The following is a 50,611-nucleotide window of genomic DNA, read 5'->3' as shown; positions in this document are numbered from 1 at the left end:
ATTTTGTGAACGTAAGTTGTGACAATCCCGTTCGGGACAAGTCTTATCAGCAATTCAACACCGCTCTTAACCGAGGGTTGCGAGGACATCGAATATGCCCTCATTGTTTCACCCTTGATATCTCCATAAGCTGGAACTATCAGCTGCACATACTGACCTGCCTTGAATTCGATCTCATCTTCCAAATCAAAGAAGACTTCCTTAATGTCATGTGTCACATCCTTTATCGATGAAACACTGGCGATGTATTCCCTTATATTGAACAATTCTTCCGGGATCTCGATTGATATATCACTCTTAACCTTAATCTGGCACGAAAGCCTAATGTTGTTTTTCTTCTCTTTCTCGGAAAGATATGGTAGTTCTGTCGGGAGAATGGGCCCGATGTCTGTCAAAACCCTTACCTTGCAAAGTCCGCAGCTGCCTTTACCCCCGCATGCAGAGGGAATGAAGATCTTCTCACTTGCAAGCGTAGACAGAAGAGTCGCTCCGCCTTTCACTTTCAAGTCTTTCGAATCATTTACTCTTATACTAACTTCTCCATAGTTGTTCACAAGGGCATCCGCAACAGTGAGAATTGCAGCGAGCAGCGCCGAAATTCCTCCGATCACAAGAGCTGATATGACTATTTGCAATCAAAACACCACCTTATTGAACGGGCAACATGCCCGAAAAACCCATGAAGCAAGTGCCATTATTCCGATAATTATCACTGTAATGCCTGGGCCAACCAACTGAGGAGGTAGATCATTCTCTCTCATTCTCATGCGCATTGCAGACAGTGCGACTATCGCAAGCCACCAGCCAGCACCGGAACCGAACCCAAAGAACAGAGACTGGATGAGGTTGTACTCTCTGATTATCATGAAGAGAACTCCACCGAGAATTGCGCAATTGACTGTGATGAGGGGTAAGAAGATTCCCAAGTTGATGTAGAGAGCCGGAGAGAATCTTTCAATGATCATTTCCAGGAACTGCACAAAAGCAGCGATTACAACAATGAATACTATGTACCTTAGATAATCGAGATTCAGAGGAACTAATATGTAATAGTAGACTATGTAGTTGAGAACAGAAGTAAGCGTAAGAACGAATGTCACTGCCATACCAAGCCCATTGGCAGTTTTTATGTCTTTAGAAACCGATATGAAAGAGCACATCCCCAGAAAATTGCTCAGCACCATATTACTTGTCAATGCCGCCGCTATCATTATTACAAATGGATTAAGTGGAACTCCCATCTAAACCCCTCCTTACTTCTTCTTGACGATCGGCGTTCTCGCGATCCAGATTATCGCACCTAAAATAAAGAAGGCGCTGGGAGCCATTATCATTATCACCCAAGGAGTGAAACTTTCCGGCATAACTCTCACTCCAAAAATCGTGCCAAAACCCAAAAGCTCTCTTATAAAGGCTACGGCAAGAAGAATCAGCGAGTAGCCAATTCCCGCGGAGACGCCGTCGAGAAAGGAAAGAATCGGACCGTGAGACTGGGCAAAGGCTTCTGCTCGTCCCATAATGATACAGTTCGTTATTATCAACCCAACATAAGGACCAAGAGCCTTGCTGATAGAGGGTAGATATGCTTTGAGGACAATATCGAGAATTATCACGTAAGTTGCAATAATAAGAACCTGAATCATCATCCGCACGTTTCTTGGAATCAGTTTTCTGAGAGCGGAGATGGTCAGTGAAGAGAAAGCGGTAACGAAGATTAGACCTACTCCCATAATCAGAGTGTTTGTCAGGTTGTTTGTGACTGCTAGAGCAGAACAGATCCCCAGAATCTGCACTATTACCGGATTATTCTTCCAGATGTTTGCAAGAAAGACCGTCTTCTTGGAATCAGCCATTTTATTTCACCACCTCGCGAACGACGGGTAATACAGAATTAATCGCCTTGTTCAAGAGGATCTGTATTGATTCAGATGTTCTGGTGGCTCCCGTAATTGCGTCAACTCGAGCATCTTCTTTAGAGACAGTATCCTGTCCCGTAACCACAGCCACTCTTGCAGAGGGATCTGAAGAGATCTGCTCTCCTCTGAACTGCTCCTTGAACCGACTTTCGTCAATTCTACCTCCAAGACCGGGCGTCTCCGAGTGGCTGACGAAATCTATTCCGGTAATCCTCGTTCCCTCCTCATTGAATGCAATAAGTGCCGTAATTGTCCCCCACAAACCCGGACTCTGTACTGTAAAGGCTAACTCCTTTGAGCCATCTTTGTTGACAATGTAAACTGTCTGATCCCCGGTGATCTCTTCAATCCTGTTGCCATAAAGCCCTAGAATTTCCTCATCTGAGACTGAGTCGATGTCTTCTGCGAGATTAAACACGTAAACGAGAGATCTTTGGAACTCGAGTTGTTCATTCTTCTCGATCGTGCCGGAAGCCAAAGCGTTAATGCCAGCAAGACATAAAACGAAGATCGTCGTGAGAACAAAGGTAAATACTACTGAGTACAATCTGCCACTCATGCCCTCACCTTCTTCGGGGTGTTAAGGTAATCTAGAAGAGACGCAAATGTGTTTGCAATGAGAACAGCAAACATGAGACCCGCACCGAAAAGAGAGAAAGACCCTATTATCACCGCTAGTGAACCGATCATAGCTCCATATATCCATTTCGACTTTTCTTTCTTCGGAGCGCTTACAGGGTCGGTGGCCATGAATACTGCCCCAAACAATATACTACCTCCAATAATCCAGTGAAACGGGCTCATTTTAGAAGGGTCGAATATATAGACAATCCCTGACATGACAAATGCTGACACAAGCGTCGAGACAATTATCTTCCACGAAGCAACTTTGGTGATAATAAGGTACACAGCTGCAGCTGCTATCAACCACTTTGCTGTTTCACCTGATGAGCCGGAGATATTGCCAAATATCATTCTCCACGCACTTACACTTCCTCCACTTCTGATGACATTCGCTGGAGTAGCATGGTAATGATATCGGAGCTGATCCAGCGAACGAATCCCTGTCCCCAGCTTTGAACCGCCGGCGTCCAGCTCTGTTGAACGGCTGCGGGAAAGCTAATATAGACAAAGGCCCTTCCTACCAAGGCCGGATTGTAGAGATTCTTCGCGAAACCCCCGAAGGCCATTTTCGCAAAGATTATCGCAAATGAAGAGGCAACAATTACAATCCAGAAGGGCACTGCCGGTGGAAGAATCAGGCCAATCAGAAAGCCGGTGACTATTGAGGCCTCGCTGACGGGTTTTCCCTTTTTCTTTTCGAATAACCATTCGACAAAAACCGAGATGAGAATGGACAGAAACACCTTGGAAAACACTACCCAGCCGAAATTACCGACAGCGAAGATCAGAATTGGAAGGAGAGCGTAGATTACCTTTCTCATCATTGGTTGTTTCAAGAAAAACTTCTTCGCCATCTCTGGCACCTCCAAAGCTTGACTATAATTATGGTCATGCTGTATAATGGTCCCGAGGTGGTTCCTTTGTCAAGATTACATGAGCTCTCTTTTTTTTCTCTGGCCGAAGCAAAAACACACTTTTCAAAGGTCGTTGACGATTGTGAGAAGGCCGATATAATTATAACAAAAAACGGTCTTCCCAAGGCTGTAGTGATGGACTATCGTAAGTACGTGCTCTTCAACAGGTTTCTTGAGAGGGTTTATGATCTCTATTTAATGGACGCTGGCGATGAAGCGATGGATGTTGAAATAAAGGATCTTATTGTTCAAGTCGATGATGATTGACGGAGGTGTAAGATGGCAGAAGTTATCCTCGAGAAGGTAGGTAAGACTTATCCAAATGGAGTCAAAGCTGTTTTGGATGCAAATCTGGAAGTAAAAGACAAAGAGTTCCTTGTTTTACTGGGCCCTTCCGGCTGTGGAAAGACAACGACATTGAGAATGATAGCCGGATTGGAAGAAATCACCGAGGGAACAATAAAAATCGGTGGTAAAGTCGTTAACGATGTCGAACCTAAGGATAGAGACATCGCTATGGTTTTCCAGAATTATGCTCTTTACCCACACATGTCTGTTTATGAGAATATGGCATTCGGATTGAAACTTAGGAAGACACCCAAGCCCGAGATTGAGGAAAGAGTCAGGGAAGCTGCCAGAATCCTTGGAATAGAGCAGCTACTTGATCGAAAGCCAAAGCAGCTTTCCGGTGGTCAGAGACAGAGGGTTGCCGTTGGAAGAGCGATAGTTAGAAAGCCAAAAGTCTTCCTCTTTGACGAACCTCTATCCAACCTGGATGCGAAGCTGAGGGTGCAGATGAGGGCGGAACTGAAGAGGCTCCACCAGAATCTACAGGCAACGATCATCTACGTCACTCACGACCAGGTTGAAGCAATGACAATGGCAGACAAGATTGTCATAATGAAAGATGGCATTATTCAGCAGATAGGTGATCCTTATTCGGTCTACTTTGAACCAAGAAATAAGTTTGTCGCGGGGTTTATAGGAACTCCAGCAATGAACTTCATAAGCGCAAAGCTTGTATCCGAAAACGGTAGTGTTTGGGTCGTCAAAGAAGACATGAAACTTCTGGTCCCTGAAGACAAGGTTGACAAAGTTAAAGGTTTGGTCGGTAAGGACATCACATTCGGCATAAGACCGGAGGATATATACGACAAGATGTACGCCGTCGCGCCAAAGGATGAGTATACAGTCAAGGGCAGTGTAGACGTTGTTGAACCTCTAGGTAGCGAAACGCTTATCCATGCTAACATTCACGGAGATGACATTGTGGCGAAAGTAGATCCAAAGAGCAGAGCGGCTGCCGGTGACAAGATGGATCTTGTTTTCGATATGTCGATGATGCATTTGTTCGATCCTGAGACTGAAGAGAACGTCCTCGCAGGGACACATCAGGACGCAGCTCCAGAGAATCTTTGATTGCTGCTGTTGACAGCAAAAAAAGGTGGCTAAAGCCACCTTTTTTCATTTTTTGACTGTATTATCCTCTCGTCTCGACGTATGTTTTCACTTTTGAGGTCAATCTAGCCTTTTTACGGGAAGCCGTATTCTTGTGTATCGTCCCGGACTTAGCCGCCTTATCGAGAGTAGAATATACTTCACTGAGCATGGACGAAACGAGCTTTGGATCTTCACCCTCTTCTATAGCTTTATACAGCTTCTTTGAAGCATTCCTAAATTTCGTTCTGACAGCCTTGTTCATCATTGTTTTCTTGGCGGTCTGTCTTACTCTCTTCTTTGCTGATGCATTGTTAGGCACTTATCACTTCTCCTCCTTTCGAGATTTACCTGTTTATTGTATCATCAATCCAGTGCTTTCTTCAATTGGTCTACCGCATCGGTTTCTTCCCAGGGAAGATCAACGTCAATCCTGCCGAAATGACCAAATGCGGCTATCTGTCTGTAGATTGGTCTTCTGAGATTCAAACGGTCTATAATGGCGGCGGGCCTGAAGTCAAAAACCTTTAGAACGGCCTTTCTTAATTTCTCGAGATCCACCTTCTCCGTATTGTGAGCATCTATCATGAACGACACGGGTTTTGCAACTCCAATTGCATAAGCCAACTGAAGTGTTACTCGTTCCGCCAATCCGGCGGCTACGATGTTCTTCGCGGTGTATCTGGCCATGTAATGGGCCGACCTATCGACTTTCGTCGGATCCTTACCGCTAAAGGCGCCTCCGCCATGAGGTATCCAGCTCCATAGGTATCGACAATAATCTTTCTCCCGGTCAAACCAGTATCGGCCGAAGGTCCACCCTTGACAAAACGCCCGGTTGGATTCACGAAGATTTCGACGCCCTCAAGCAATAGATCATGCTCGATTACCGGAGCTACCACATTGTCAACGACAAGTCTTTCGATTTCGTGACTGGTCAGATCGGGATCATGTTGTGTTGAAACTACAATAGCAGTCACACCAACCGGTTTTCCGTCTTGATACTTAACGGTAACTTGGGTCTTTCCATCAGGCCTGAAGCCTTGGACGGTTCCATCCCTTCTAACCTGACTGAGTCTTCTGGCAAGTCTATGGGCGAGAACGATAGGCAAAGGCATCATTTCCGGCGTCTCGTTCGTTGCGTAACCAAACATCATACCCTGATCACCGGCTCCAATAAGTGCGTATCTATCTACATCATTCTTCTTTGCCTCATAGGACCTGTCAACTCCAAGAGCTATATCCGGTGACTGCTCGTCTATACTTGTGAGAACTGCACAGGTTTCCCCATCGAAACCAAACTTAGCCCTGTTGTATCCAATATCGAGAATTGTGTCTCTGACAACTCTCGGAATATCGACATAGGCTTTTGTACTTACCTCTCCAGCAACTACTGCAACCCCTGTAGCAAGAAGAGTCTCAACTGCGACCCTCGAGTTCTCATCCTGAGTTAACATTGCATCCAAAATTGCATCGGAAATCTGATCGGCCATCTTATCGGGATGGCCTTCCGTAACACTTTCACTGGTGAACAACCAAGTCTTCATAACTGCCTCCTACAAAATGAATCTATTCTTCATATTCTTCTTTGGAAATGAATCTACCGCCAACAATTTCGAAAGACAAAGGTTTGAAAGCTCTATTGAATTCAGCAGTGATCTGAATCCTGTTCTGACAATTGCTGCCAATGAACTCTTTGTCGAGCCTGTAAGCACCCTTACCCTTTCCATAGTTTACACTGACATCGTAATACTTTCTAAGATGGCTTCTGAATTTCTCTCCGCACTTGTTGCACTGAAAGTGCACAACCACAGTGTTCCCGTTGTCGTAAAAGGGATTCCTGCCAATATCGCGCGGCTTCTTCTTGAAAAACATCTGAATTACCTCCTCATTTCAATTCTGAAGTCTTTCGAAGCCTCGTTCCCCCAGTGATCTCGAACTACCACTCTCGCATCTCTAGGATTTGTCCAGTCGATGTCATCCCAGATGTTTATTGGCAGGACACTGAGCGAAATCCTCGAGTTTAAGTTGAACCAATAATCCGATTCCGTTGATGGTGATGAATATATTTCGCGAACCTTATCGACTTCGTCCAATTCAAATGATACGAAATCTATCTGGTAGATCAAACTGTTCTCTACGTACAGCTCAATAGTCTTGGGACTTATCGGATGCCTCAGCTGCACCTTTGCGTGAAGATCCAGTGGAGTGTTCGGAGTCATTTCTATCGTTGGTTTACCTTCCGAAAATGAGTACGTTTTTCCGCCCGCTCTTATGTCAAGTATTTCAATTGCTGGAGTTGGAGAACCTGTATCGAAAAAGAATCCCGGATTGATTATCGTCTGCATTGTTGAATCCCTAACCTCCAGATGAAGATGAGGAGGAACATTACCGCTGTTTCCTGACTTTGCGACAACATCGCTCTTTCTGAAAAGAAGCTCTCTAGGGTCAAAGGTTACTTCGACATACTGATCTCCAAACTCAGAAATTAGCTGGTGATAAAGATCATTTAGTTTTCTTCCCGTTAACGTAGAAGTGTCCCCGACTTCATTAACGTGCGCAAAGATCACATTGATACCTTCCTCATTAGTAAGAATATTCGTGACTTCAGGAAGCGTAAGGGCTATCCCAATGCCATATATAGGATGGTTTATATAGATCTGGTGCACATACGAATCGTCTGGAGAACGAAGATCAAGTCCCACAATACTTCCAGTTGAGTAATCCATTCCCATGTGGAAATGCTCGGGATAGTTGATATTTTTGGAATTCCCCCTAAACTCGCCAAAATAGCCCGTTATCTCCGGTGCCCTCTTCAAAGGAAAAAGAAGTGTCGCCGAAAACAACATTCCAGTAGTCAGAATTACCAGTATGACCGATAATAACCTCTTCATTTTCTTCCCTCCTCACATATAGAAGAAATGAGCCGTTCATTTATCTCATCGGAGGACAAATATTCGATCTCGATGAGCTCTCTGTCAAAGCTCTCAGAAAGCACTTCCACGGAGTTTCTAAATCTCATGAAATTCGAAAACTCGGCAGGAGTCAATCTCAACGTTCTTCTGGACTTCTCACCAAAGAGTTTCCTTGTGATTTCATTAAGTATGCCCTCAATGTTGTAGCTTCTCAGTGCACTTACCATTACTGAATCTGGAAAGAATCCTTCCAGTTCGGCCAGTCTTTCATTCGTACAGAGATCAATCTTGTTCAGAACGTGAATTCTTCTGATCTCTCCCGCACCTATTTCACGTAGAGTACGGTCTACTACGGAGTACTTGTCTTTGATTGCCATGTCAGATGCATCGGAAACTACCACGAGGATATCGGAGTACTTCACTTCGTCCAACGTGGATTTGAAGCTCTCCATCAACTCGTGTGGCAATTCTCTTATGAATCCAACGGTGTCGGAAACCAGTAAGTGCATTCCAGCCGGCAACTTCGCTTTCCTGACTCGGGTATCGAGCGTTGCGAAAAGCTTATCCTCTATGATTAGATCCTCGCTGCTAATCTCGGAGACTAACGATGATTTCCCAACATTTGTATAGCCAACAAAAGAAACAAGAGGTACCGAAGATGACTGTCTCTTCTTGCGTGATATTTCTCTCCGTTTCGCGAGTTCTTCGATCTCTTTTCTGAGGCGAGAGATTCTGTCCTGAGCCTGCCGTCTATCTATCTCAAGTTTCTTCTCCCCAGGCCCTCTTGTACCTATACCTGCTCCGGTTTGTGAAAGCATCCTGCCAAATCCCTTCAGTCTCGGAAGTTGATACTTAAGGCTGGCGAGCTCTACTTCGAGTTTTCCCTCTTTGGTTGTTGCATGTTCAGCGAAGATTTCAAGAATCAGCTGCGTTCTGTCTATGACATGTATCCCCAGCAGTCTTTCAAGATTCATCGCCTGAGACGGCGATAACTCATGTCGCGTTATCGCAAGAGATACACCAAAGGCTTCAATCATTCTCTTCGCAAAGCCAACCTTTCCTTTTCCAAGGTAGTGTCTTGGATCGGGATAATCAAGATTCTGAACGACGCTTTCCGTTACATAATAACCGGCAGTTCGGGCCAGCTCTTGAAGCTCGCCCAGTATTTCTGTTTTCATATCCTGTTCTTCAGACGAAAAAACAGCGACAAGTAAAGTGTCTATACTCTCTTCAGTCCTCCTTCTTGCCCGAAGTATTCGTTAACTTCACATACTTCTGAGGAACCATCATCTTGATAGCATGCTTGTAAACAAGAGTCTGTTCCTGACCATCTTCAAGCAGCACAGTGAAATTGTCGAAAGACTTGACCATCCCCTTCGTCTGGAACCCACCTTCGAGATAGATCTTGACTTCGATCCGGTTAACCCTTAAAAGATTCAAGAAACGATCCTGCAAATTGAACTTTTCAGCCATTCTTACCCCCCCAAACTGAGAGAATCGTATTTTCAAGAACCTGAGCCGCCTCATTTCCGAGAGTGGACAGGTCAATTCTCAAAGCTTCTCTGTATCTTCTGAACCAAATAATCTGACGACGAGCGTATCTTCTAGAGTTTACGATAATCCGCTCACTGGTATCCGTAAGGGATACTCCACACTTTATATATTGTACCATCTCAGCGTAACCTATTGTCTTCAGTGCGTTGAGTTCCGGAGCATAACCCATCTCGAGAAGCCTCTCCGTCTCTTCTGCAAGACCAGAGTCAATCATCCTGTGGACACGTGCCTCGATTCTTCTGTGCAGCTCGTCCCTTTCTCTCTGTAAAATCACTATACCAAACTCTCCCGACATCTCGCTCTCTTTATGGAATTCAGTTAACGGTTTCCCTGTTCTGAGAAAAACCTCAAGATATCTGACAGTACGTTTCAAATCATTTTCGTGTATCGTTTCAAAGGCTTTGGGATCGACTTTCCGGAGCAGCTCTCTTAAGAACCCCTTTTTTTGTGATTCGATTTGTAGCAGGGCTTCACGAATATTTTCATCTCTCGCCGGAACATCCGCCAATCCTCTGATCAGGGCGTCAGCATACAGGCCCGTCCCACCGGCCAAAACAGGGATTTTACCCCTTGATTTAATCTCCGCGATGAATTCGAGAGAGAGCTTCCTGAATTCCATCACGTCGAAACTCTCATCGGGATTTCGAATGTCTATCAGCCAATGCTTAAGCAGAGATAGTTCTGTACGTGTTGGTTTTGCAGTACCAATATCCATGAAGCGATAAATCTGACGAGAATCCACGGAAATCACTTCTATTGGAAGTCTTCCAGCGATTTCCAGCAGAAGTGAAGTCTTCCCTACGGCAGTTGGACCTAATACTAAAGGGATCATTTCTTTTCAATCACCCCATATAATACTCCACTTTTCTTACTTCCCCAGAGTCTATCGAAGTGAAGACCAAGCTCCTCGAAAAGCGTGTCTCTCGTTCTGCTCTTAATTATGAATCTCTTCGAAGCAACCCGTATCATTTCATCCACATCAGGCCTTATTATTCTCTCATATACGGCAAAGGGTCTTAGCGGATTGATTGAATGGGAACTCAACTGGGGTCTGTCAAACATAGGGTCACAGTAAACAATATCGTAAGAGTTGTCTGCACAAGACTTTACGAACTCCCGCAGATTAATATTATGAAGTTCGATTCTTGTTGATGCCTCTCTTATCCATTCATCAGTGTAAGGGTAGTTTCGAAGGCCATGGGCGACTACTCTGAATATGTGTTCGGACGCTTCAAGGCCAACAACTTTGCCCCGAGGCAAGAAGTGTGCAATGAGAAGCGCCTCGTTTCCCAGTCCAAAAGTAGTGTCTAGGACTACTTCTTCCCCTGAAAGCTCCATGCTGTTTATCAGGTAGTCAGAATTTTGAAGCTTGATGTTCTTGTATCTGACCTTCGACATTCCCGGGTGAAAGAAGAAAACAGATTGTCCAGCCTTTATGGAAAGCTGACCATTCTTATCAAACACGTAATAGAAATCAACGGGACTCTCTTTCTCAAATTCCCTAAGTCGGCCTCTCGAAACATACTTCACTCCCAGTTCCTCTGCCAGAGTTCTGGCATTCACGACTTCTTCTCTAGTAGGCTTATGAGAGGTTGTTACTACGAATCTCATCTATTTCCTCCAGTGTCATTTTGCGGCATTCCCGGAGCCAGTTGCCTTAAGAGCTCCAGTTCAGATTCCTTGATTTCGATTTCTTTCTCGAGAGCATCATACTCCCTCTGGAGGTTCTCGAGTTTTCTCTGAGCCTGCTTGTAACGTGCTATTGCGTTATAGTTGTTGATTAACAGGAGCGAAAAAAGCAGCGCCAGAAAGATGAACAATCCAAGCGGAAATCTCGCCCTATTCTTCTTGCTTTTTATTTGAGACCACTCCTGGCAATTCCGGCAATGAAGTACTTCTGGGTAATCAGAAAGAGAATTACGACCGGAATTATGGAAAATGTAGCGGCCGCCATCAGTAGATGGTAATCACTTCCCGTTGCAGAACTGAAATTCTGAAGTCCAACCGGTAAAGTCCTGATCTCGGGACTCTTCGTAACTATAAGGACCCAAAGGAAGGAATTCCAACTACCGACGAATTTCAGAAGCGCAGCGGTTATGACAGCGGGTTTAGAAAGCGGAACTAGAATTGTCCATAGAAAGCGCCACTTAGAAAGGCCGTCAATCATAGCCGCATCGTATAGTTCGTTCGGGATAGTCATGAAATGTTGTCTCAACAAGAATATGGCAAAAACGGAAACTACCCACGGAACAATTAGGGCGTAATACGAGTCAATCCAACCAAGGGCAGTAAGCGTGATGTAGTTGGGCACAAGGAGTACTTCTCCGGGGACCATCATTGTCGCCAGGAAGAGAGTGAACAAGAGATTTTTCCCGAAGAACTCCATCTTTGCAAATGCAAAGGCCGCCATAGCTGCAAAGATTATCTCAACAAATGTTGTCACGGTAGCTACGAACACAGTGTTGAAGTAATACCTGCCGAAAGGGGCAGCGTTCCATGCTGTGACATAATTTTGAAAGAAGTTGCTAATAGTCTCTCCCAGAGTAAAATTCGCCTTGCCGGCGCATTGGTCGTCTTTGAGCCAGACCGCAGGAATTCCTTTCAGCTTTATGTCGAAAGATTTCGCACCGGACGGGGAAATGATACCCCTGTAGTAAACTCTTTCAACTTCATCGGGTTTACTTGAGAGATCAAGTTCGCTGAATATATCGGAATGGACTCTGGAGAAAGTACCTATTAAGTCGGTCTCTCTCCATCTTCGTCTTATCAATTCTGCAAACGGTTCGTGGCCACTGATGTTTGCCTGCCTATCCAGGCTCGCTACAACGCCCCCGACTCCAATCGTCTGACCTGCCTCTGAGGCCACTTCCTTAATCAGTGTGATGAGACTCGAATAAGGTGTCTCTTCATCCATCGCGCTATTGACTTTCTCATCGAGGACTGGATCAGAAGCAACCAGAAGCGAAGTTCTCAGGAAATTCATGGCATCATTGATTGCTTCGAGTGGTGTCTGCACATCCGAGAAGTATTTTGAAAGACTCTCCTTAAAATTGCTATCAAGATAGTTCAGGAGGATTGCAACTGCGTTCCGTACATTAGACGGATTAACCTTGGTAAGCAAGTGGGTTCTCATTTCCTCATCAATATCCCACCGATTCACAAAGTCGGACAGCAAGGAGTGCACTTCAGAATCGGTCCGTATCTTTCCCACTATTGAAGCGCTTGAAAGACTCTCATTCTGTGATTCGTCGTAGAAAATTCTCAAGTCGGAATACAGATTCAACAAGTCCATCCACTGAATCAGTCCAGAAGGTGCGGCTTCAAGAGATCTTTCGAGCTGCCTCACCGAAAGAGAGACTCTGGAATCTCCAGCAGAGATTTCTTGAGAAAGCGTGACCACTTCAGAAGCAACATTCCTGATAGTATTAATGCTGTCTCTCAAATCTTCAACCACTTTCTCCAGTTCGGTCAAATCGGTGACCCCAGTACTCCCAGTTCTATAAGGCTCGAGATTCTCTATTGAACGCGTAAGCTCAACTACCGGGTTTTCGAAAAGTCTGGCCGACTCTTCCCGGATTCTCTTTTTGATCGCTTTGCTTTCATCAGTATCTATTGGCAACTCTTTCATTGTAGTTTCAACGCTTTGCGCCAGTCTTTCGATTGCTTTCGAATACTCCGTTTTGAGCGACGTTACGAGAACAACTCGCCTAACAAAACCATTATCTCCATACACAGCCACGTTAAAGAAGCTGTCCAAAAAACGGCCAACGTCATCTACAGGAAGATCTTTCAAATCTCTCGAAACTGAGTCCGGGAAACTGGTAGCAAGTGTATGATACCGTTCAACTAGAGATTCGAATCTCTGCCGATCAACCTCCGTCGAATAGTCGGCAGGAGAACCGTTTGTCTCCAAGAGCTGGATCTCGATTTCGCCTCTTCTAATCGGGTCATCGTCAAGATTAACGGTCACTGTATCAAAACTTGCAGACTCCTCCATAAGGGCGGCGAAGTTTCTGAATTCGCTGAGACTCAAAGCCGAGAGATCTACCGAAGCACTTGCGCTCTTCTGCTTGATTTGTGTCTTGAACGTGAAGGAACTTGCTGCGTTCTTTGTCGTCCATACAGGGGGCCAACTCGAAACTTCACTGGGCGCCTTGAAGGAGGTCGCAACCATCCAGGCAAATGGAATCAGCATCAGAAAGGCTCCACCGACAATTACTACGTAGAGTAGAATTTTCGAGATAATCTTAGTCGACGATGTAGTCATCTGAACACCTCAACCTTCGTAGTGAACGCGCTTCTTACCCACATTTAGCTGCACCATTGTCAAGACCAGAATAATCATAAAGAGCACATATGCTGCCGCGCTCGCTACTCCCATTCTCTGCTGATTGTAGAATGCATCAAATACGTAGTATACAAGGGTCAATCCGCTTTTATTGACCGGCCCAGGTAGCCCCTGGTAAAGAATAAAGATCTGAGAGAATACCTTGAACGAACCTATCATCGTGATTATCATTATGAAGAAAGTGGTGCCCGAGAGGAGCGGCCAGGTAATGAACTTGAATTTCTGCCACCCGCTTGCGCCATCAACATCGGCGGCCTCGTAATAGGACCTATCGATATTCTGAAGACCGGCAAGAAAGATCACGGTAGTGTATCCAACATGCTGCCATACAGAGACTATAGCTATCGTTGGAATTGTCCAAACTTCATCTTTTAGCCAGGCAATTCTCGGCAGGTTGAAGATTGAAAGAATGTAGTTGAGCAATCCAAACTGGTCGTTGAACATCCACTGCCACACAAGTGAAACGGCAACAACAGATGTAACAAAAGGGATGAAATAAGCAGTCCTGAAAAGGGATCTCAGCTTTATGTTCTTGTTTAAAAGCATAGCAATAATCAGAGCCAGGCCTATCTGAGTTGGAACTGACAGCAGAACATAATAGACCGTATTGTAGATAGACTTAAGAAAGTCCGAGCTTTCTTTTGCCAGAGTGAAATACTGAACAAAGTCAGCGCTCTGAGTGAGGATTTGGTAGGCAAAAACGTAATAGACGACAATAAACAGGATAAGGGTTGACCACTGGCTCGATTTCATCCTTCTGCTCTGAATGCTACTCTTCCTGCGAAGAAGTACATAGAGTCCAAAACCCATCAAGCCCAATCCTGCAAACAGCCCGATAGTTGTGAGACCAATACTGGTATTACGCAAAAGAACATATCCGGAAAGCAAAACAATGAAAATGACATATAAAAACGAATGACTCTTGTCTGTCTTATCATACTTACTCATAAGTCCAAGAAGATAGTAGATGAGTTGAACTACTACAAGGACGATAACAACATAAACAACAGTGTTCATTAGCGAGTTCACAAAACTTAGGGAAACGGGATAGGTTAGCCTGAAGAGCTCCTTGTAATTGTCAAAACCTATGAAATAACGAGTAGTCGATGTGTAGTCCCATTTAAAGAAACTGAGAACAAGCGAGAAACCGATTGGCCAGAAGACAAACACTCCCAGAATTATGATCGAAGGCAGCAGAAAAAGATACGCCTTCCAGGTTTCCTTCCAGTATTTCTTTGAGCGTCTACTATAGGGCAAATCACTCCCCCCAATACTCTCCGCATGGGTTCAATGTCTTAAGTATACCAAAGATTCGACCGTGCTCCTGTACATCATGAACGCGAATTATGTTTACCTTTTTAAGGTATAAGTATGTTGAAATGCTAATAGTCTCTTCCAATCTCTCTTCAACCGGTGTTCCAGTAATCTTCGATATGAAGCTTTTTCTGGAATGCCCTACAAGAATAGGGAAACCCATCTTCTTAAACTTCTCTATATTTTTCAGAATCTCAATACTTTGTTCAGCGGACTTGGCGAAACCTATACCGGGATCAAGTATTATCCTGTCAGGATCTACTCCGAAATCAATTGCCCGCCTGGCCCTTTCAAGTAGCCAGGATGAAACTTCTCCAACTACGTCTCGGTAATCTGTCATTCGACTCATGGTAGAAGGATCGCCTCTCATGTGCATAATAACAACAGCTGCATGGTTTTCAGAGACTGCCTTTATCATCTTCATCGACCTGAGCCCGGTGATATCGTTGATCATGTCAGCCCCTTCAGAAAGTGCAGCACTCGCAGTCTCACTGTTATAAGTGTCTACTGAGATGACTGCATCAGGTCTTTTGCTTCGCAGCTGCCTTATTAAAGGTAGAACCCTTGCGATTTCCTCTTTTGACTCTACCTTTTCAGCTCCCGGTCTTGAGGATTCTCCACCTATGTCTATTATTGCTGCACCATTTTCAAGCATTTCGAGAGCTTTATCCAGAGCAACCGGTATGTCAATGAATCTGCTTCCCGGAAAAAAGGAGTCGGGGGTAATGTTGAGTATTCCCATAATTTGCGGTTCCGAAAGATCTAGTACTCTCCCGTTTTCGAATGTCACTGTTGAATCCTTCTCTTCTCTCTTACTCTCGTCAGGAAGAGTTCAAATATCGGATTGGGCCTACCCACCTTCGACCTGAATTCAGGATGATATTGAATACCGACGAAGAATCTCTTTTCAGGAAGTTCTATCGCCTCAACGAATGTCGCTCTAGAGGATATTCTCAGTTTACTTTCATCCGTTTCTTCTGGCGTCCTGAAAAGATCGGGAAAACGCTCGAGGTTGACCTCATATCTATGCCTGTGTCTTTCATAGACTAGACGCTCGTTATACGCCTCGTAAAGAGTTGTACCTTCTTCTATTGGAGTCTCCTGAGCGCCAAGTCTCATCGTACCGCCAAGTTTCAATATTGCTTTCTGCTCTTCCATTAGATCGATGACTGGATATGGAGTAGAAGGATCGAACTCCGTCGAGTTGGCATTCTCTAACTTGCAAATATTCCTTGCGAACTCGATAACCATAAGCTGCATTCCCAAACAAATACCGAGAATCGGGATGTCCTCTTCTCTGGCCGCCTTTATCACGGCAATCTTTCCTTCAATACCTCGTTTGCCAAAACCGCCGGGTATGATTATTCCGTCGTATTTGCGAAGCTCGGCCTTTATCTGTGCTTCCGTCATATCCTCAAAGCACTGTGAATCAATGACTTCCGGCTTGCTTGCTCCGCAGAGAGTAATGCTTTCAGAAATGCTCTTGTAAGCATCGTCTGTCCCAAGGTACTTGCCTACTATTACTACCCTGGTTGGAGCAAACGACTTGGGATAGTTCCATTCGAACCGTTCTTCGATTTCAATGTTTAGCCAGGATGCGATCTTTCTGTGAATCCCATGGGAGTAAACAATTCTGGGAACATCATACACGTTTTCTGAATCGGGTAGGTTGTAAACCATCTGCCTTTCTACTCCGCCAAAAAGGGCAATCTTTCCGAGTTCGTTTTCTTCAATTGGAAGCTCTGATCTAACAACAATCATTTGAGGCTGAATTCCAATTCTTCTTAGGAGTTGAACTGACTGCTGTGTTGGTTTCGTCTTAAACTCGTTCGTGACACGCAAATAGGGAACATAGGTTACATGTATGAAGAGGAAGTTCTCCGGCCCCTCCTCGACCCACAGTTCGCGTACCGCTTCGAGGAATATCTCTCCTTCAATGTCGCCAACAGTACCTCCAATTTCTATCATTATGAGATCACCCGGCACTTTTCTGATTCTAGACTTGATCTCATCAGTTACATGCGGAACCATCTGAACGGTGGCTCCTAAAAAGTCACCTTTCCTCTCTTTGTCGATTATTGACTTGAAGACCTGCCCCGCCGTCATGTTGTTCTCTCTTCTCATGTTCTTGCCAAGAAATCTCTCATAGTGGCCGAGATCAAGATCCGCTTCATAACCGTCTTCGGTAACGAAAACCTCACCATGCTGGTTTGGGTTCATTGTACCTGCATCGAGGTTCAAATACGGGTCTATCTTCAGAGTATTCACCTCTACTCCGCACTCCTTCATAACTCTAGCAATTGAGGCGGAAAGGATCCCCTTACCAATTCCACTGATTACGCCTCCTGTTACCACAACATACTTCTTCATCGATTGCTTTCCTCCGCCATCCAATTAGCTCCCTCACATACTTAATTTCTAAAGCATGATCTGCATCGTCTCCAGGCGTCTCCAGAAGCCACGGGATTTCCTGTATCTTTTCGTTTGAAAGAAACTCCTTGAATCCGCCATTCATACCTATGTAACCCTTGCCAATCATTTCATGACGGTCCTTGCCAGCTCCGAGCGGATATTTACTGTCGTTGAGATGCATCATCTTCAGCTTTTCGTAGCCCACCGTCGAATCGATTTTGTCAATAAGCTTCAAGGTTCCCTCTAAGTCCCTTATGTCGAAACCCGAGTCAAACCCGTGACAGGTATCGTATGTTATCCCAATCCTTTCAGGCTGAACAGAACCGTCAATTATCGCTGCAAGCTCCTCAAAACTGCTGCCAATGTGATTGCCTTTTGCAGAAACGTTTTCCAGAAGAAGCATCACATCGTTGTCCTGATTCTCACCTAGAACGATTTCCATTCCTTTAAGAATCCTTTCTAGTCCTTCACTAAGACCTTCGCCCAGGTGACTTCCGGGATGAAAATTCAAATACTTCAAACCCAAAGCAGCTGTGATTTTCATCTCTAGAGAGAGAAGATTCACAGACTTCTCCCATACCTCGTCATTAGGAGAAGCAATGTTCACGAGATAACCTGAATGAACCATACAATTGAAAGGATCTAGAGATTTGTCTTTCATTTCAGATATGAAGCTTGCTGACATTTCACTCTTAGGAGGAGAGGCCTTCCACATCCTTGGACTGTGAGGAAAGATCTGAAAAGTGTTTCCGCCGATTCCTACAGTGTCCCCGGGAACTTTATCGAACCCTTTAGAAATGGACATATGTGCCCCAAGTCTTATCAATGTTCTCACCTCGTCACTCTTCGTCACCGATTCTCAGAATCGCCAGGAAGGCATTCTGTGGAATGGTTACCTGACCGATTTCTCTCATTCTCTTCTTTCCTTCTTTCTGCTTCTCAAGGAGCTTCATCTTCCTTGTAACATCTCCTCCATAGCATTTGGCCAAAACATCTTTTCGTAATGCCTTTATATCGCTTCTAGCAATTATCCTACCTCTTGATTTCGCCTGTATCGGAATCTGAAATTGATGCTGCGGTATTAGTTCGCTCAACTTGTCCACTACCTTTTTTGCTACAGGATATTCCTTGTCTACATGAACTATGAATGAAAGCGAATCTACAGTCTCCTTATTGACAAGGATTGTCACTTTCACCAAATCCGACTCACGATAGCCGAGAATTTCATAATCCATTGATGCGTAACCTCTCGAAATTGCCTTCATCCTATCGAAGAAGTCAAACATTATCTCCGACAACGGAGCCTCAAAACGCAGAACAACCCGATTCTTTCCAGCGTTTTCCACTGCTTTGAAGTCGCCTCTCTTTTCGGAAGTTATGAACCCTATTAGGTTGCCCATATATTCCGAAGGCGTGATTATAGATAGGTCGACAAACGGTTCTTCAACTCTCAGGAACTCACCGGGCTCTGGAAAGCTCGCGGGATTTGTTATTTCTGCAACTTCACCGTTCTGTAAAGTGACCCGATAAACAACATTAGGGGCGGTAAGAATACAGGCTATTTCGAATTCTCTTTCGAGCCTCTCTCTAACTACATCCATATGAAGTAGACCGAGGAACCCCACCCTGAAGCCAAAGCCCAAAGCGGGAGAGTTCTCCGGTTCAAAAACGAGCGAGGCATCGTTCAGTTTGAACTTATCCAGCGCCTTTCTCAGTTCGTCGTAGTACTCGGGCATTCCCGGAAACATCCCAGCGTAGACCATAGGTTTCGCCTCTTTGTAACCGGGAAGAGCAGTATCAGTAGGATTATTGGCAGAAGTAACGGTATCTCCTATCTTGGCACTCGATACGTCTTTTATTACGGCAATGATATAACCAACCTCACCTGCATCCAGAGAATCGGTGATTTCCATCTGAGGAAGAAAGTATCCCACTTCGACTACTTCAAAGATTTCACCGGAAGCCATCATCTGAATTCTGTCTCCCGCTTTTACACTTCCTTCAAAGATTCTTACGTGAATAACTACGCCTCTATACTTATCGTAAATCGCATCGAAAATCAATGCCTTCAATGGTGCTTCTAGCATTCCCGACGGGGGTGAGACTCTCTTGACAACTGCTTCCAGAATCTCCTTAACCCCCTGACCAGTCTTTGCACTCGCCTGAAGGCAGTCTTCAGGAGAATAGCCTATCAAATCGACTATTTCCGCAAGTGTTTCCTCGATATTTGCATTTGGAATATCTATCTTGTTCAGTACAGGTATCAACTCAAGATCATTCTCGATTGCTAGATATGTGTTGCCAACCGTTTGAGCTTCAACACCCTGAGAAGCGTCAACAAGCAAAATCGCTCCCTCACAGGCAGCCAAGCTCCTGGAAACCTCATAGTTGAAGTCAACATGACCAGGTGTATCAATAATGTTGATCTCGTATGTAATCCCATCATCAGCAAGGTAATTCAGCTTCAAGGGCTTAGACTTTATGGTAATTCCCCTTTCTCTCTCAATATCCATGGAATCCATGAACTGATCCTTTTTGTTTCTTCTGTCCACAGTATCGGTGATATCTAAGAATCTGTCGACGAGAGTCGTCTTCCCGTGATCAATGTGAGCAATTATAGATATGTTCCTAATACGATCTCTCTTATACATTAATACTCCCTCCTGCCGATCAAGGATGATTCTATCACGGCACGGGTAAACCGGGTTAAATTCAACAAAAGAAGGGAGAACAACTCCAGCAAAATGCTGTAGGTCATTCTCTCAACTATAGAAATCCTATTCACAATACATCAAATGTAAAACTTCGCAGCCATGTATCAAAACTGACCGGTCAGCTCTTTAAGGAACGTAGGAAGAGCAAACGAGGCCCTGTGTATTTCAGTATTATAGTATCTAAGGGGCGCTCCAAAATCAAGAACCCTTTCTTCATCGTAATCCTCGAGTGGATCCAGTTCTTTAGATCCAATTGTATAAGTCCACATACCAGAGGGATAAGTCGTCATGAAACCAGTGTACATCTTTGAAATGGGAAATACGGAGGAAATCCTGTTATAAGCAATCGCAACCCACCCCTTATCATAGAAAGGGTCTTCAGTTTCCGCACAGAATATTCCGTCCTTTCTTAGAGCTTTGTAGCAATTTGAATAGAACTCCTTGGTAAAGAGATGCCCTCCTTCGCCTGCCGTTGGGTCAGTAGAGTCCACAATTATTACATCAAAATAGTCCTTGTTCTTCCTCACAAAGTCCGCTCCATTTTCATTAAAAATAGATGCCTTAGGATTGTCTAGTTCCACCGACATTTCCTTCAGATGGAGCTTCGCCGCATCGATTACATATGGATCTACTTCACATAGAATCGCTTCCTCGACAGAGGGGTGTTTTAGGACCTCTCTCAAGCTACCACCGTCGCCACCACCAATTATCAAAACCCGTTTTGGGTTCGGATGTGTAAAAAGTGGAACATGGACCAACATTTCATGATACATAAATTCATCGGCTTCAGTAAACATTGTTATCCCATCTAGCACAAGAACCATTCCAAACTCAGGGTGTTCGAAAATATCTATTCTCTGAAAAGGACTCTGGAATGAATACACGAGCTGCTTCATCTTCATGAAGAGTCCTGCATTTCCTCCTGTGTAGTATTCCATGTACATGAGATGGTTCAACGTTCTTAACTCTCTATCTTCCATGTCTTCACCTCCGTGTTTTCATCACAATCATCTCATCGAACTTCATCAAAAAATAGTTCATCTAGCTCTAGAATAGTGAAAAATAGGCCCTTACTTTGTCGTTGGCGAGGCCACATGGATTCTATCACTTTGATTAAGGCATAGTCAAACTTGTATAATACCTTCTCCAGAAGGTTATTGAACAATGACGTGGAATTTCAAACGCTTCGTCATTCGGCCTCATCCTGATGGTAGAATTGAGAATAAAGACTTTCCCGACAGGAGGCCTTCGAATGTTCTTAAGGCAAGACATGGGTATAGATTTGGGAACTGCCAACACTCTGGTCTATGTAAAAGGCCAAGGAGTAGTAACTAATGAACCCTCGGTTGTTGCAATCGATGTGAATTCAGGAAAGATCCTTCAAGTTGGCCTGGAAGCAAAAAGAATGGTGGGTAAAACGCCCGCCAGTATAGTTGCTACTCGCCCCTTGAAAGATGGTGTAATTGCAGATTACGACATTGCCCTCGCGATGCTGAAGTATTTTATGGGAAGAGCTATTGGCAGACGAACTTTTGTTAAACCAAGAATTGTGATTGGCGTTCCTTCCGGGGCGACCGAAGTGGAGAGAAAGGCAATTGTGGATGCCGCAATAGAAGCTGGAGCAAAGAAGGTCTTCCTAATTGAAGAACCAATGGCTAGTTCAATCGGCGCCGGCCTGAATGTGGAAGAACCTACGGGGAATATGATAGTTGATATCGGCGGAGGAACAACTGAAATTGCGGTGATTTCCCTCGGCAGCATTGTCTTGAGCCAATCTATAAGAGTTGGCGGAGACGAAATGGACGATTATATCGTTCAGTACATCAAAGAAAAGTACAGACTGATGATTGGCGAGAAAACAGCGGAACGTGTCAAAATGGAAATTGGAAATGTGGTCGAAACAGAAGAAGCCGACGGTTCCTATGCGGAAATTGTTGGTCTAGACTTGAATTCAGGTCTCCCGCGTAAGATTTCCATCTCCGGTTCAGAGATTCGAGAGGCGATTGCAGAACCGGTTTCTAGAATTGTTGAGGCAGTCAAACTCACTGTGGAAAACACACCTCCCGAACTCATTTCCGATATCGTGCAGAGCGGTATTGTTATTGCGGGCGGAGGTTCCCTCTTAAACGGAATGCAGGAACTGATTCAAAGAGAAACTGGAATCATGGTTGTCATAGCCGATGATCCCTTGACTTGTGTGGCGAGAGGAGCTGGTCAGGTTCTGGAGAGAGTCTCCATACTTGAAAGAATTGAAAAAGGCAACTTGAGATAGAGGAGACTTCTCTAGTGAAGTTTGCTGAAGTGGCGGTTGTAATCTTAATGATCTTTCTTGTCCTGTCATCGATTCTAGAAGTGACGGGTACCAACAGAAGAGCGAGTGAGTTTTTTGATGATATGGCATTACCCCTTATAAATCTGAGAGTGGATATCGAGAACTTTTTCAGGGCGCTCTTTCAAACAAGAAGCATAGATCGTGTAATAAGAGATCTGAATAGATACGCCGATTCATTCAGTGACAAGTTTGAGTTTCCAATTCCAATGAGAGTTGCGTTTTTCAGTTTTGAAAGAAACAATACAGCCGTTATGACCACAAACAGACCGGCTTTGCCAGGAACTCCCGTTGCTTCGTTCTTTTCATCGACCATCTATGGTGTGGTTAAGAGCTCGAATGAACGCTACTTACTTGTTTCTCCGCTCACATCTCCGGGAACTAGAATTTCGGCCGCTGTTCACAGAGAGGAGACAGTTATTGAAGGCGTGGTCTATTCAGACGCGGGAAAACTGTATTTCTCAACATTTGATCCGTATTATCTAGAGGCGGGTGATTCAGTCAGAATTGCTTCGACGGTTCCAGGGTACGGATACTACAAAGCAATGAAGCTCGATCTAATAGGCGAAATCGCAGGTCGCCATGGAAGCGATTACCTGGTAAAGAATCCGAACGTATTTGGTGACTACTTTCTCTTTCTGGAGTTGCAGGAATGATTTGGCTGCTTCTGATAGTACCGGCTCTATTCTTTGATCTCGGATTCGGAGACTTGATCCCTTTATATCCCATATATCTAACGCTCCTGGTATTTCTACCGACGAGAAACGTCGCATTTGCGCTTTCACTTGCATTACTGCTTTCATGGATAGTTGGAATTGCACTTTCCGGAATCGGTATGGTAATCGCCCTTGCAATAATACTTGTTATTTCTGCAGTTGCTTTTCAGGACCGTTATCGAACACCAAGTTTTGGTGCTCTCGTTGCGGCGGCAATAGGAATCACAGGAGTCTGTTTTGCCGGTACCGGCTTCGGTGTACTCTTTTCGTTCTTCGCAACATTTCTCATATTGAGGAGGTTGAGCGTTGAAGATTAAGAGATTCGACCTCTTCTTCGTACTTTTCATTCTAACAGTGGGACTCTTCATTTATAAATTGTACGATTACCAAATTGTGAGCTCTGATAAATACGCGGCACAAGTAGAAAGCATTAGCCATCGATCGATCTCTTTGCTTCCTCAAAGAGGTATGATTTTGGATCGAAATGGAATTCCGCTTGCGTGGGATGCACCCTACTACAATATTGAAAAGAGGGTGGTGTTTCTCCCTGATGACCTGAAGAGAATGATAATTGATGCCTTCGACGACAAACAGAAAGCAGAAACACTTATAAAAAACCTTGAAATGTTTGGAAGTGTTGAGGCGAGTCTTCCAGCGGCTCTCGCAGAAAGGCTCAACGACTTCCCGGAGCTGGAAGTTTCTGAAAGAGTTATCAGATACTATCAAAACAATCCCGGTGTTGCGCACGTTGTGGGATACATAAAAGCTGACGGAGAACCGGTAATGGGAATAGAAAAGCAGTACAATGACTTGTTGAGAGGAACTCCAGGGGAGCAGTTAATAAGAGTCGATGCGCTAGGACGCCAGATAAGTCTTGAAGGTGAAAGGCCGCCTGTAGGGGGAAAAGACCTTACTATAACCATAGACTCTCAAATGTCAAAATACATTTATGAATTAATCAACGAAACCGGCAAGAGCGGCGCAGCAGTAGTGATGACAACAAGCGGAGAGATCCTTGCCCTGGTATCGGTCCCCGGCTTTGAAAACATGTCTTTCACAAAGGGAATCTCCAATAGAGATTGGGAAAGATTGAATCTCGATCCCTCCAGACCGCTTGTCAATAGAGCGTTAACTCCTTTTACGCCAGGATCTGTGATTAAGCCGTTCATTGCAATGGTAGCTTTGGCAGAAGGAAAGGATGCAACTGAACAAATAGATTGTCGAGGAAGTTTCCAGTACAAAGACAGTCAGGGCATAGTTCAAGGGGTTTACAGAGACTGGAATCTTTACGGCCATGGCATGACAGATCTGTCTAAGGCCATAACCGTTTCATGTAACGTATACTTCTATCAGCTGGGGCTTGAGTTGGGAATTGACACGATCAGCAATTATGCCGAAATATGGGAGGTTTTCGAGCCAACAAACATAGATCTACCTGAGGAATCAACAGGTCTAATGCCTTGTCCCTCATGGAAACAAGAAAAACTCGAAGAAAACTGGTTTCCCGGGGATACTATTCAGATTTCAATAGGCCAGGGTTATCTAAGCATCACTCCCTTGCAGCTGGCAAAGATGACCGGTGAAATTGCTACTAAAGGCCGCGAAATACTTCCCTATATTGGTACAGAGAGAGTGAGTGACAGGGCAGTAATTGAGCTTGGTGAAAGTGACTGGAACTTGCTTACAGAGGCTTTGAGAAATGTCATAAGCAAGGGGGGTGGAGCTGCCGAGGCGGGAACCGCCTATTCGGCCTTCAGGAATTTCGAAGGAACGGCAGCCGGCAAAACTGGTACAGCGGAACAGGGAGGCTCAAAACCTACCCATTCCTGGTTTACCGGCTTCATGCCACTTGAGGAGCCCGAAATAGTGGTAACCGTCTTCGTTCATGAAGGAGGCTATGGGTCCGGACTGGCATCACAGATATCCAGGAAGATAATGGACTATTACTTGCAGGAATACATGCAGCAGAATCACTCGACCGGGCTGACAAAGCTCAGTTCTTCCCCCGATTTGTGAAAGATTCTTCTGTCTTCAAGAAACCCCATAATTCTTTCTATGTTCTTTTCCTGAACAGCAAGTGATGCAAAAACCCTTTCTGAATAGTCGACTTTTCGGACCGAATAGTCTTTATCTTCACCGAAGAGCCTGATAAAATCGTTCCACTGACTATAAGTCATTTCTACAACCAACTCTAGCCCAGGGCAGTACAGGGCCAGTTTCCCGGCCCTGAGCGCTCCTGCAGCAGTCTCTCCGTAGGCATCAATCAAACCTCTCACTCCTAGTTTTGTTCCGCCAAAATACCTGGTAACTACCACGACAACGTCCGTAAGTTCAAGACTTTCGATAGCTCCGAGAATAGGCTTACCGGCAGATCCATGAGGTTCTCCCGCATCTGAGTAATTAGCGATTTCCCTTCCCTGAAGGGAAATCCGGTATGCCCAGCAACAATGGTCGGCGTTCGCATACCTTTGAGAGAGCGACTTGATAAAGGACTTTGCTTCTTCTTCACATTCGCATCTTGCGCCGTCACCTACGAACCTGGATCTTCTGACATTGATTTCAAAGTGTCCAGGTTCAAGAAGAGACTTCTTACAGCTCATTATTCTCCTTTGGATAGTTTGTCAATGAAATCCATGGCAGGACCCAAAATGTAGTTCGCATCCTCTAGAGTGCTCTCGTAGACTTCGAGTCTCTTCATGAATTCATAGAAATCGGGGTCTCTGTTGAAGGCTTCGGCATAGATTGAAAGCGCTCGAGCATCTCCTGTTCCGATTATTATGTCTGCTTCCTTCTGGGCTTTGGCGATCGTAATCTGCGCCTCTTTATCCGCCTCGGCTCTCAACTTCTGTGCCTCTCTATTCCCTTCGGCCCTTATCAGCGAAGCCTCCTGTATTCTCTCCGACTTCATTCTCTCGAAGACGGCGTTCCTATTTTCGTCAGGCAAATCGGCTCTCTTAACGCGAACAGATATTATTTGAATTCCAAAGTCCTTCATATCATTTGCAGCGAGAGCGGTAATTTCATCAAGGACATCCGTTCTATTTCCGGAAATGATCTCGTCGTAATCGAGTTTTCCAAATGTGTTTCGCACGTGAGAGTACACTACATCATCAATTCGTGTAAGAGCAGTAAGTTCTGATTTCATTGTCTCTATGAATTTCCTCGGATCTACTATTCTCCATAAAGCAAAAGTATCGGCCAGAATCGTCTTCTTGTCCTTCGAATATATCCTTTCGGCATCTACGTCGTATATCTGTATACGTTTGTCAAATTTTCTCACGTTGTCGATGAAAGGTGTCTTAGTATAAAGGCCGGCCTCGGTGATGGATTTCTGAATCTCGCCAAATCTCAAAACAACGGCCTGTTCAGTTTCATCGATGATGAAGAAGAAACTCGGCAGAAGTATGATCGCAATTACCACGATGATCGCAACGGAAATTATGACTTTGTATTTCATCACCTCACGCTCCCTTCAAGATCAAGGAGTTTCAGAACACTGCTCTGATCGAGCACAACTGTCTTGCTTGCTTCAGAAAGAATCTTGTTAAGGGTCTCAAGATACATTCTCGTTCTTGTTACGTCTGGAGCCTTTTCATATTCCTCGAGAATTTCGAGGAATCTTTCGGCCTCTCCTTCGGCATTTAGGATTCTCTCCTGGGCATAGCCTTCGGCGTCCTTAATTATCTGGGCAGCTTCTCCTTCGGCCTTTGGAATAATGTCGTTAGTGTATTTCTCAGCCTCGTAGATTAGCTTTTCCTTGTCCTGCTTGGCACTATTCACATCGTCGAAGGCTGTGATAACCTGCTGCGGCGGAGCGACCTCCTGAAGGAAAACATTTTTCACAATAATTCCTGTATCAAGTCTATCAAGTTCTTCCTGAACCCTCTCCGCAGTCCTTATAGAAATAGTGTCCCTCTCTGTTGTCAATATCGAGTCAATGGTGCTCGAAGCAACTTCCTCCCTGAGAACCGATTCGGTCGTGAATCTTACGATATCTCCGTCGTCAACAATAGTGAAAGCCAACTTCGCAGGATCACCCACGTAGTACTGTACAACCAGCTCGACCGAGACGATATTTCCATCTCCGGTAAGCATTAGGGACTCGTTTGCATAGGTCTGATAGGTCCCAGTTCTGATCGTCCTGAACCCAATCTCCTGTTTTCTCAAATTCGAAGTGTCGATAACGACTACACTTTCAATGGGAAAGGGCAGGTGATACCCAAGTCCTGGCCCTACGCTGTTCGTAAATTTGCCGAACCGCTTTATCAGCCCCACTTGATCGGGACCAACCAGAAAGAAGCCGCTCAAGAAATACACGGCAACGATTGCGACAATAACCAGCAATACAAAGAGGCCGGACCAGAAAAAGCTTTTCTTTGGTCCTCCGTTCCCGGTAAAATTATCTTCAGGTTCCTCGATTCTTACATCAACCATTATTCAACCTCCTTCCAAATTTCTATCTCGGTATTGAGAATAACGCCTGTGGCCCCTTCAACTTTCTTTCTAATTATCTCTACCAGAGTCAGAATGTCCTTCTGACAGGCGCCTCCTCTATTCACAATGAATCCTGCATGTTTTTCCGAAACTTCAGCTCCTCCCACTCTTAAGGACTTCAATCCCAAGCGTTCTATAGTTGAACCAACGTAGAAATCCGATTTAGGTCTCACGAAGACACTGCCGGCACTAGGGTATTCCAGTGGTTGCTTCTGAATTCTCTTTGCAAGGATTTCTTTCATCTTACTTTCGATCTCGGATCTTTCACCCCTCTTCAGCAAGAATTCAGCACCGACAACGATTCCATCTGCTGATTTGAATATGCTGTTTCTATACGAAAACCCGGCGTTCCTGGAGTCAACATCTATTACTTTACCCCTCCCGTCAAGATAAGAGACTCTAGTCACCCGATCGCCGATTTCCCCCCCAAAGGCTCCTGCGTTCATCAATACGGCACCACCAACTGAACCTGGGAGTCCCGTCAAGAACTCAATGCCCGTTAACCCTTCTGCCAAACAATGCCAGATGAGAGAGTTGATACTCGTTCCCGCCTGAACAAAAACCTTGTCCCCATCGCTTCTGAGTAAATTCAGATTCCTAGTCGAAACAACAACACCCTCATATTTATCAGGCAGATCACATTTGAACCGCCTCCGATGACTTTGTACGGAAGTTTTTCCCGCTTCAACAAGGATAGGATCTCGCTCAGAGACTCTACAGAATACGGTGAAACGAATACTCTGGCTGGACCACCAATCCTTATTGTCGTGTGCCATTCAAGCGGCTCTTCGAGCCTTACATCCGCTCCAGCCAAATAGAGTGAATTAAAGTAATCAGTTAGATTTCTTTCTGCCATTGATAAAGCCTTTCAGCAATTTCCTTACCATTATGAAGGCTCAGGAGATAGTTTTTCAGTTCATGTCTTCTGGCAAGTATCGAATGGATCCCCTCCAGCGCAAAGGCTTTTGCAGATTTATCGGCCAACTTGTTTCCATAAAATCCTGCGAGAGCCTTAACGGCAACCGAAGAATCGGTGTTGCTCAGTGCCATGATTAGTTGATCTTGCAGTTCAGCGTCATAGTTTTCCTCAAGCATCAGGGCCAAAACATCTACCACTTTCTCGCCTTCCCCCAATCGAGCAAGAGCTTCGTAGATTACTATCTGTGATCTTTCATCACTGTACTTACTCAGAAGCTCGTAAAGATGTGTCACGGCTCTTATATCACCGATCTCCCCTGCCAAATCTGCTAGATAAAGTCTTGATACGGGGTCGATATCCTCTGATCTCATCTTTTCGATAAGAAAAGGAACCACGTCCTTACCCATTTGAATTAAAGCATCAAAACATATTTGGGCTGTCTCGCTGTCTTCGCTAACCAGCAGACTGAGAAGCACTGGAGCGGCCTCCACTCCTTTTTCTTCGACAATCCTGTTTATCAATTCTTCTCTTTCCATTACCCATACTCCTAATCTGGAATTTGACCACTCATTTCTTCGATTTCCCGTTCCTTGGAGCTGCCATGAAGCTCCTCGATAATGGAAATCGTTTCGTTATAGACTTGCTGCTTTCTAACAACAAAATGCCGATCTGAACTCAATGCGATTTGCGGAAGATGAGTTATTACAATAGTCTGAATCTCCCTTGAGATTTCCTCTAATTTCCCTGACACTACTGTTCCAAGTCGTTGACCAACTCCAGAGTCTACTTCATCAAAGACTATTGTTTTGAGATCGAGCTGATTCTTTAAGGCGGATTCAAGAGCCAATAAGAACCTGGAAAGCTCACCTCCCGACGCAACACTACCAATCTCCATTAAATCCATACCGGGATTTGTCTTAACAACCATCGTGACTTTGGATGTCCCGTAGCTTCTGGGCATTAATTCAGGCTCTAGATGAAACCTCAACTCCGCTCCCTTCATTCTGAGGTCCTCAAGGTGTACCCTGATCTGCTCCTCGATCTCTTTTGCTCTAACCAACCTTTTCTGATCAAGGATTCTTCCCGTTTCCTTCAAAGACGAGAGAAGCTCTTCTTCGTTCTTCTTCAAGCGTTCCTTTCTACCTTCCAGCTCCTTAAGAGTTCCTAGCTCTTTCTTGAACTCCTCTAGTCTCACAAGTATCTTTTCAACAGAGTCTCCGTATTTCCTCTTCAGACCCTGGATAATGGTAATACGACTTTCAATTGCATTGAATTCCTCATCATCGATCTCAAGAGTGCTTCTCTCTTCCTCAATCTTAGTGTAAAGCGAATCGAGTTCTTCTAGAGCAATCTGAAGGTTATCCAGCCAGTCCTTGTAACCAAAGTTCCTTATTTTTTCGACAGTTGCTCGCGCGTCATTGAGAGAATTATAAATTGATAGTTCGCCATCCTTAAGAAGATCAGTGAGTTCTTGAAATGTCTCAAGTAGCATCTGGGCGTTTCTGTATCTCGTATATTTCATTTCAATGGCTTCGTCTTCATGAGGTTGAAGATCTGCCTGTTCAATCTCCCTGATCTGGAACTCCAGAAAGTCCTTTTCCCTTTCAATCTGAGAAGGATCTACAATAAAGGAATCCAGTTCGCGTCTTACTTTGATGTACTCTGCATACAGCTCTGAATAACGGGTAAGGATTGTGTCTCCTCCAAGCGCGTGATCCAGAATTATATGGTGTTTGGATTCGTCCAACAGGCTTATACTACTATGCTGAGAATGAATCTCGACTCTGTCACGAAAAGCTGACTGAACAATCTGTTTGGGTACCATTTTTCCATTCATCCTGTATATGGTTCGCTGTCCTGTGAAGCTTACACTTACAAGAAGCTGATCACCATTGATCTCTACTCCCATGTCTGCCAGTTTAGAAAGCAATGAACCATCAACCGCAAAGTTACCTTCAACACTGCCCGAGCCGTCATTATCCCATAGCGGGGGAAAGCCCAACACCGCCCATAGGGCCTTAAGGAAGACAGTCTTTCCAGCCCCCGATTCACCGGTTATGGCATTCATACCGCCTGAGAACTCAACATAGAAATCCTTAAAAGTCAGAAAGTCTTTCCCTGCCAGCGAAAGCAGCATATCTCCCTCCATCAACAGCAAAAAAGGTAACTTTCATCTATCCAGTCCCTCAATCCATTATACTATTCATCAGCAGCTGCATAAGAAATTCTTTCGGGAACGCTTGTAGTTAATTTCACATCCTTTTATCGCCTTGACAGTGAAGGTTGCACTCCGTATAATGTTCACTGTGATGCATTTACTGGAGGTTATTAATCATGAAAAGAACATACCAACCATCAAGAGTCAAAAGAAACAGAACACACGGCTTTCTTGTGCGATCCCGCACAGTCGGAGGCCGAAGAGTGCTGGCAAGTAGAAGAAGAAAGGGAAGAAAGAGACTTTCTGTGTGAACCTCAGAGATCAGTCCCTTAGTAAAACCGAAAGGCTAAGACGAAAGGCAGACTTCGACAGAGTCTTCAAAAAGGGAAAATCAATTGTTGACCCTTTTTTTGTTGTATTGTATGTTAAGAATGGTCTGCCTTTTTCTCGTATAGGGATATCTATAAGACGGAAATTTGGAAAGGCTCACCTGAGAAACCGCCTCAGAAGATTGGTTAAAGAGGTTTACCGAACTAATAAACAAGTCTTTCCCAAAGGGTATGATATACTTTTCATTGCAAGAAAGGATCTATCCGACCTGTTTAAGAAGAGAAAAGTTGGATATTTTGATATTGTACAGATCATTAAACGAATCGCTGAGAAAATTGGAGAAACGTCCGATGAAAAAGATACTACTGTTTCTGATAGATTTCTACAGAAAAAAGATCTCCCCTAGAACCCGCCCAAGATGCAGGTTTTCTCCCACTTGTTCAACATACACATATGAGGCAATAGAAAGATTTGGAGCTCTGAAAGGGCTAATTCTAGGCATCTGGAGAATAATCAGATGCAATCCCTTCAATCCAGGGGGGTTCGACGAAGTACCAGATCATTTCACGCTATTGAGGAGGCACGAAAAATGAAAAGAGCGATAATTCTGACTTTGATCTTCGTGACATTATTCACGCTCTCGGTATCGGGCAAGGAACTTACCACTCAGGAAGGTACCAGTACGCTCATAGTTTCAGGTAAAACTCTAAAGGTAACTCTGGACACCAAAAATGGCTTGGTATTAGGAGTAACAAGTTATGCCGATAATAAGACGGTTGAGTTTTATGTGTACAATGAAAGCCTTGGAAAAGATGGATTCAACGTTTTTGACGTAGAGGGTACCGAGCTTCTGCCTACCTCCTTTTCATACGACAAAGATGAAGAAGGCAATGTAATAGTTAGCTTCAACTATGAGCAAGGTAGCAAGTCGTTTATTATCCTGAACAGTCCTTACTATGATTTCAGAGTTGAACTGAATTTCAATCAGAAGATTGAGGTCGCTCTGCCTTTTATTTCTTACCAGAATCAGACGATAGGACCCGACTCCTCATACTATTTGACATATGATAAGTTCAGCGGTCAGAAGACGCTCTTCGCAATTACTGCAATGCAAGGAACATTCAAATTCCAGAGATACGAATCTGAAACCGGTAGGGGAATTCTTGAATCTTTTGCTGGCCCTATGAGGTTGATCCACATGAGACAAGCTCTTCCGGAGCATTATGATGCTATTGTGAAGGACTTGCAAGACTTTGGAGGAGTTACCTTCTTTTCCTGGATCTATCATGGAATAGTTTACTTCCTGTTCTGGCTATATCAGTGGTCTGGAAACTTCGGTTGGGCACTGATTCTCTTCACAATTGTTACCCGATTCATCCTCTACCCCTTATATCACATTCAAACTAAGTCAATGCTAATGATGAGGATGCTTCAACCCGAAGTAGAGAAGATCAAGAAAAAGTATAAGGACCCCAGAAAGCAACAGGAGGCAATGATGGCTCTGTATAAGGAGAAGGGATACAATCCCGCTTCCGGATGTCTTCCAATACTCCTTCAGCTGCCAGTACTGATACTTCTATACAATGCCATTCGATACTTCAGCGAAGTAATGGCATATACGCCTGGTTTTCTTATTTGGAAGGATCTTTCAGTAGGTAACTTCGTACTGAACATACCGTTCATAATAATCACGGTAGTTGTAGGAATCTTCAGTTCATTGCTCACAGCTCAGGACGCAAGATCTGCGAGATCGGGAGTAATCATGCAAGTAATCTTTCCGATCCTTTTCGCCACATTCCCATCTGGATTGCTACTTTACTGGACAACCCAGAGTGTCCTTCAGTTCTTCATAAGCTGGGTAGTATACAAGCGCAACGGCATAAAGGGGCTGACTTTAAGACAGATGCTAGGTTTACAGGAAAAACCTGTGAAGTAGATTTAGACCAGCTCAGGAGGTGTTAAACAAAATGAATCCAGTTGAATACAAAGCCGAGACCGTTGAAGAAGCCATCAGGCTAGCTCAAGCAGATCTTGGTGCTTATGACGATGAAATGCAAGTCACAGTGAAAGAGAAAGGCTCCAAGGGCTTCCTAGGGATATTTGGATCCAGGGAGTCGATAATTGAAGTTTCCTTGTTGGACAAACACTGGGAAAGAAAGCTTCACGACTTCCTCAAGGGTATACTTAAGAATTTCGATGAAGAGACCTTTTCCGAAGTAAAGCTTGTTGGAAGAACGTATAGAGTCAGGATCGAAGGTGAAGAGGTTGCCAGACTTATCGGGAAGCATGGTAAAACTGTTGCCGCTTTACAGCACATATTAAACATTTACGCAAACAGGATGGCGCCTACCAAAGTCAACGTAACCGTTGATATCGGTGATTACAGACTTGAAAGAAAGAAACTGGTGGAAGAGATAGCACATAGGACGGCAAAGTCCGCAATATCCAGGAGAAGCAAGATCGTAATGGAACCGATGTTCGCCTTTGAGCGAAGGCTCGTTCACGAAGTAATTTCCCAGTATGAAGATCTGAAGAGCTATTCAGTAGGACTCGAACCTTACAGAAAAGTTGTGGTCGAATACAGAGACAGAAAATACTCATACGATAAAGCGTTTGATTCGAAAAGGAGGCGCTATGAAAATGTCAGAACGAATTCTGGTAGGCAAAGCGCTTGATGTCGAGCCTCAGTTTTTCGACAACGAAAATGTAAAGAGCGTTACAAAGCGAGTCCTTATTGGTAAAAAGAAGGGCGCTACGAATTTTGTGATGAGACTGTTTACTGTCGGAGAAGGAGGATATAGTCCTCACCATAGCCATCCATGGGAACATGAAGTCTTTATCATCTCCGGGGAAGCGGCCGTTGTTACTGACCAGGGCGTGATTAATGCTGGTAAGGGGAGCTATGTTTTTGTTCCCTCCGGCGTAAAGCACCAGTTCAGGAACACGGGAAACGGAGATCTGGAATTTCTCTGTGTGATTCCATCTTCGGCCGATGAGGAATAGAATAGATACAGCTAATAGAAAAATTCGATGCGAAGGAGGGACTCACGTGCCGTTTTACAGGTATAAGTGCGAGGATTGTGGAGAAGAAATCGAAGCCTTCCAGAAGATGTCCGATGAACCCCTTACGATCTGCCCAGCATGCGGGGGACATCTTAAGAAACTGGTTAATAATGTGGGAGTTGTTTTTAAAGGCGGGGGCTACTACAGTACCGACTCGAAGAAGTCATCAGCTTCTAAAAGTAGTAGCAAACCTTCAACTTCTACCAGCAAGTCTGAATAGTTAGAAGAAATCCAAAGTTAGGTAAGGTACGGCATTTGTCGAAAGAGGGGAGAATAGCCCCCTCTTAGCTTTTTCATGTGCCACTAATGCAATCATTGCAGCATTGTCTGTGCACAGGTCTACCGGTGGGAAGTAAGCCTTGATCCCGCTAACTTCAGATTGCACTCTTGCCCATTCTCGAAGAAGTGAGTTCGAAGCGACGCCTCCCGCAAAGGCTATTTCATCTAGATGTAAACTTTCAGCTGCGTCGAATGCCTTGGTAACGAGAGAGTCGACAATTGCTTCCTGAGCTGACGCGGCAACATCACTAACTGAAGCCAGAGGATTTTTTTTCATGAAGTACAGCACCGAAGTCTTTAGACCACTGAAGGAGAAATCGAAATTCCCCTTTTCACGAAGTGGCCTAGGAAAATGATACCTAGCTTGTCCTTTCTCAGCGGCCTCTTGAATTGCCGGCCCTCCAGGATACCCAAGTCCAAGCAGCCTTGCAATTTTGTCAAATGCTTCTCCTGCAGCGTCGTCGCGAGTCTTCCCCACAAGTTCGATCCTATCCCAATCTTTAAGAACTAGGATCTCGGTATGCCCACCAGAAACGAGAAGAACCATAAAGGGAGGTTTGAGAAGCGGATATCTAAGGAAATTTGCATAGACATGACCGAATAAGTGGTTAACACCGACAAATGGTTTATTCATCGCGATCGCCATTCCTTTAGCAAAAGAAAGACCAATCAGCAAAGATCCCACAAGTCCGGGACCCATAGTTGAAGCAAATACATCTATCTCTTTGATATCCAGATCGGCTTCTTCGAGCGAACGGGAAACCATTCTATCTATGATTTCAAGATGCTTTCTGGCAGCTATTTCGGGAACCACCCCACCAAATCTCTTGTGGATATCTATTTGCGAAGAAATCTGTGAAGATAAAAGACGGCCATCTTCGATGATGCCACCGCCGTTTCATCACATGAGCTCTCTAGAGCCAGAACTTTCATCAGGCAGATTCTCTAGAGATTATTTCGGGAGAAGAGTTTTTGCTTATCACATCCTCGTTGATAACAACCTTCTCAACATTATTCATGGTAGGAATATCGAACATTATGTCAAGCATGACCTGCTCAATTACGCTTTTCAACGCTCTTGCGCCTGTCCCTCTTTTCATAGCCCTTTCTGCGATCGCGGTCATGGCATCATCCGAAAACTCAAGTTCTACACCGTCCAGTCCCAGAAGCCTCTGGTATTGCTTGAGAATCGCATTTCTCGGCTCACTCATAATCCTCTTCAGATCCTCCACATCAAGATCATTCAGAGCCGCCAAAACCGGGAATCTGCCAACGAACTCCGGAATCAAGCCGTACTGAATCAGATCATCCGGTACTACTTGCTGAAGGACTTCTCCAAGCCTAAGCTGATTCTTGCCCTTTACCTTTGCTCCAAAACCCATTGAGGAATCAAGAACTCTCTGTTTTATTACGCTGTCAAGGCCATCAAAAGCGCCCCCCACTATGAACAAAATGTTGCTTGTATCTACCTTTATGAATTCCTGGTAGGGATGCTTCCTGCCTCCTTGAGGTGGCACATTTGCAGTAGTTCCCTCGACAATCTTGAGAAGGGCTTGCTGAACCCCTTCTCCCGATACGTCTCTCGTGATCGATGGATTCGGAGATTTCCTTGCTATCTTATCTATCTCATCGATATAAATGATTCCTAGCTGAGCTTTCTCAACATCGTAATTCGCAGACTGAAGAAGTCTTAGAACAATATTCTCTACATCCTCACCAACGTATCCGGCTTCCGTAAGAGGGGTAGCGTCGGCGATTGCAAACGGAACATCCAGAATACGGGCCAGCACTCTAGCAATGAGAGTCTTTCCCGAACCGGTAGGCCCAACTAGCATTATATTGGATTTCTCAATTTCAACGTCATCTACATCATTGAAAACTCTCTTGTAGTGATTGTACACGGAGACAGAGATCGTTTTCTTTGCGTTCTCCTGACCAATCACATACTTATCAAGTTCTTTCTTGATATCTGCTGGGGTGGGCAGCTTTCTGCCAGGCTCCTTCTTAGCTTTCTGGTCCTGCTGAATAATGTCGTGAAACAGATCAACACATTCATTGCAAATGTACCCTTCTGTTCCTGAAATAAGCTTCTTCACCTGTGCAGCAGATCTTCCACAAAATGAGCAATGTCTTTCAAAAGGCAAAACTTTCCCTCCCATTAATCGCTATTTTTATTATACACTGGAAAGGGATAGCTCGCACGTGGAGGTAATCGATGAATGCTCTTATTATAGACGGATACACCGATGAACCGGCAGCTTTCGGTGTGCCACCCTATATTTCACCAAGGATCCGCGCTATTGCAGGAGCCTTTCTGTTGAAAGGTATCGAAACGGATTATCTCACTATCGACTCTGTAAGGCAAGAAGGACTCTGGGAGAAAGGCAATGATTATAACTTCCTAATCGTGTTTGGGGGAGTCACTACTTCAGGAAGGTATATTGGAGGAACTCCGATTTCAAGTTCCGAGATATCTCTTCTGCTCAAATCAAATTCCGATCCCACGAAAATCGTCAGCGGTCCAGTGGTGTCTGTTGGGTACACTTTGAGAGGTGGAACCACGGCCTTCACCCCTGATTTTGGAGAAGCAGATTACCTCTTGAGAGATGAGTTTGAAATTGCAGACTTTTTGGGCCTAGACTCGGGAGGGTCTCGTTACTCTCTTCTTAACAGACTTTATCCGGCCGGCGCCGATGTAATCAGGCTTCATCCTTGTTTCCCGGATCTGATGGTTGAAATCGATATTTCCTCTGGTTGCGAGAGGTTGGATGGATACTGCTCGTTTTGTACTGAATCCATTCTCTATGGCCCCTATGAATGGAGAAGTATAAAAGGAATTGTCGCTGAATTCGAGAAGCTTAAGCAAGTTGGAGTTAAGGCAATAAGATTCGGAAGGAGTGCAAATGTAATTGCATATGGGTATGACCGTAGACGAGACACTCTTGATCCATCCTTGAGTGAAGAGCTCTTCAAATCAGCAAGGAGTATCATCCAACCTGAAGTCTTTCATATTGACAATGGAAATCCAATCTTTATTGCTCATCATCCGTCAGAATCAAGATCGGTCATAGAATCCGTAGTTAGGTATAATACAGTCGGCGACACCATATCATTCGGGGTTGAGAGCTTCGACGACGAAGTCCGTTCCTTGAACAATCTTGGTGGCAGCGTACAAGACATAATGTTTTCAATCGAGTTGGTGAACGAAATCGGCAAAGAAAGAGTTGAAGGAGTGCCGAAGCTCTTGCCGGGAATCAATTTACTTTACGGCCTTCCAGGACAGAGCAGAAAGAGTTTCGACATTGACTACGATGAGCTTGTCAGAATTCAAGAAAGGGGTCTTCTTTTGAGAAGAATCAACATCAGACAGACAATGATCTTTCCTGGCGCCCGGATATTCAATATGACTAGACCAAGAATCGACCACAGACTATTCGAAAAACACAAACATCGTATAAGAAGGGAAATAGACGCCGAAATGCTGAAGAAAACCTTCCCACTGGGAGCGATCATCCGTGGTGTAATCCCTGAATTTAGCGAGGGGATGATCTACTTTGGCAGACCGCTCGGTACATATCCTATTCTTGTCGGCAGCCCCGTCCGGTTTGAGGATAGAACCGATTTTGTAGTCATAGGCCACGGGATGAGATCCGTTACAGGTCTTCCAGTTGGAACAGAACTCAACAACCTAGGTGAAAGAGAAATGAGGTTCATCCCTGGAATTGGAAGGGATAGGGCAAAGTCCCTCGTGATAAAGAGACCAAGAACAAGAGAAGAGCTAATCAAGATTGTTGGCCCAGAAACTCACAAGACACTGTCATTAATAAAGACAAAACTAGGAGGAAAGTGGCTATGAAACAGAGGGTCGTTATAGTCACAACAGGTGGTACGATCGCAATGATTACGGATCCTGCGACTGGTGCTTCTGTACCGGCTCAGGGATTGAACAAACACGTGGCGGACGTCGACGGACTTAAAGATGTGGCCTGTACCGAGCACTACGAGTTTTCAAACATTCCAAGCCCATACATAAATCCCGAGACGATGTGGGCGCTTTCCAAGGTAGTTCAGAAGCTTCTCGATAGAGAGGAAGTTTGTGGAGTAGTTATTACACACGGCACTGACACGCTAGAGGAAACTGCGTATTTTCTAGATCTGACAGTCAGAAGCGAGAAACCAATTATCTGTACTGCTGCAATGAGAAACATCGACGAAATGGGAACCGATGGTCCGAGAAATGTATTGTCCTCAGTTAGAGTTGCAGTTAGTCCCCTTGCGATTGGAATGGGGACAATGGTGTGCCTTAACGATGAAATCCACGCCGCCAGAGAAGTCACAAAGACATACACTAGCAATGTTGCTACTTTTGACTCTCCCGGTCATGGACCACTGGGAATCGTGGATGAAGACACGGTGATTTTCTTTAGAAAGCCTTTGTTGAGGGCAGTATTCAATGTAGAAAAGATCGAATCGAGAATAGCCCTTGTGAAGACCTTTACAGGAGACGACGGTTCGATCCTGCGGATACTTCCCGATCTTGGATTCAAAGGGGTAGTTCTTGAAACATTTGGAAGGGGAAATGTACCTGTAGAAGTCTATCACGTAGTAAAATACCTAATAGAGGAGAAAGGGGTTCCGGTAATCATTACTTCAAGGTGCTTCAAAGGCCGTGTTCTTGGAGTTTACGGATATGTTGGTGGAGGAAAGAGTCTGGCCGATATTGGTGCAATCTTCGCTCAGGAACTATCCCCGATTAAAGCAAGAATAAAACTCATAGTGCTTATGGGGATCACAAAGGAGATTTCGGAGATTGAAAGACTCTTTAAACTCCCTTTGAAGGGGGCATAAAGTGAGTCGTGAGATTTTGAAAAAACCTCGTTTCAATGCTGCAATTTTCACCCTCTTCTATCTGGCTCTCTTTTTTATGGTATTCTCAGTTTCGTTGCAAACTGCAATGATTTTCTTCGCAACCTTCACGGTTGTCATAATATTGGAGCCATGGGCGAGATTTGCAGAAAGAAGTTTTCGCATTAAAAGGTCGATCTCTCTTGGCATAGGGCTGGCGGTGATTTTTTCGGGTCTCACGCTTCTGATCGTGTTCCTTACTACCCCCGTTGCAAAAGAAGCTTCCAAGTTCTATAACATAGTGAGAGACTTCTTTCCCTCCGCTGAAGAGACCGAAATAACTTCTTTCGAAGTAAATGCAAACATAGATAGATTTCTTTCCGAAGAGGAGTTTCTTTCAAAACTCTCTCCAGAAGAGGTTGAATCCTTGGATCTGCTGTCAAAAGATCTCAAACGTTACTACTCAGATATCATGGACCCGATCACCGCAGACTCGGAAGACCTGAATGAGGATCTTGCCTTACTTGAGGAGACCCTGAAAAACAGAAGCGATTATGTCGTAATTATCAGCAGCAGTAAGCAAAAAAACGCTTCATATGAAGAGATACACAAAATCATTTCGAATTATCTTAACCCAGAAGCGGCGGAACTGCTTTCAGCTTCGGTTCTGGATAATGCAATGGTAGTTCATTCACAAGAACTGTGGCGCAACGTAGTTGATTACTTCATGCCGAAAAATATCGACCCATCAACACAAAGAGCCACCTACGAAAGTGTGAGAAACTTCCTCATTCAAGTGCAGAGCAGCCTAATGAAATTTCTGCCTGGTATACTTGAAAAGATTCCAAGCTTCTTAACCAGTACGGGACTTGTTCTATTCTTTACCATTGTAGGCGCGATTTACCTGAGTTACTACTTCCTCACTGTGAAGGATTTTATTCCCAGATTCTACCCCAAGAAAGTGCGTGGAATAGCTATGAGCTTCCTCGAAGATACTTACAAGAATCTAGAGCGATATGTAATTTCAGTGGTAGTAATCGCCTTGATCGTTGGGGTGGTGGTTGGCATTGTTGTGCATTCTATGGGACTTAAATACAGTCTTTTGATGGGTACGTGGGCCGCCTTCACAAATCTAATACCCATTGTCGGTGTCCCTCTTGAGTTCATTCCTCTTTTCTTGCTGGCAGTGTCTACTCAAGACCTGGTTCTTGTGATTACCTTAATGATAATACTAGTAATTGTACACGCATCTGCGTTTATACTCTTCCTGGTATTCATGAAGGGATACAACAGGATAAACCCGGTGATAATTATCTTGATGATAGTTATCGCCGGACAGCTCTGGGGGCTTTTTGGTGCGATTATTGCCGTGCCTTTTGCGATAGTCCTTAAGATGACGTGGATGCATTTTTTCTCTCCAATGCTCGAAGAAGAAGAGCAGTAGGGCACCTTTTTTCCCGCAAAGAAGACGCCTTATTCTTTCGTATAAGACTTCAGCTTGGGAATTTCTAGCATCTCAGAGCCGCTTCTCTATAGTATCAGACAGGCATCACCGAACGAGAAGAACCTGTATCTCTTTAAAATGGCCTCTCTGTAGGCAGAGAGAATCAGTTCCCTCCCGGCGAATGCAGAAACGAGCATAAGAAGGGTAGATCTCGGTAAGTGAAAGTTAGTTATGAGAGAGTCGGTCGCTTTGAATGTATAAGGAGGATAGATAAAAATATCCGTATGACCGCTATCACCTACGATGCAGCCGTGGCGAGCAACTATACTCTCCAAGGTTCGCACGGTAGTAGTTCCAACCGCTACTATTCTTCTCTTTTCGGTTCTGGCTCGCTCCAATCTCTCTGCAACCTCCGAAGAAACGGAGAAGAATTCATTGTGCATCTTGTGGCCGTCTACTGTTTCTGATTTGACGGGTCTGAATGTGCCAATTCCGACATGAAGAGTAATGAATTGAACATCGACGTCTTTCTTCCTAAGTCTTTCCAAAAGAGTATCCGTAAAGTGCAATCCCGCAGTGGGGGCAGCTACGGAGCCTTCCGGCCGAGAATAGACCGTCTGGTACGACTCTGGATTGTCTGGGTAGTATTTGACGTAAGGTGGAATTGCTAAGAGGCCTGCTTTTTTTACGTCTTCATCTGTTACGCTACCAAAATCTAGTATCCTGCTTGAATCATCGCAGTGTTCTATTACTTTGCAGGAAATTTTATTGAACAAGAGCACGTTTCCAGGTTTGATTTTTGACCCGGGCCTAACTATGGCTTTCCAGAGGCCCCCGCCAAGCTTTTCCGTAAGGACGGCCTCCACTTTGGCCCCTGTTTCCTTTCTGCCGAGGAGTCTTGCCGGAATAACACGACTGTTGTTTAAGACAAGAACATCTCCCGGATGAAGAAAATCCTCGATTTCTGCGAATACTCTATGCTCGAATGAGTATGTCTCCCTATCGATAACCAATAGCCGGGAACTGTCTCTTGGAATGGCTGGTTTCTGAGCTATCAGTTCTTCCGGAAGCTCAAAATCATAGTCTGAGACTTTCATCGATTTCCTCCGGTCTGATAATCGTAATATCTTCAGCAGCATGGTCCAGGAACCTGTCGTAGGTTATCACTGCCGAACCGCCCTCTCTCGCCAAAAAGATTAGCCGATCATCGGCAGGAGAGTATGTCTCGACTTGAGGAAGTGACAGAAGCCTATTGAGACTCTCCTGCTGAAAGCCGCCGATAGTATATCTGATGTTTGCATCAAACACTATCCTATAAGGGAACAAAGCAATCCTGCAAAGAGCCATTCTTAGGAAGAGATCATCGATTCTTTTTAGATCGGCATGATCGGTCATCGAAAAAACAACATTGCTGCCGTCAATAACAACAGGTCTAGAATGATTCGACATAATGGCCGTCTTAACGTAGGGATGTGTGAACCTGAGATTGCTAAGCAACCTTTTTTCGGATTTCGAAAGAGAAGTTACTGCATTTCTAAGGGTCTTCATTTCTGAGATATCTGTGTATAAAGCTCTTATTAGTCTTTCAGAGAGATTGGAGCTTCTATCATTCTCCTCCCTTTCGAAAAGCAAAGCCGCTTCGAGCATAACGAAATCCTGAATCCCATGCTCACCAACTGAGCGAGTTAGGGATTGCCATTCTTTGTAATCATCGATTGATTGAATTCTCTCTTTTACCGGGCCAGTAACTGGAGGATTGTTTCTCGGATCCACAAAAAAAAGCAGGTGCCCCATATCTGAGACTGATGCTTTGGACAGTGTAGAAGCATATTCAACCCTTTCTTCGGGTGCCCTGTCTCTTTCGCGGAGTATGTCGATCGAAAATTCGACCTCTTCATAAGAGAGATGGGCCAATCCGCTTATGCTCCTTTGGATTTTTGCAATCGTTGTACTACTTACAGGGCTTCTCTTTAGAGCCCTATTTAAACTCTCGACACGCTCCTTTCTGTTACTATAAAAGGCGTAAAATCCTTGGGAAGAAGCGGCCTCTTTCACAAAGTTCAATATATCGTCAATCATCATTACTCACCGTTCCAGTACAGCATTCAGCCATAATTAAGTCTTTGACACGCTTTCCTCTCTATGATATAATGAATTCTGTGCAAATTACAACATGAAGAGGTGAAGCCCCGATGAAAAAAGAAATGCACCCTGAGATGAAGCTAGTGACTGTAAAGTGTACGTGTGGCGCGGAGCACAAGTTTTATTCAACAAAGGAAAATATCAAGATCGACCTTTGCTCGAGCTGCCATCCCTTCTTCCGCGGAGATGCGTCTTCTATGATTCTCGACACTGAGGGAAGAGTACAGAAGTTCAGAAACAAATACGGAGACAATTACTGAGCAAGCGTTTTGCGCAAACTCAAGTATATAGTCAATTGGAGGTTAGTCATGTGAGTGTGAAAGTGGGTACCGTTGTTGAGGGAAGTGTGACTTCTGTTAAGAAATTTGGAGCGTACGTAAATCTTGAAGGCGGAGAAGAGGGATTCATCCACATTTCAAAAGTCGCAAGGGAGTACGTGAAGAACATTGAAGACTATCTCAAAGTTGGTCAGAAAGTGGAAGCAAAGGTTCTCGGAACTACGAAAGACGGAAAGTGGGAGCTGTCTATAAAGGATTTGAAAGGCAAAGGTTCAGAAGAGGCGCCTACAAGCCAGGATTTCGAGAAGAAACTAGCCAAGTTCATGAGAGATAGCGGCGAGAAGATTTCTGCCTATAAGAGAAGACTCGACAAGAAAAGAGGTATCCGTAAAAGACCATAATGGAAGAGCGAAAGTTAGATAGAATTAAGGGAGCTAGGCTCCCTTTTTTGTAGCTCTGCTAGCAATTCGTAGAAATGGCGAGCGAAATGATAGTAGGAAAGCACATACTTGCATAAAAAGGTATAATTGGACAGAATTGCCAGAATTAGGAGGTTATTGCTATGTACTTCCTCGAAAGAGTGATGGCGGTACCACGATTACCGGAGAAGCTAAGAAGACTTGAAGAACTTTCAAAGAACCTTTGGTGGAGTTGGAACTACCGCGCTCAACAGATGTTCAAATACATGGATCCAGAAATGTGGTATCAGGAAAGAAGGAGTCCCATAAGGCTTCTTCGAAGGATAAGTCAAACCAGACTTTATGAGCTTTCCGAAGACAAACCATTTATTGAGATGTATGAAAGTGTTGTAGGAGAGTTTGATGAATATATGGGTGGGAAAGATACCTGGATGGATAGAGAACATCCGGACAGAAAGGAGCAATGTATCGCGTATTTCTGTGCCGAATATGGCTTTCATGAATCTTTCCCGATCTACTCCGGGGGTCTTGGGATTCTTGCTGGAGATCACTTGAAGACTGCCAGTGATATGGGACTGAACTTCGTTGCCGTCGGTCTTTTATACAGGAACGGTTATTTCGAACAGAGAATCGACGAGTCGGGCTGGCAACAGAACATATACCACTCTTATGAATTTGAAGACTTCCCCGTAGTTCCCGCACAGGATGACTCGGGAGATGAGATATTTGTTAACATCGACTTTCCAGGCAGGAAAGTCTGGGCGAAAATCTGGAAGACAGCCGTGGGAAGAACATCTCTCTATCTACTTGATACAGACATTCCCCAAAACGAGCCGGAAGACAGAAACATAACTGCTACACTCTATGGCGGTGACCGGGAAACTAGGATAAAACAAGAGATTCTCCTTGGCATCGGCGGAGTGAGGGCTCTCAGAATGCTCAATTATTCGCCGAATGTTTGGCACATGAATGAAGGGCATGCGGCCTTCCTTTCTCTCGAGAGAATCAGAGAGCTGGTTCAGAAGAATTCGATAGATTTATCCACAGCTTCAATGATTGTCAAATCAGGCAACGTCTTTACTACTCACACTCCTGTGCCCGCCGGAAATGACACGTTCAGCCTCGAGATAATCGACAAATACTTCCGCGATTTCTGGAGCACAATAAGAGCCGAGAGAGATGAATTCATAAATCTCGGGATTGAAAGACTTCCGGGCGGAGGCCAGCAATACAGTATGACCGTTCTAGCCCTTAGATTGTCCGCTCTAGCTAATGGAGTCAGCAAACTTCACGGAAGGGTAAGCAGAAACCTTTGGAATCATATCTACCCCGACCTGCCGGCTGTCGAGGTTCCAATATCTCATGTTACAAACGGAGTACATATCTGGACCTGGCTGAACCCAAATCTGGTCAAACTTCTTGACAGATATTTGCCTGTCGGTTGGCACGAAAAAGTGTACGACCCCGAAATCTGGGAGGCAGTGGACAAAATACCCGAAGAGGAGATCTGGAAATTGCATATGTCGCTAAAATCCAGGGCCAGAAACTTTCTCCAAGGTAGGCTCAAGAGGCAAAGAATGAGACTTGGCGAAACCATAGAAGATCTTATGGAAGTCGAAGAAGCTCTTCCCGAGGATGTTCTTACGATTGGATTCGCAAGGAGATTTGCCACATATAAGAGGGCGACGTTAATTTTCAAGGATATCAACAGGCTGAAGTCGATAATAACGAACTCTGAAAGACCGGTTCAGTTTGTCTTTGCCGGGAAGGCTCATCCTGCAGACGACCCTGGAAAGGAACTGATAAGAAAGCTTTATGAAATTTCCAGGACTCCTGAATTTAAAAGTCGAATCATTATAGTCGAAAATTACGACATGAACATAGCTCGACACTTGGTGAGCGGTGTCGATGTATGCTCAATACGCCAAGAAGACCTCATGAAGCTAGTGGAACCAGTGGTGAGAAGGCTGGTATGAATGGAGTTCTGAATTTCAGTGTTCTAGACGGCTGGTGGGTAGAAGGCTTCAACGGAGTAAACGGCTGGGCCATCGGCGACAATAGAGATTACGAGGACCACGAGCTCCAGGATAGAATTGATTCCGTTTCCATTTACAGCTCACTTGAAAAGGAGATAATTCCCCTTTACTACTCTAGAGACGAAAAGGGAGTTGCCAAAGAGTGGGCAAAGAGAATGAAAAACTCTATCAAAGAAATCGGAAGCAAATTCAATACTCACAGGATGATCGCAGACTATGCTGAGGATCTATATTTTCCAGTCGCCGATCTTTCCAAAGAAGTCGAAAAAGATGATTTCAAACTCGCGAAGAGTGTTGCCATCTGGAAAGACAAATTCAGTTCGAGCTGGAATGCCATAAGAATCAAGCCCAATATGATAGGTGAGACTTCTGCAAAGTCCGTTAAGGTAGGACAGGAGATTTCTGTTTCAGCGAACATATATCTCGGTACTATGGATCCTTCTGAGGTTCAGGTCGAGATCTTCGTGGCAAAGATGAATGACGAAGGAGAAATGGACGGGTTTAGTCTTTACCCCATGAAGTTAGTTAAGGAAGATGTTCACGGCGAATATGTCTATGGAGGCAAATTCACCGTAGCTGAAGAAGGGCAGCTTGCATACACTGTTAGAGTAATTCCCAACCCCGAAAGACTACCTCACAGATACTTCATACCTGTTGCAAAATGGATTACGTAGAGGGAACCCGCCTAATGGCGGGTTTTTCAACTGTAGGAAGAAAAATCGCTTAATGTTCTCTCAAAATCACCGGGGGAAATATCTCCCCACAAAAGAGATTTATACAGACCTGGAACGCTAATTATCGCTTTCAGCTCTTCATCAAGGAAGACTCTTTTCCTTGGGTCGTAATAACCGTCCAAGATGACTTCCGTTGATTCAGAACCGGAAGTAATCATGCTAATAACGGCATTATAGACCTCGGTGATCTCAACTTCCCTCAAGCCAAGTTTCTGAAGCTGTTCATAGATCTCATGAGTTTCGTTTCCCTCAGCTATCATTCTGAGAACCACATTTATGTAATCAGAAAAGGTCATTCTTTATTCAGGCACCTCCTAAGATGTCTCTCATCAGGAGAGCGTTGTGAACTGCTCTTCCCATGTAGCAATTATTAAAGAATACATAGACCGGTACATCATGCTTATGAAATTCTAGCACATCGAGTGCAAAACGTCTCAAATCAGTTTTCGGGTAATCGTAGTTGTACCTCTCACTGCCCTTGCTGTTGAACCAATCGGGATTTCTCCCGTGAAACCTGAAATAAGCACCCCTGGAACCTGATCTCGGAAGATATGGAAACAATCCACCAAATGAAGGTTCGTCAACGGTTACAGGTACCACACCCAATCTGTCAATGGTTTCGAAGACCTCTTCAGCTGCCCAGCTTTCGTGCCTGAATTCGAAAGCGAGCAAATTCTTATCTGAACTGAAAGTCTTTGCGACTGCTTTAATGTAAGACATATTCTCTTTGTTGTTCTTGAAGGACCAGGGAAACTGAAAAAGCAACGGGCCCAATCTTCCCTCTTCTTTCATTGGAAAAAGAGCATTATAGAACTCATCCGAGATCTCTTCTAGCTCGTTGAGACCGTTCTTCCATATCTCATGAGTCACTCTTCCCGGCGCTTTTACTGCAAAGATCATCTCACCAGGTATCTTTCTAATCATTCCAGTAACTGTCTTATATGTTGGCATTCTATAATAAGTAAAATTTAGTTCAACTGAGTTGAATCTCCAAACAGAGTGATAGTATCTCAGCATCTGAGAAGAGCTTATCTCCGCTGGATAAGCAGTACCCACCCAGTCGGGGAATGAGTATCCGCTCGTCCCCAGATAAATCACTTAAAGCTCCTCAACAATGTATACCGGATCGTCGTTGTTGAGAATGGCCGCATTTGCTTCGTCTACATCTACATGAAACTCCAGAGCGTAACTGGAATGAACTCTAACTAGAACATCGTCGAATACTACTTTCCTCGTTCCGGCACCTGTAGCGTACACCATAACGATATCCTTGTCCTTAACACCAAAGATTTCGGCGTCCTCAGGCGTCATGTGTATGTGCCTCTTAGCCATCATTACTCCAGAATTCAGTACTACCGTTCCTTTAGGACCGACAATCGTGAGACCGGGCGTATCCGTATGGTCGCCGGAATCCTTAATTGGTGGCTTTATGCCAAGAGTAAAGGAATCCGTTCTAGATACCTCTATCTGAGTTGCCTTTCTGGCAGGTCCAAGAACTCTTACTCCTGTGATCGCACCTTTGGGACCCACGAGAATCACTTTTTCATCACATGCAAACTGGCCAGGTTGTCCAAGATCCTTGACTGGAGTAAGCTCATGACCCTTGCCGAAAAGACTCTCGATATCTGCTGCACTAAGATGAAGATGACGGTTTGAAACGCCTGTCTTGATTTCCGGTTGCTTGAGTTTCACAAAAACACCTCCAGTTATTTTTGCTTCTTGAATTTTTTCGCGCCAATAAGTCCCTTTCTTACTTTTGTGCCAACACCCTCTGGGGTAGTTACAGCGATCGTCAGAGGACCTTTTGCCACATTTATCCATCCCATTCCGAATATATGAAGCTCTTGACCGGTTCTAAGTCTGAATCTTTTGCTTTTCCATTTGTAATTGCTTCGAATCGACTCCGAAAAAGGAGGTTTCAAGATTCCTCCATACCATCTGTCCCACTCTTCGTTTCCCGTATCGGAATTGGTCTCGTGCACTGTTACACTTTCAGGAACAAAGACATGGAATATCCCGACCGGATCGCTCTCATTTTTTACATCTAACCTAACAAATCCACCAAGAAAAACTGTACGAACATCGTGAAACTGAATCGTCGATCTGCTAAGCTTCTTGCGTGGAAGGAATCTGCTTTGATCTTCTACACTCAGAAGGTCTGTTATCCTGTCCTTTGTGAAGATTCCGGGCGTGTCATAAACGGTGAATGCGGAGCCGCCGACTTTCTTAGAAGCTACCTTCACAGTCGTTCCAGGGAATCGGCTCACTGTAAGTTCTTCAGACTGTATAAGACCATTAAGAATAGAGGATTTCCCAACATTTGTCACTCCTATGGAGACAAACTCCTCGGAAGCCGATTTCAAATAAGAGAAGAGTGATTTAAGACCATAATTTTTCAGCACAGAAACGGGTCTAACGGTTTCCTTAGGTACTTTAAGCATACTGGCCGCCCAGTCTCTTATCTCGTCGATTTTAACCTCCCTAGGCAGAAGATCTATCTTGTTCAGTATGTAGTGAACGGTGTGTTCCTTCAGGAGTCTCAAGATATCTCTTCTACAGGTCCCGTCGAAATCTGAAATATCAATGACGTAGATAACATCTTGCGCAAGATCGAGGTATTCTTTTAGGTTGTCGATTGAATGAACGACTCTATCGTCTTCAGAAAGAGAACCATAGTGTTTGATCAAAAAACATCTACGACACAGTACTTGTTTCCCCGACTGAAGCCTGGATTCCATGACCGATCTGGATATGTAACCTAAACCGGCTGGGTCATCATGCTGGAGCTCAGCACCGCAACCACCACACTTCATCTATCCAACGCCTCCACTTCGGGATGCTTCCTCATCTTGCTCAATATGAGACCCTCTACTCTTCTCACAAGCTTCGTCCAGAAGAACTCCCTGTCGGAAATCGGTTCTACCTTAACCGTATAAGCACCCAATAAGTTCCCCATGATGATATCTGTGAATAGCTGATCACCAACAATTACCGTCTTGTATGGAGGTATACCGAAATCTTTCAATACACGTTTTGCTTTGAATGTAAAAGGTTTTCTTGCCCGACTAATAACCTTTGTCTTACCAAGTTCTCTTTCGATTTTTCCAAGTCTACTTGATTTCCCGTTTGAAATCAAAACCACTTCAAGGCCAAGCCGCTCTACTCTGCTTATCAGCAATCGTTTCTCCTTCGAAACGCTGGTAGCTCCCCACTTTTCGAGGGTGTTGTCAAAATCGAATATTATCAGTCTATAACCAGAATCTTTAAGTGAATCAAAATCAATATCCATAACGGTCGTTGCGAAAAGGTGGGGCGTTGCTAGTCTTCCGGTTCTGAATATCCAACCAACAGTGAAGAAAAAAACGAGATAGGCCGCAATTGTGACCTTCCCCAGAAGTCTCTTATACCATTTATGGCTGATATCCACCAAAGGGGATACCAGAATTGAGTACATACCCATTCTATTTCCCGCAATTATATCCGTGAAGAAAAGATCGCCAATTATTACTGTCTTTTCGGGTCTCGATTTCATCTCGCTGAGAACTTTCCTCAGCTCCTTTGTCCCGGGTTTCCTCATCGAGTGATACACTTTCAGGTCTTCTCCGAAGAGATCCTTCAGGTTCTTGACTCTCGACTGTGGTCCGTTAGTAACGACTCCAACCTTCATTCCAGATGAAATCAAGCTATCTATAACGGGCTTGTTCCTCATGTCGAAAGGTTCTCTCCATACAGCAATTGTGTTGTCATAATCGAAGAGAATCGTACTGTAACCGAGTTTTCGGAGCCTCTCGTAGTCTATCTCTCTTACGTTTTCTGCCTTTTCGTTCGGTACTGCGTTATCAAGTATGTCCAGGATTCGCACGAATCTCCACCACTTCCAGTTCAATACGGTTCTTAATGCTTTGAAGAAAACTCTTGACTTCCTCCAGCAGATCGGCGGGGACGATTATCTTAAGTAGTCCTTCGTCAGTAACATGCCTGATGTTCATCAGATTGTCTTCTGCCTCGGCAATATAACAAAGCACATGAATGTCCTCTGGCCTGATTTTTACGAAGAGATCATATTCCAATATCTCACCCATACATAAACCTCATAGCAAATCTGCGGCCAGACTTGCAAGTTCTGATCGCTCACCTTTCATCAGAGTGATGTGGCCTGCGAGTTCTTTGTCCCTAAATCTTGACGCCGCATATGTCAAGCCATTGCTGTAAGCATCGAGATAGGAATTATCTATCTGGTAGGGATCACCGATAACGACGATCTTGGTATTCTCCCC

54 protein-coding genes and 5 pseudogenes are annotated in these 50,611 nt (G+C 44.5%); 20 read left to right on the top strand and 39 right to left on the bottom strand.

The window, feature by feature from the left end:
- The 5 genes and pseudogenes from BG32_RS05880 to BG32_RS17090 all read right to left on the bottom strand — a co-directional run.
- Nucleotides 1-635, bottom strand: a 635-nt coding sequence (locus BG32_RS05880) for an FAD-binding oxidoreductase (RefSeq protein WP_147434843.1), incomplete at its 3' end; no start/stop codon positions are given.
- Nucleotides 636-648: 13 nt separating this feature from the next.
- Nucleotides 649-1,241: pseudogene (locus BG32_RS05875) on the bottom strand (NADH:ubiquinone reductase (Na(+)-transporting) subunit E).
- Between the two features lie 12 nt (nt 1,242-1,253).
- On the bottom strand, nt 1,254-1,853 hold the full coding sequence (locus tag BG32_RS05870; RefSeq protein ID WP_006492535.1) for an NADH:ubiquinone reductase (Na(+)-transporting) subunit D: 600 nt from the start codon (nt 1,851-1,853) through the stop codon (nt 1,254-1,256).
- 1 nt (nt 1,854) lies between these two features.
- Nucleotides 1,855-2,475 (bottom strand): FMN-binding protein, encoded by a 621-nt coding sequence (locus tag BG32_RS05865; protein WP_014730586.1) that lies wholly within the window; start codon nt 2,473-2,475, stop codon nt 1,855-1,857.
- A pseudogene (locus BG32_RS17090) lies at nt 2,472-3,361 on the bottom strand (RnfABCDGE type electron transport complex subunit D). The gene BG32_RS05865 and the pseudogene BG32_RS17090 overlap by 4 nt, the downstream one beginning before the upstream one ends.
- A gap of 99 nt (nt 3,362-3,460) precedes the next feature.
- On the opposite strand from BG32_RS17090, the gene BG32_RS05855 reads away from it, so the two are divergent.
- Together BG32_RS05855 and BG32_RS05850 are read left to right on the top strand one after the other, a co-directional pair.
- Nucleotides 3,461-3,721, top strand: a complete 261-nt coding sequence (locus tag BG32_RS05855) for a type II toxin-antitoxin system Phd/YefM family antitoxin (RefSeq protein ID WP_006492531.1) — start codon at nt 3,461-3,463, stop codon at nt 3,719-3,721.
- 12 nt (nt 3,722-3,733) lie between these two features.
- Complete coding sequence (locus BG32_RS05850; RefSeq protein WP_099772100.1) at nt 3,734-4,873, top strand: ABC transporter ATP-binding protein; 1,140 nt, start codon at nt 3,734-3,736, stop codon at nt 4,871-4,873.
- A gap of 61 nt (nt 4,874-4,934) precedes the next feature.
- Here BG32_RS05850 and rpsT read toward each other — a convergent pair whose 3' ends face one another.
- The 16 genes and pseudogenes from rpsT to speE all read right to left on the bottom strand — a co-directional run bounded on the left by rpsT (nt 4,935) and on the right by speE (nt 21,128).
- Complete coding sequence (gene rpsT / locus BG32_RS05845; protein WP_006492528.1) at nt 4,935-5,213, bottom strand: 30S ribosomal protein S20; 279 nt, start codon at nt 5,211-5,213, stop codon at nt 4,935-4,937.
- Nucleotides 5,214-5,257: 44 nt separating this feature from the next.
- Nucleotides 5,258-6,438 (bottom strand): annotated as a pseudogene (metK, locus tag BG32_RS05840) (methionine adenosyltransferase).
- A 22-nt stretch (nt 6,439-6,460) separates the two neighbouring features.
- Nucleotides 6,461-6,766 carry a hypothetical protein gene (locus BG32_RS05835; RefSeq protein WP_006492526.1) on the bottom strand — a complete coding sequence of 102 codons (306 nt, stop codon included), beginning with the start codon at nt 6,764-6,766 and terminating at the stop codon, nt 6,461-6,463.
- A gap of 5 nt (nt 6,767-6,771) precedes the next feature.
- The gene (locus BG32_RS05830) at nt 6,772-7,785 is read right to left on the bottom strand and encodes a hypothetical protein (protein ID WP_014730582.1); all 1,014 of its coding nucleotides are present in this window, start codon (nt 7,783-7,785) and stop codon (nt 6,772-6,774) included.
- Nucleotides 7,782-9,029 (bottom strand): GTPase HflX, encoded by a 1,248-nt coding sequence (gene hflX, locus BG32_RS05825; RefSeq protein WP_257212004.1) that lies wholly within the window; start codon nt 9,027-9,029, stop codon nt 7,782-7,784. The genes BG32_RS05830 and hflX overlap by 4 nt, the downstream gene beginning before the upstream one ends.
- Before the next feature lie 7 nt (nt 9,030-9,036).
- Nucleotides 9,037-9,279 carry an RNA chaperone Hfq gene (hfq, locus tag BG32_RS05820; protein ID WP_006492522.1) on the bottom strand — a complete coding sequence of 81 codons (243 nt, stop codon included), beginning with the start codon at nt 9,277-9,279 and terminating at the stop codon, nt 9,037-9,039.
- Nucleotides 9,272-10,192 carry a tRNA (adenosine(37)-N6)-dimethylallyltransferase MiaA gene (miaA, locus tag BG32_RS05815; protein WP_014730580.1) on the bottom strand — a complete coding sequence of 307 codons (921 nt, stop codon included), beginning with the start codon at nt 10,190-10,192 and terminating at the stop codon, nt 9,272-9,274. Before miaA ends, hfq begins: the two co-directional genes overlap by 8 nt.
- Entirely contained in the window at nt 10,189-10,971 is a 783-nt protein-coding gene (locus BG32_RS05810; protein WP_099772097.1) for a class I SAM-dependent methyltransferase, read from the bottom strand. Before BG32_RS05810 ends, miaA begins: the two co-directional genes overlap by 4 nt.
- The gene (locus BG32_RS05805; protein ID WP_041928075.1) at nt 10,968-11,180 is read right to left on the bottom strand and encodes a hypothetical protein; all 213 of its coding nucleotides are present in this window, start codon (nt 11,178-11,180) and stop codon (nt 10,968-10,970) included. Before BG32_RS05805 ends, BG32_RS05810 begins: the two co-directional genes overlap by 4 nt.
- Before the next feature lie 35 nt (nt 11,181-11,215).
- Nucleotides 11,216-13,627: a carbohydrate ABC transporter permease gene (locus tag BG32_RS05800; protein ID WP_099772096.1), complete on the bottom strand. Its 2,412-nt coding sequence runs from the start codon at nt 13,625-13,627 to the stop codon at nt 11,216-11,218.
- Between the two features lie 9 nt (nt 13,628-13,636).
- Complete coding sequence (locus BG32_RS05795; protein ID WP_099772095.1) at nt 13,637-14,965, bottom strand: carbohydrate ABC transporter permease; 1,329 nt, start codon at nt 14,963-14,965, stop codon at nt 13,637-13,639.
- 1 nt (nt 14,966) lies between these two features.
- Nucleotides 14,967-15,812 carry a dihydropteroate synthase gene (folP, locus tag BG32_RS05790; protein WP_099772094.1) on the bottom strand — a complete coding sequence of 282 codons (846 nt, stop codon included), beginning with the start codon at nt 15,810-15,812 and terminating at the stop codon, nt 14,967-14,969.
- Nucleotides 15,809-17,392 carry a CTP synthase gene (locus BG32_RS05785; protein ID WP_099772292.1) on the bottom strand — a complete coding sequence of 528 codons (1,584 nt, stop codon included), beginning with the start codon at nt 17,390-17,392 and terminating at the stop codon, nt 15,809-15,811. The genes folP and BG32_RS05785 overlap by 4 nt, the downstream gene beginning before the upstream one ends.
- Complete coding sequence (locus BG32_RS05780; protein ID WP_183084297.1) at nt 17,343-18,260, bottom strand: deoxyribonuclease IV; 918 nt, start codon at nt 18,258-18,260, stop codon at nt 17,343-17,345. The genes BG32_RS05785 and BG32_RS05780 overlap by 50 nt, the downstream gene beginning before the upstream one ends.
- A 13-nt stretch (nt 18,261-18,273) precedes the next feature.
- Nucleotides 18,274-20,085 carry a translation elongation factor 4 gene (lepA, locus tag BG32_RS05775; RefSeq protein ID WP_099772093.1) on the bottom strand — a complete coding sequence of 604 codons (1,812 nt, stop codon included), beginning with the start codon at nt 20,083-20,085 and terminating at the stop codon, nt 18,274-18,276.
- 167 nt (nt 20,086-20,252) lie between these two features.
- On the bottom strand, nt 20,253-21,128 hold the full coding sequence (gene speE / locus BG32_RS05770; protein ID WP_006492510.1) for a polyamine aminopropyltransferase: 876 nt from the start codon (nt 21,126-21,128) through the stop codon (nt 20,253-20,255).
- A gap of 272 nt (nt 21,129-21,400) precedes the next feature.
- Between speE and BG32_RS05765 the strand changes: the two genes are divergently transcribed.
- The 4 genes from BG32_RS05765 to BG32_RS05750 are packed head-to-tail and all read left to right on the top strand — an operon-like array spanning nt 21,401 to nt 25,209.
- The gene (locus tag BG32_RS05765; RefSeq protein WP_006492509.1) at nt 21,401-22,420 is read left to right on the top strand and encodes a rod shape-determining protein; all 1,020 of its coding nucleotides are present in this window, start codon (nt 21,401-21,403) and stop codon (nt 22,418-22,420) included.
- 14 nt (nt 22,421-22,434) lie between these two features.
- The gene (locus tag BG32_RS05760; protein WP_099772092.1) at nt 22,435-23,133 is read left to right on the top strand and encodes a hypothetical protein; all 699 of its coding nucleotides are present in this window, start codon (nt 22,435-22,437) and stop codon (nt 23,131-23,133) included.
- On the top strand, nt 23,130-23,510 hold the full coding sequence (locus BG32_RS05755; protein ID WP_099772091.1) for a hypothetical protein: 381 nt from the start codon (nt 23,130-23,132) through the stop codon (nt 23,508-23,510). The genes BG32_RS05760 and BG32_RS05755 overlap by 4 nt, the downstream gene beginning before the upstream one ends.
- Complete coding sequence (locus tag BG32_RS05750; protein WP_099772090.1) at nt 23,500-25,209, top strand: penicillin-binding transpeptidase domain-containing protein; 1,710 nt, start codon at nt 23,500-23,502, stop codon at nt 25,207-25,209. Before BG32_RS05755 ends, BG32_RS05750 begins: the two co-directional genes overlap by 11 nt.
- Here the strand turns inward: BG32_RS05750 and BG32_RS05745 are convergent.
- The 7 genes from BG32_RS05745 to BG32_RS05720 are packed head-to-tail and all read right to left on the bottom strand — an operon-like array spanning nt 25,164 to nt 30,743.
- Nucleotides 25,164-25,793, bottom strand: a complete 630-nt coding sequence (locus tag BG32_RS05745) for a YigZ family protein (RefSeq protein WP_099772089.1) — start codon at nt 25,791-25,793, stop codon at nt 25,164-25,166. The two genes, BG32_RS05750 and BG32_RS05745, sit on opposite strands and share 46 nt — an antisense overlap.
- A complete protein-coding gene (gene hflC / locus BG32_RS05740; RefSeq protein WP_099772088.1) occupies nt 25,793-26,650 on the bottom strand; it encodes a protease modulator HflC in 858 nt (285 codons plus the stop codon). Before hflC ends, BG32_RS05745 begins: the two co-directional genes overlap by 1 nt.
- Nucleotides 26,650-27,627, bottom strand: a complete 978-nt coding sequence (hflK, locus tag BG32_RS05735) for an FtsH protease activity modulator HflK (protein ID WP_014730571.1) — start codon at nt 27,625-27,627, stop codon at nt 26,650-26,652. Before hflK ends, hflC begins: the two co-directional genes overlap by 1 nt.
- Nucleotides 27,627-28,280 carry a UDP-N-acetylmuramate dehydrogenase gene (murB, locus tag BG32_RS05730; RefSeq protein WP_259459549.1) on the bottom strand — a complete coding sequence of 218 codons (654 nt, stop codon included), beginning with the start codon at nt 28,278-28,280 and terminating at the stop codon, nt 27,627-27,629. Before murB ends, hflK begins: the two co-directional genes overlap by 1 nt.
- Nucleotides 28,277-28,543 (bottom strand): hypothetical protein, encoded by a 267-nt coding sequence (locus BG32_RS16285; protein WP_259459550.1) that lies wholly within the window; start codon nt 28,541-28,543, stop codon nt 28,277-28,279. The genes murB and BG32_RS16285 overlap by 4 nt, the downstream gene beginning before the upstream one ends.
- Nucleotides 28,525-29,142, bottom strand: a complete 618-nt coding sequence (locus BG32_RS05725) for a HEAT repeat domain-containing protein (RefSeq protein WP_014730569.1) — start codon at nt 29,140-29,142, stop codon at nt 28,525-28,527. Before BG32_RS05725 ends, BG32_RS16285 begins: the two co-directional genes overlap by 19 nt.
- 11 nt (nt 29,143-29,153) lie before the next feature.
- The gene (locus tag BG32_RS05720; RefSeq protein WP_099772087.1) at nt 29,154-30,743 is read right to left on the bottom strand and encodes a DNA repair protein RecN; all 1,590 of its coding nucleotides are present in this window, start codon (nt 30,741-30,743) and stop codon (nt 29,154-29,156) included.
- Between the two features lie 197 nt (nt 30,744-30,940).
- Between BG32_RS05720 and rpmH the strand changes: the two genes are divergently transcribed.
- The 7 genes from rpmH to BG32_RS05685 are packed head-to-tail and all read left to right on the top strand — an operon-like array spanning nt 30,941 to nt 34,377.
- Nucleotides 30,941-31,075: a 50S ribosomal protein L34 gene (rpmH, locus tag BG32_RS05715; RefSeq protein ID WP_014730567.1), complete on the top strand. Its 135-nt coding sequence runs from the start codon at nt 30,941-30,943 to the stop codon at nt 31,073-31,075.
- Nucleotides 31,072-31,500 (top strand): ribonuclease P protein component, encoded by a 429-nt coding sequence (gene rnpA / locus BG32_RS05710; RefSeq protein ID WP_099772086.1) that lies wholly within the window; start codon nt 31,072-31,074, stop codon nt 31,498-31,500. Before rpmH ends, rnpA begins: the two co-directional genes overlap by 4 nt.
- On the top strand, nt 31,445-31,687 hold the full coding sequence (yidD, locus tag BG32_RS05705) for a membrane protein insertion efficiency factor YidD (protein WP_099772085.1): 243 nt from the start codon (nt 31,445-31,447) through the stop codon (nt 31,685-31,687). Before rnpA ends, yidD begins: the two co-directional genes overlap by 56 nt.
- Nucleotides 31,684-33,030 (top strand): YidC/Oxa1 family membrane protein insertase, encoded by a 1,347-nt coding sequence (gene yidC, locus BG32_RS05700; RefSeq protein ID WP_014730564.1) that lies wholly within the window; start codon nt 31,684-31,686, stop codon nt 33,028-33,030. The genes yidD and yidC overlap by 4 nt, the downstream gene beginning before the upstream one ends.
- 31 nt (nt 33,031-33,061) lie before the next feature.
- Nucleotides 33,062-33,769 carry an RNA-binding cell elongation regulator Jag/EloR gene (jag, locus tag BG32_RS05695; protein ID WP_014730563.1) on the top strand — a complete coding sequence of 236 codons (708 nt, stop codon included), beginning with the start codon at nt 33,062-33,064 and terminating at the stop codon, nt 33,767-33,769.
- Nucleotides 33,735-34,097 carry a cupin domain-containing protein gene (locus BG32_RS05690; RefSeq protein ID WP_099772083.1) on the top strand — a complete coding sequence of 121 codons (363 nt, stop codon included), beginning with the start codon at nt 33,735-33,737 and terminating at the stop codon, nt 34,095-34,097. The genes jag and BG32_RS05690 overlap by 35 nt, the downstream gene beginning before the upstream one ends.
- A gap of 46 nt (nt 34,098-34,143) precedes the next feature.
- Nucleotides 34,144-34,377 carry an FmdB family zinc ribbon protein gene (locus BG32_RS05685; protein ID WP_014730561.1) on the top strand — a complete coding sequence of 78 codons (234 nt, stop codon included), beginning with the start codon at nt 34,144-34,146 and terminating at the stop codon, nt 34,375-34,377.
- Here BG32_RS05685 and tsaD read toward each other — a convergent pair.
- Both tsaD and clpX read right to left on the bottom strand, forming a co-directional pair.
- A pseudogene (gene tsaD, locus BG32_RS05680) lies at nt 34,378-35,369 on the bottom strand (tRNA (adenosine(37)-N6)-threonylcarbamoyltransferase complex transferase subunit TsaD).
- A complete protein-coding gene (gene clpX, locus BG32_RS05675; RefSeq protein ID WP_180274837.1) occupies nt 35,369-36,595 on the bottom strand; it encodes an ATP-dependent Clp protease ATP-binding subunit ClpX in 1,227 nt (408 codons plus the stop codon). The pseudogene tsaD and the gene clpX overlap by 1 nt, the downstream one beginning before the upstream one ends.
- A 56-nt stretch (nt 36,596-36,651) precedes the next feature.
- Between clpX and BG32_RS05670 the strand changes: the two genes are divergently transcribed.
- The 3 genes from BG32_RS05670 to BG32_RS05660 are packed head-to-tail and all read left to right on the top strand — an operon-like array spanning nt 36,652 to nt 40,725.
- Nucleotides 36,652-38,292 carry a radical SAM protein gene (locus BG32_RS05670; RefSeq protein WP_099772080.1) on the top strand — a complete coding sequence of 547 codons (1,641 nt, stop codon included), beginning with the start codon at nt 36,652-36,654 and terminating at the stop codon, nt 38,290-38,292.
- Nucleotides 38,289-39,284: an asparaginase gene (locus BG32_RS05665; RefSeq protein WP_014730558.1), complete on the top strand. Its 996-nt coding sequence runs from the start codon at nt 38,289-38,291 to the stop codon at nt 39,282-39,284. Before BG32_RS05670 ends, BG32_RS05665 begins: the two co-directional genes overlap by 4 nt.
- A gap of 1 nt (nt 39,285) precedes the next feature.
- On the top strand, nt 39,286-40,725 hold the full coding sequence (locus BG32_RS05660) for an AI-2E family transporter (RefSeq protein WP_121526551.1): 1,440 nt from the start codon (nt 39,286-39,288) through the stop codon (nt 40,723-40,725).
- A gap of 86 nt (nt 40,726-40,811) precedes the next feature.
- Here BG32_RS05660 and queA read toward each other — a convergent pair whose 3' ends face one another.
- Both queA and BG32_RS05650 read right to left on the bottom strand, forming a co-directional pair.
- Nucleotides 40,812-41,822: a tRNA preQ1(34) S-adenosylmethionine ribosyltransferase-isomerase QueA gene (queA, locus tag BG32_RS05655; protein WP_121526550.1), complete on the bottom strand. Its 1,011-nt coding sequence runs from the start codon at nt 41,820-41,822 to the stop codon at nt 40,812-40,814.
- Nucleotides 41,803-42,807 carry a ribonuclease gene (locus tag BG32_RS05650; RefSeq protein WP_121509804.1) on the bottom strand — a complete coding sequence of 335 codons (1,005 nt, stop codon included), beginning with the start codon at nt 42,805-42,807 and terminating at the stop codon, nt 41,803-41,805. Before BG32_RS05650 ends, queA begins: the two co-directional genes overlap by 20 nt.
- Before the next feature lie 110 nt (nt 42,808-42,917).
- Between BG32_RS05650 and rpmE the strand changes: the two genes are divergently transcribed.
- The 4 genes from rpmE (at nt 42,918) to BG32_RS16280 (ending at nt 46,274) form a co-directional block, all read left to right on the top strand.
- Nucleotides 42,918-43,127, top strand: a complete 210-nt coding sequence (rpmE, locus tag BG32_RS05645; RefSeq protein ID WP_006492482.1) for a 50S ribosomal protein L31 — start codon at nt 42,918-42,920, stop codon at nt 43,125-43,127.
- 50 nt (nt 43,128-43,177) lie between these two features.
- Nucleotides 43,178-43,546 carry a S1 RNA-binding domain-containing protein gene (locus BG32_RS05640; RefSeq protein WP_014730554.1) on the top strand — a complete coding sequence of 123 codons (369 nt, stop codon included), beginning with the start codon at nt 43,178-43,180 and terminating at the stop codon, nt 43,544-43,546.
- Between the two features lie 161 nt (nt 43,547-43,707).
- A complete protein-coding gene (glgP, locus tag BG32_RS05635) occupies nt 43,708-45,540 on the top strand; it encodes an alpha-glucan family phosphorylase (RefSeq protein ID WP_259459543.1) in 1,833 nt (610 codons plus the stop codon).
- Nucleotides 45,537-46,274, top strand: coding sequence for a hypothetical protein (locus BG32_RS16280; RefSeq protein WP_259459542.1), 738 nt, complete (start codon nt 45,537-45,539; stop codon nt 46,272-46,274). The genes glgP and BG32_RS16280 overlap by 4 nt, the downstream gene beginning before the upstream one ends.
- Nucleotides 46,275-46,300: 26 nt before the next feature.
- On the opposite strand, the gene BG32_RS05630 is transcribed toward BG32_RS16280, so the two are convergent.
- The 7 genes and pseudogenes from BG32_RS05630 to BG32_RS05600 form a co-directional block, all read right to left on the bottom strand.
- Nucleotides 46,301-46,630: a hypothetical protein gene (locus tag BG32_RS05630; protein WP_014730552.1), complete on the bottom strand. Its 330-nt coding sequence runs from the start codon at nt 46,628-46,630 to the stop codon at nt 46,301-46,303.
- Nucleotides 46,631-46,637: 7 nt separating this feature from the next.
- Nucleotides 46,638-47,432 carry a DUF72 domain-containing protein gene (locus BG32_RS05625; protein ID WP_121509803.1) on the bottom strand — a complete coding sequence of 265 codons (795 nt, stop codon included), beginning with the start codon at nt 47,430-47,432 and terminating at the stop codon, nt 46,638-46,640.
- The gene (gene pduL, locus BG32_RS05620) at nt 47,433-48,026 is read right to left on the bottom strand and encodes a phosphate propanoyltransferase (RefSeq protein ID WP_121509802.1); all 594 of its coding nucleotides are present in this window, start codon (nt 48,024-48,026) and stop codon (nt 47,433-47,435) included.
- Nucleotides 48,027-48,040: 14 nt separating this feature from the next.
- The gene (locus BG32_RS05615; RefSeq protein WP_121509801.1) at nt 48,041-49,147 is read right to left on the bottom strand and encodes a GTPase; all 1,107 of its coding nucleotides are present in this window, start codon (nt 49,145-49,147) and stop codon (nt 48,041-48,043) included.
- Nucleotides 49,144-50,196 (bottom strand): YqeG family HAD IIIA-type phosphatase, encoded by a 1,053-nt coding sequence (locus tag BG32_RS05610; protein WP_121509800.1) that lies wholly within the window; start codon nt 50,194-50,196, stop codon nt 49,144-49,146. The genes BG32_RS05615 and BG32_RS05610 overlap by 4 nt, the downstream gene beginning before the upstream one ends.
- A complete protein-coding gene (locus BG32_RS05605; protein WP_014730547.1) occupies nt 50,174-50,416 on the bottom strand; it encodes a DUF4911 domain-containing protein in 243 nt (80 codons plus the stop codon). The genes BG32_RS05610 and BG32_RS05605 overlap by 23 nt, the downstream gene beginning before the upstream one ends.
- Before the next feature lie 9 nt (nt 50,417-50,425).
- Nucleotides 50,426-50,611: pseudogene (locus BG32_RS05600) on the bottom strand (PhoH family protein); the annotation flags it as partial.

Origin of the sequence: Mesotoga sp. HF07.pep.5.2.highcov (assembly GCF_003666285.1) — a bacterium.
GTDB lineage: Bacteria > Thermotogota > Thermotogae > Petrotogales > Kosmotogaceae > Mesotoga > Mesotoga prima.
Note: the sequence above shows the minus strand (reverse complement) of the source record. Positions and strands in the feature narration are given on the sequence as shown.

Coding starts and splice junctions, on each gene's coding strand:
- BG32_RS05870 (WP_006492535.1), bottom strand. CDS start 1,853: ATGGCTGATTCCAAGAAGACGGTCTTTCTTGCAAACATCTGGAAGAAT.
- BG32_RS05865 (WP_014730586.1), bottom strand. CDS start 2,475: ATGAGTGGCAGATTGTACTCAGTAGTATTTACCTTTGTTCTCACGACG.
- BG32_RS05850 (WP_099772100.1), top strand. CDS start 3,734: ATGGCAGAAGTTATCCTCGAGAAGGTAGGTAAGACTTATCCAAATGGA.
- BG32_RS05835 (WP_006492526.1), bottom strand. CDS start 6,766: ATGTTTTTCAAGAAGAAGCCGCGCGATATTGGCAGGAATCCCTTTTAC.
- BG32_RS05830 (WP_014730582.1), bottom strand. CDS start 7,785: ATGAAGAGGTTATTATCGGTCATACTGGTAATTCTGACTACTGGAATG.
- hfq (WP_006492522.1), bottom strand. CDS start 9,279: ATGGCTGAAAAGTTCAATTTGCAGGATCGTTTCTTGAATCTTTTAAGG.
- miaA (WP_014730580.1), bottom strand. CDS start 10,192: ATGATCCCTTTAGTATTAGGTCCAACTGCCGTAGGGAAGACTTCACTT.
- BG32_RS05810 (WP_099772097.1), bottom strand. CDS start 10,971: ATGAGATTCGTAGTAACAACCTCTCATAAGCCTACTAGAGAAGAAGTC.
- BG32_RS05800 (WP_099772096.1), bottom strand. CDS start 13,627: ATGACTACATCGTCGACTAAGATTATCTCGAAAATTCTACTCTACGTA.
- BG32_RS05785 (WP_099772292.1), bottom strand. CDS start 17,392: ATGAAGAAGTATGTTGTGGTAACAGGAGGCGTAATCAGTGGAATTGGT.
- lepA (WP_099772093.1), bottom strand. CDS start 20,085: ATGTATAAGAGAGATCGTATTAGGAACATATCTATAATTGCTCACATT.
- speE (WP_006492510.1), bottom strand. CDS start 21,128: ATGGAAGATAGAGAGTTAAGAACGTTGAACCATCTCATGTACATGGAA.
- BG32_RS05765 (WP_006492509.1), top strand. CDS start 21,401: ATGTTCTTAAGGCAAGACATGGGTATAGATTTGGGAACTGCCAACACT.
- BG32_RS05755 (WP_099772091.1), top strand. CDS start 23,130: ATGATTTGGCTGCTTCTGATAGTACCGGCTCTATTCTTTGATCTCGGA.
- BG32_RS05745 (WP_099772089.1), bottom strand. CDS start 25,793: ATGAGCTGTAAGAAGTCTCTTCTTGAACCTGGACACTTTGAAATCAAT.
- hflC (WP_099772088.1), bottom strand. CDS start 26,650: ATGAAATACAAAGTCATAATTTCCGTTGCGATCATCGTGGTAATTGCG.
- hflK (WP_014730571.1), bottom strand. CDS start 27,627: ATGGTTGATGTAAGAATCGAGGAACCTGAAGATAATTTTACCGGGAAC.
- BG32_RS16285 (WP_259459550.1), bottom strand. CDS start 28,543: ATGGCAGAAAGAAATCTAACTGATTACTTTAATTCACTCTATTTGGCT.
- BG32_RS05725 (WP_014730569.1), bottom strand. CDS start 29,142: ATGGAAAGAGAAGAATTGATAAACAGGATTGTCGAAGAAAAAGGAGTG.
- BG32_RS05720 (WP_099772087.1), bottom strand. CDS start 30,743: ATGCTGCTTTCGCTGGCAGGGAAAGACTTTCTGACTTTTAAGGATTTC.
- rpmH (WP_014730567.1), top strand. CDS start 30,941: ATGAAAAGAACATACCAACCATCAAGAGTCAAAAGAAACAGAACACAC.
- yidD (WP_099772085.1), top strand. CDS start 31,445: ATGAAAAAGATACTACTGTTTCTGATAGATTTCTACAGAAAAAAGATC.
- yidC (WP_014730564.1), top strand. CDS start 31,684: ATGAAAAGAGCGATAATTCTGACTTTGATCTTCGTGACATTATTCACG.
- jag (WP_014730563.1), top strand. CDS start 33,062: ATGAATCCAGTTGAATACAAAGCCGAGACCGTTGAAGAAGCCATCAGG.
- BG32_RS05690 (WP_099772083.1), top strand. CDS start 33,735: ATGTCAGAACGAATTCTGGTAGGCAAAGCGCTTGATGTCGAGCCTCAG.
- clpX (WP_180274837.1), bottom strand. CDS start 36,595: ATGGGAGGGAAAGTTTTGCCTTTTGAAAGACATTGCTCATTTTGTGGA.
- BG32_RS05670 (WP_099772080.1), top strand. CDS start 36,652: ATGAATGCTCTTATTATAGACGGATACACCGATGAACCGGCAGCTTTC.
- BG32_RS05665 (WP_014730558.1), top strand. CDS start 38,289: ATGAAACAGAGGGTCGTTATAGTCACAACAGGTGGTACGATCGCAATG.
- queA (WP_121526550.1), bottom strand. CDS start 41,822: ATGAAAGTCTCAGACTATGATTTTGAGCTTCCGGAAGAACTGATAGCT.
- BG32_RS05650 (WP_121509804.1), bottom strand. CDS start 42,807: ATGATGATTGACGATATATTGAACTTTGTGAAAGAGGCCGCTTCTTCC.
- rpmE (WP_006492482.1), top strand. CDS start 42,918: ATGAAAAAAGAAATGCACCCTGAGATGAAGCTAGTGACTGTAAAGTGT.
- glgP (WP_259459543.1), top strand. CDS start 43,708: ATGTACTTCCTCGAAAGAGTGATGGCGGTACCACGATTACCGGAGAAG.
- BG32_RS16280 (WP_259459542.1), top strand. CDS start 45,537: ATGAATGGAGTTCTGAATTTCAGTGTTCTAGACGGCTGGTGGGTAGAA.
- BG32_RS05630 (WP_014730552.1), bottom strand. CDS start 46,630: ATGACCTTTTCTGATTACATAAATGTGGTTCTCAGAATGATAGCTGAG.
- BG32_RS05615 (WP_121509801.1), bottom strand. CDS start 49,147: ATGAAGTGTGGTGGTTGCGGTGCTGAGCTCCAGCATGATGACCCAGCC.
- BG32_RS05605 (WP_014730547.1), bottom strand. CDS start 50,416: ATGGGTGAGATATTGGAATATGATCTCTTCGTAAAAATCAGGCCAGAG.